Below are 57,671 nucleotides of genomic sequence, written 5' to 3'. Positions count from 1 at the left end.
CGAGTGGAGGTCATTTTAGGCCAAAAGCTTTTTGGGCGCCAAAAAAATTTAGGGTATTGAAATCACAATAACTCCCAGCCAAATATGAAAATCAAGGGGTATAATTAAGCAGGATAATTTATGCTTAAATCCAATGTTACCTATTTCGAGATTTTCCAAAGCAGCCGATGAATGAGTTGAAAGCAAACCTGTTCCAATAATTGATAATGAAAATCAAAGCCCAAAAGAAATCGTCATCAAACCTTTATGTTGGAACACAAAAACCGTTGGTATATGCTGCGGCTCAATTATCATCTATCCCGGATGAATGCGCATTTATTTCATGTGGTCTAAGGAGCAAGCCCCTAATTTTTCTCCCCATTAATTCTTGTTTATCCTCAAAATCTTATGTTCATAAAAAATCATTTTTCACTCCTTAACTAATAGGAGGAGAGCGACTTTTATTGTTATAAATAGCCAAATTATAAAGGGCAATTTCTACGAATATTGTATCTAATCGCATATTTTCAAATTCTTAAATTTTGCAAATGCGGAATCCAAATTTGATTACTATTAACATTGTGGTACGCGTTCGAAGAATCTTCCTTTTCCAAAAACACATTATTATGAAATTCGACAAACTATTACCCTTAGCAATTATCGGCGGAATGCTCTTCGCCTCCTGTGGATCTGATTCATCGGATGACCCAAACCCAAGTCCAACTCCTGCCCCGGTTCAATTGGAAATAGTGGATCCTACACAACAAATTCTTCAGGTCCGCGCCGGAGATCCTTTCTCCCTCGATTTAAATTTATCCGATGCCAATGATGGTGTGGAGTGGTCCGTAGACGTATTGCCTGTGGGCCTGTCGATGGATCGAGCAACAGGTGCAATAAGTGGTAATTTTGGCAATCTTCCCCAAAGGCGTTATTCTGTTTTATCCAAAGTTACGGCGATGATGGCCGGAGATTCCTCCACCATGGATGAGGCATTTATAAATTGGCATTTATTGGATGTGGAACAAGGAATTCCATTTATAAATGTTAATGCTGGAGGTGATTCAGAATTTACTAACAACTTTGATGAAATTTTCTCTCCGGATAATAATTTTTCGGATGGCATTGTTCACGTTTGGTTTCCGGATCAGGCCATTGATAATACCTCTATGCGAGAACTATTTGTGACGGAAAGATATGGAGAGGACTTTTTTTATGAGTTCGCGGTGGAAGATGGAAATTATATAGTAGAATTATTATTCTCCGAAAATGCCTGGAATGGCGGAGCCCAAAGGAGGTTTGATATAGATATCAATGAGGTGAATGTGGAAAAGGAATTTGATATTTGGAAGGTGGCCAATGCTCTCAATACCCGTGCTGATGGTACCGGAAAATTCTTCGCCATCAATAGAGAATACCCTGTGACCGTTACTGAAGGTTTGATTAACATTCATTTTTACCTGGGGGAGAAAGGAAAAGATTACCCTAAAGTCTCAGCGCTTTCTATTCGAAAAATTGAATAATGTGTGATTGGCCATAAAAGGCGGACTTCGGTTCGCTTTTTTTATGTCTAAATGAAACTATTTAACCTTTTTACTGTAATAAAAAGTGATATACGACTTCTGTTTTTAACCTCTACCTGCATGCGCGCCCTACTTTTTACGCTTCTTAGCCTTTTATTTTGCTGTAATTCCAAACCTGTTGAAGTGAAGGAACAGCAATCTATTGCGGTAAAAACTACAATCATCAGTAAGCAAAAGGTGCTTCGAAAAATCAATCTGAGTGGCGCAATAAAAGTGGAAAGTGAACGAAGGCTTTCCTTTTTAGTACCGGGGAAAATTCACGAACTGTCCCTGTCTGCGGGCGATCATTTTGAAAAAGGTCAGCGATTGGCCCTGTTGAAGCAAGATGAATATAAAGAAGGGCTACGGGTAGCAAAGCGCAAATTGGATCAGGCCAATAGTGAGTATGAGCGATTAAAAAATATGTATGATCGGCAATCGCTTACGGAATCGGATTTTCAAAAAATTAAAACGCTCAAAGCGGAGGCTGAGGCTAATTTGGTGGTCCAAAAAAATCAGCTTCAGTATACCGAAATCATCGCGCCTTACCCTGGAATGGTCAAGCGGGTATTATTTAATTCGGGAGAGGCTGTAAAAGAAGGTATTCCGGTTATGACCATCATTCCAATTACCGGATTAAGCCTTCAATTCAATGTTCCTGAGGCCCGGATAGGAGATTTGCGTCAGGGGATGCTCATCAATTATAAAGTACCCGATAGAAGTGATAGCCTTTATTTGGCGAGGATAAACAAAATTTTCCCTACGGCGGATCCCTTAAGTCGGACCTTTAAGGTGGAGGCAACTCTTGAATCCAAAGAAAGGGGAATTAAGCCGGGCATGGTCGCACAGGTTATGATCAGTCAGGGCGAACAAGCGCCGCAAATTGTAGTACCTGTGGAGTATATTGTCCCTGATGAAAAAGGGGATCGGTTTGTATTTTTAGTCAAAAAAGGGAAAGCTTTTCGACAAAGAATTGTTGGGGAAGAACTTTCAGGCTTAGGTTTAGTGGTGGAAAAAGGGTTGCAGGAGGGCGATAGTCTCATTATTGCCGGCCAATGGAAACTTCATGATGGTGCCACCCTAAATGTTTTGTCGCATGAGTCTCATTAAAGCCGCTATCATTAATCGGCAGGTAACGCTCAGCCTCACCTTCATGATTTTATGTGGAGGTTTATTTGCCTTGTTAAACATGTCCCGAAGGGAGGATCCTCAGTTTAATGTCAGACAAGGATTGGTTGTTTTCGCCTACCCGGGCGCTGAAAGCCTGGAAGTTGAACAGCAGGTAGTCAATAAAATAGAGCAGCTGTTATTTTCCTTTAAAGAAGTTCGGAAAAGCAAGACTTTTTCTAATGCCCGCCCCGCTATGGGGTATGTGGTGGTAGAATTGGAGAAGAATGTGACAGATCCCGATAAATTTTGGTCCACCTTGCAGCATCAACTGAATTTGCTCAAACAGGCTGAACTCCCTCCTACGGTTTTAGGTCCAGTAGTGGAAACGGGTTTTGGGGAAACCATTGCCTTGCTTCTTGGCGTGCGATCAGCAAGCCGGGATATGGTTGAATTGTCCAATTATCTTGAAAAAATTGAAAGTCATTTACGGATGGTGCCGGAGGTTTCCCGCATGAGCCGGGTAGGGGAGCAAGGGGAGGCCGTTTATATTGATGTGGATTTAGAGAAAATGAGCCAATATGGCTTTAATCTGAATAGCCTCTTCTTAAGTTTGAAGGGGGACAATTATGTCTATCCTGCGGGGCAACTGGAGGTAGGTAGTCAAAAAATACCCTTGCATGAAAAATCGGTTTTCCGGTCATTGGAAAATGTCCGGGATCAGCTTATTGGTTTAAGTCCATCAGGCGGAACGGTGCAGGTACAAGATATTGCGAAAGTGTATTTGGCAGAGGAAAAAGCTGCCAGCCATATTCGGGTAAACGGACAAACGGCCTTATTACTTTCAGTTGAAATGCTGGAGGGGAACAATATTGTCTCCTTTGGGGAAAAGGTGGAAGAGGCCCTGGCTGAGGCGCAAAGATTATTACCGGATGACGTCCAGATAGATTACATTGTAAATCAGCCTAAAAATGTAGAAGATGCGGTAGATAAATTCATTGAAGAATTTTTCATCGCCATTATCGCGGTTGTTTTGGTCATTATCCTACTTCTACCATTTCGGGTGGCCATCATCAGTGCGGTGGCTATTCCAGTAACCGTGGCGCTCACTTTCTCCCTGCTTCAGGCTTTTGGGATTGAGTTACAGCAGGTTTCCCTGGCTTCCCTAATTGTGGTATTGGGCATGCTGGTAGACGATGCGGTCGTTATTGCAGATAATTATGTTGAAAAACTGGATGAGGGTTTTTCCACATTTGAGGCCGCCTGGCGTGCTGCCAATGATCTAAAAATACCCGTATTAACGGCCTCGTTAACAATAATTGGTTCCTTTCTTCCCCTGGTAATGCTCACCGGCTATGTTGGGGAGTTTATATTTTCATTGCCCATCACAGTTGCCATTGCGATTTCCAGCTCCTATTTTGTGGCCATGTTCCTAACGCCCCTGCTTTGCCACCATTTCATAAAAAAGGGGATTCATGAGGGGGGTAATGAAAAGAAAGGTTTACTGGACCGGTTGCAGGAAGTCTACAACGCGGTTTTACTAAAAAGTTTCAAAAATATTCCTTTGGCATTATTCGCTTCGGTCTTATTTCTGCTGGTGGGCGGTATTGCATTTTTGTTTATTCATCAAAAACTGTTTCCTGCTGCGGAACGGGATCAATTTGTGATCGAGCTTTTTATGCCGGAGGGTACGAATTTAGAAAGTACGAACCAGGCTTGTCAGCGTATTGAAGCTAAGATTAAGTCCGATAGTCGGCTGGTGAATTATACCTCTTTTGTGGGGCAGGCGGCACCCCGGTTTTATTACAATTTTGCCCCGGAATTCCCCAAAAGCAATTATGCCCAAATTTTAGTAAATACGACCTCTGTAGCTGCTACCGCCGAATGGGTGAAAGCCTTGGAAAAGGAAATTGATTTATGGGTTCCTGAAGGGCTGGTATTGGCTAAACAAATGCAACAGGGAGTGACCCACGACGCCCCGGTAGAAATCAGGATTTATGGAGATGACCTGAAAACCCTGGAGGGTATAGGACAACAGGTGAAGCATATATTTGCGCAACTTCCTTCTGCTTATCGGGTGGAGGCTGATTTTAAAAATCCCATTTTCAGTCTTCAAATCGAGGAGAAAGATTGGATCGCCAACCGATTGGGGGTAACCAATGCAACCATTGGCAAATTTCTCCAGGTCGCTTTATCCGGCTTAAAGGTTAGCAATTATTATCAAGGAGACAGGAGCCTCGATATTATATTACGAGAGGCCTCGGATAGGCGGCAAAATTTCAGGGCGGTAGAAGAAACCTATTTAGTGGCGCCTCTGACTCAGCAAAAATTTCCGCTATATCAGGTGGCCACCTTATCCCCTTCCTGGCAGCGATCAAATATCAAACACCGCAACGGCCGGCGATGCCTGACGATTCTCTGTCGCCATCAGCAGGAGGCGTATCCTTCAGAACAATTAGCTGCGGTAAAAGCCCAAATAGAAGCACTGCCCCTGCCGCCGGCTTATCAAATTGAATATGGTGGCGAGTTTGAAGATCAAATAGAAACCTTCTCAGAAATGTATTTGGCTGTCTCCTTAAGTGTAGTGCTCATCTTTCTCATTATACTTTTTCAGTTCAAAAAGCTGAAGGAAGTTTTTTTGGTGCTGGTGGCTATTCCATTTTGTATTCCGGGCGCTTTAATTGGCCTGGCTTTGCTGGGCTATCCCTTCGGCTTCACCGCTTTTGTCGGGCTGGCTTCCCTGGCAGGGGTTACTGTCAGGAATTCCATTATTCTAGTGGACTATGCCAATTTGCTGGTAGAGGAGGGGCATAGTGTAAAGGAAGCCGCCATTTTAGCCGGAGAGCGTAGAATTCGACCTATTTTCCTTACCACCATGGCTGCTGCGGTAGGGGTAGTGCCGATGATTCTTTCAGGCAGTGAAATGTGGGCTCCATTGGCGACCTGCATTGCATTTGGATTGGTTTTCGCTATGTTTATGACCTTAATAGTGGTGCCCATTCTTTATTATTTATTGTTAAAAGCGCCATCAGGTCCTATCTCCACCAAGGTGGTAATGATCCTCTTCTTAATGGGTTTTAGTCATCTTTCTCCGGGGCAGGAGACAGCTCAGATTGGCCTGGAAAATACGATTCAGTTGGCCTATCAACAAAACGATTTGGTTAATGCCGCTCAACTACAAATGCAGGAAAAGGCACTGAAAGTAGCCGTGGCTAAAAAGCTATATCTGCCTCAGATTCGCGCCAATGGGTCTTTTTTTTATTGGTATCATTCAGAAAAAACCACCAATACCGAAATCTCTATTACCGATCTACCTCTGATCGGTAATATCCCTCCGATTGGTCTAAATACGGAATTGACCATTCCGGAAGAGGGGCGATTTGCAGGATATGGGTCAGTCGGTGTTTTTCAACCCATCACACAATTGTTTAAAATATCAACTGGTGTTAAAGTAGCAGAGTTGGATTATTTAGAAAGTCAATTGCAATACCAGGAGGCCATTTCCGGAATTTCCATTGGAACCATCAAGCTTTATTTGGGAATTTTAATTGCCCAGTCTAAAAAAAAGGAGCTCGAACAGCAGTTGAAGGCTGCAGAGGAGGAATGGCGGGAGGCTTCTGATGCGGTAAATTCTGGTCAATTATTGAAGGCCTACCAAATGGGGCTCGAGGCAAAAACTCTTCAGCAATCTTCCGAGGGCAAAAAGGCCGAAATTGAGGAACAGCATTTGCGGCGGGAACTGGCTCAACTGCTCAACTGGCCCTTGGATACGATGGTGCTTTTAAAGCAACCAACGGCCAATTTTATGGATTCCATCATGAATGCCATGGAACTGAGTAGCCGGAACAATGTAAATGTGAAACAGGCGCAAAGGTTGGAAAAGATGGCGCAGCAGGGGCTTAAGGCATCAAAATTAGACTATCTGCCTGATCTTACCTTATTTGCATCGGGAATTTATGTGGGAGGATTGCCTGTGGTGCCTGAGTTTAATGGCCTAATCGGACTTAACCTTAATTGGACCATTTTTTCCTGGGGCGCCAAAAATAAAGAAGTGAAAATAAGGGAACTGCAACAGCAACAGGCCGGTTTAAGCCTGGATCAAAAATTGAAGGAACAACAAATCCGTTTGTTGCAAATTCAGGATGAATCACAATTGGCTGAAGAATTGCTGATGGTCGCCGAGAAAGCAAGGGACTTCAGGCATGAGGAAGCAAGGATTAAGCGGGATGCACTGGAAAATCAACTGATCACCAATAAAGAATGGCGTAAAGTACAGGCCGAAGTTTATCAAAGTGAGCGGCAAGTATTAGAAGCACAATTGAATCTCATTCTGAAAAAAGCAGAGTTGCTGGAAGTTTATGGACTTTATAAAGATTAGGCAATAGTGTTTAGGTATTAATTTATGGCTTTTTAATAAAATATGACCCGGGCTTTTTTCCCTATAATTTTACCTGAAATAGTAACACCTTGATTTACAATACTATCCTAAATAATTTATGCTTATAAAGTTTTTTAAAAAAGTCATAATAGCGGGTATAAAAGCCAAAATACGCAGCAAAATTTGAAGTAGGGCAGAAGCTATACCCCGATTATTTTGAGAGAATAGGAGCACCATAATTGAGAAATTATCCAAATTACATCCAATAATCGTACTTGCGCCGAAGATGGGCTTTTTGACAGGCTCTAACCATCAGTCAAAATTTTTAATTTTCAAATTCCAATAATGGTTTTGGGGAAGCGTTATTATGTAAGAGCATCTTTCCACTTTAAATAATCCATTATTACTTCTACTATACTTCAAATATTACCTGAGGAATTGGCTTTTCAATTGGCAATAGGCGGGTTCCAATCGAAATTATTGTCCATTCCCAAAATATTTGTTTAGCTTTGATCGTTAATTTTGAAAAACAAAACATCACAGAGGTTAAGGGAGATTGCCCCCGCATTGCCCTTAGCTCAAAATAAAGTACTTGATGAAGGATCAAATTTTGGTTTTCGGACATAAGAATCCGGATACTGACACCGTGTGTTCCGCATTGGCATATGCTGCCCTGAAGCAAAAATTAGACATTAACGCGAAAGCTGTTCGCCTTGGTGAGGTGAATAAAGAGACTGCTTTTGTGCTGGACCATTTTAAAGTTGAAGCCCCCGATTTTCAAGATTCAGTACGTCCGCAACTGAAGGATATCAAATCCGGATGCACGGAGGTGATCAAGGATAACTTCACCCTGAAACAAGCCCTAGAAGTTTTAACCAAGGCCAATATTTCCAGTCTGCCGGTGGTGGATGAAAGTGGGAAAATTGAGACCATGCTGCATGTTTCCGATATTGCGAATGCTTATCTGGAGATGAGTACAATGAATATTTTCCAACAGTTTGAAACTACTTATGAAAATGTAGCCGAAACTGTGCAAGGTGAATTGATTAATGGTAGCCTTCCTAAGGGTTTAATCTCCGGGAAATTGCTTTCTTTGAACAATTTGAATAATGGAGAAGGCAAAGATGTCGTTATTCTGGAGCTGTTGAAAGAAAATATCGACAAGGTAAAAGGCCAGGACATCGGTTTAATTATTTGGTGTCCGATTAATTATGAAGAAGAGGCTGACCTTAACGGTTTTGATATTCCGGTGTTGAAGGTTAACAATGGATTCTTCAAAGTATTTAAATTGATCAGCCAGTCGGTAAGTGTTCATTCGGTAATGAATCGTAATCCATTCTATATGTTCCGCACGACAGATTCTGTGGAATATGTGGAAGGATTAATGAAAGAAGCGGATCAAACCAACTTCCCGGTTTTGGATGAAGAAGGCCATGTTTTTGCAACGATCAAAAACAAAGATCTTCAGAATATTGACCGTCAGAAGGTTATTTTGGTAGATCATAATGAAAAGGCCCAGACCATTGATGGCATTGAAACAGCGGAGATTTTAGAAATTGTGGACCACCATAAATTTGGGAATTTCTCTACCATTGAACCTTTAATGATCCGTGCCGAGCGAGTGGGGTGTTCTTCTACTATCCTGATGGATATGTACAAGGAGAATGAATTACTTCCTGAACCTGCAATGGCGGGCTTGATGTTAAGTGCCATTATTTCTGATACCTTACTGTTCAAATCCCCAACCTGTACACAAAAGGACATTGATGCAGCTGTTGAACTGGCAAAAATTGCCGGAGTAAATGCAGAACAATACGGTATGGAAATGTTGATTGCAGGCGCCTCGTTGGGTGATAAATCTCCAGAGGATCTCATCAATATGGATATGAAAGAATTTGTAATGGGCGAATACAAAACGGCTCTTGCGCAAATTAATACCGTGGATGTGAAAGGGATTTTGGACAATAAAGACAGCTACGAAAAAGCCATTAAGGAGGCCATTGCAAATAAAGGTTACGACCTGTTTGTATTCGTAGTGACTGATATATTGAATAATGGTTCGCAGGGAATTGTTTTTGGTACCGCAACCGATCTATTTGAGCGTGCCTTTGAGGTGAAACTGGAGAATGATAATGTATGGTTACCGGGAGTAGTTTCGCGTAAGAAGCAATTGGTACCTAACCTTATGGCAGCCAGTAATTAAAGTTAAATAAAGGTGGGCAATAGGGGATTAATTTCAGGCTAAAGTCCGACAGCGGCTTTATAATTATCGAGTATCATTTTCATTATTTTGAATTTAGAGTTAAAGGTGTGATTTATAAACCTACCACCAAAATAAAAAACTAAAAGCCGGCATGATGTCGGCTTTTTTTGTAATTCTCTTTTTGGTCCGAATTATTCACCAATAAATCAAGTGAATTAACTTAATGTACCCATTATCAAATCAATAAACCCCTAATTACAGATTTAATGACCCAAATTTGCTTTCTCCTCTGCTTTCTTGTAAAAAATGAAATAGGAAAAATTCCATCATTTTTCCCGCCTTGCAGCTAAACGAGGATTTAAACATCATTGATCCGGACTATAAGTCTGTTTAAAAGCACAATATTCAGCAGCAAATTCGAATTATTGGAAGAAATTGGATAATTTTTCAACAATAGCGGAGCTATTCCGTCAAGATAATCGGGTATCACTTCTGCAATCCTTCAAATTTTCGCTGCGAATTTTAGCTTTTAAACACCTTCTAAGAAATGAAGACAAAGGATCAGACAAAAACAGCGCCTCCCATATTAATTAAACCTTATCAGTACTAAAAAATGGATTTATTGTGGAGGCCAAGGCTGTTTGCCATCTTTTTGATTTAGCTAAGGGTAGCATTTTGTTCTAATTGTTCCAAAATATGAGGGTAAACATCCCGAACCGCATTTTTTCCATAGAAACAATCCATATGCCCATAATCTGGAATTACATAACGTTTATATAAATCTGGATGATTGGCTTTGCGTAATGTGTTGAACGTTTTTTCCGTACTGGCGGGTAGAAAACAATCATTTTCCTCTCCTGAAATAAAAGTGATCGGAAGGGCTAATTTGTGCAAATTTGCTCGGTAAATATCATTCCCCTGCGCATCAGTGGCATAGCCTTTCCTGCACATCATAGCAAAATGCTTCAGGGCATCCATATTAACCAAACCAAAAATTTCATGTAGATTTTCATGCGTTTCATGATTTAGCTGATCATGCTCAAAAAGTTGTCCGTAAATAAAGGTGATACGATGACATACCGGATTATTACATTTTTCCTCCGTTTCAATAGGATAAAGCCGAAGGGCATCATCAAATAACTTGTCCGTCCATCGGGCATCCGAATCAACATAGGCATTGAGTCTTTCGATGCCCATTTTATCAAAAAGGGTAGGAAGTCGGAGGGAAGTTTTGAGCTGAGTAAGTTTGGGCGTTTCCATATGAAGGGAAACCTGCGAAATGACCGCTGCCCGTACATCTTTTATATAGCCGGCTAACATGCCGATCGTCCAGGATACCGCCCCAAAGCAATGAGCTACCAGTTGTACGGAATCCGCTCCCGAAACCGATTTGACTAATTTGATGGCGGCAGGATAATCATATTTTGCAATTTCATCCGCATTGGATTTTTCCATAGAACAGGCCACATCAATACTGGTGCGATAGTCGAATAGCCAAACATCAAATTGGTGAGCAAATAAATATTCCACCAAATTAGTTTCATGGGTATCCATGGCGAACATTTTACTCGACACTCCCAGACCCGGGGATAAGATCACCGGGCCTTTAGTACCTCCCTGGTATCTGCTTAACAATAAATCTTTTCCATCCGCTGTGGTAAAGGGGAAAAGCTGGGGAGGACTCGTTCGTAATGGACGCTTTATTCGAGGAGCTGCATAAGGGTTGAAATAATGTTGCCCGGCCAAAACACCTCCATAAATATCAAATAAAGATCCAGCAAACAGTTTACCAAATAAATATTTATATTTTAATTCCTGTGCTTTATTTTTCGCCCTGTTGACTTTAATAGTACGGAGTTGGCTTACAAAGTCACTTATTTGGATATGCAGTATCCCTTTAGCTATTGCTTCTTGTCCCTTGAAAATATCAACATAAAGTGTTGTGGTATCCTCCCAAATGTCAAATCCGGAATCGTTCTTAATATCCTTTGTTCCCTTTATATGGTATTCAATGCCCGCTTTGCTATGGAGACTGAATTGATATTTCATTAATTTTCCGTTTCCAATTTCAGGATCATTTTCCAATAAACGGAATTCACCTTTGTTAACGGAAATAGGATGGGGAGATAAAAGCGGACATTCAACAGTTCCGATCATATTAGCTTTACCACTGCCCTTTGTAAGCAACTTTTTAATATCTTCAAAAATAATAGTAAGAACAAAGTCAAAAGGCTGATTCGCTATTTTTCCTTCTTTAAAAGCAGCGTGATAGTCTAATTCTTGCTGAGAATGATCGGAAATGTAGCCGGTCATTTTTTCCGTAAACTGGAGTCCTGTTTTTTTGATCTGTGTCTTAGGATTAGTAGGCTTGTCCACAGCATAATTAATAGCCCATCCTTTTTCCTGAGCCATAATTTTACAGTTTCTTTCGGTTAAACCCGCAATGGTGAGTAAGGGGTTAGCACCTAATGCCGTGGGAATGACCGAACCATCGAAAATATATAATCCCTGATGAATTTCATTGGAGCTTTCACCGTTAAAAACCTGCCCTTTGTGATTGACTACGGCTGTTTGGGCGGAATCTCCCATTACACATCCCCCCAAAGGGTGGACGGTGATTAAATCATGCCCTAATAATTTATTCCATAAAGGATTAGGAATAAAGGTCCCCCCAAGCGTCTTGGTGATCGCTTTTAATTTTTGGTCAATTTTGGTGAAAACATCCTGCTTTCCAACTTCAGGCCAATCAATTCGAAGGCGATCATTTTGAAGATGTATTTTTCCTCGGGCATCATCATGTGTATTGACCAAATAGGTGATGGTATTGTGGATGGCGCTTTGATGCTTAGCACGAAATAAAAAGCTTAACAACTGAAGCCATTTTTTCCTGAAGAAAGCCAGCCAACTTTTATCCTGATCTTTTCCGCTGATGGCCGCAAGGCCTGACAAAGCCAGAGGAAGACCTGTTGTTAGTGCACTAGGAATGACGCCTTCTTCTACAATAATACCATCCTGTAAGCTGGATTGCTCACGGAAATCCATCATTCCCACAATACAAGGACCGGCTTTTGCACTTTTTGCTTTTTTTGCCTGCACTCCAATGCCAATCCCTTGAATTTTATGATCGGTATTATAACCAAAGCCGGTGGTATCCCCATTTCCACTAAATCTATTGCCCACTTGGGAGGATAAGGGAAGACCTTTAGCTTGGGAGCGTAAGAGGATTTCAGTGGTACCCAGGCTGCCAGCAGCCAGTACTACATTTTGTGCGCGTAGAAAAGAAGGCTTCGCCTCGAAACGATCTTGACCACTGCCTTGGTATTGATAGTGTATCAGCCAATAATCTTCTTTTTTTTCGAGATGCCGAACACTAATTCTGGTGAAAATGTCGGCCCCGTGAGAAACAGCGTCCGGCAGGTAATTCATAGCCGTGGTATTTTTGGCTTCCTCATTGCAACCACTTACACAATCTCCACAAGCATTACATTTTTTTTGAGGAAAGCCAAAAGCATTTTGCTCTTCCTTAAAACTTACATTGATGGGAACTTTATAACATTCCGCGTTTAAAGCAGTAGCTGCATGTTCCAGCGCCTTATATTTCGGTAAAGGGGGAAATTCCGTATTATCCGGATATTCATTCGCACCCAAATATTTTTTAGCTAATTCGACCCCTTCCCTGAAACTTTCAATATCTTGTCGAAATGCTAAAGGCCATTCTTTTTGTTGGTAGACACGATCTTCTGCCAAAACTGAAACGCCGGCATTGATCAGCGAGGTACCTCCAAGACCACAACCTACTAATGCGTTTATTTCCTTATTTACTCTAAAGTCGAATAAACCTAAAGTATTATGTGCCGGTTTAAGAGCGGAATCAAATTGCATTTCTTTTAGGGATTCCTTCGTGTTGGCAGGGAAATCGCCTTTAGCAAATTCTTTGCCTCGTTCCAAAAGACAAACTTTTTGACCTGCTCGGGCCAAGCGGGAAGCGGCAATACTTCCCCCATAACCGGATCCGATGATGACCACATCATATACGGATTGAATCTCCCCAATGGGTTTGGATAAATAAGCCATCAAAAAATATTAATTATTATTTCTTACTTCTTCTAAATTACCGGTCCATCGCTCAAATTTTCTTCCCGCTCTTTCAGTTCCTTCATAAAATGCCAAATAGGTCATTTCTTTATTTGGGATGAATACATTTCCATGGCTTTGGTCTTTCGCCAACTCATGAATGGTTCTCCAGCTTCCTGAATTTAAATATATTTGGGTTTTATTACGGATACGCCCAAGGGGGACCACTTCGGCATGGTGAGTATGGCCATAGACAATGAACGACCACGCTTCCGCGTAGGCCTCTTCCTTTAAAGCATAATCAGCGTAGGATTCTCCTTTTTGCTTACTTCTTTTATTGATGATTTGTACCACTTTTGAAATCGTGCTAAATGAAAGCTTGTCGGCCAGTTTTAATACGATTTGTAGTTGATCGACTTTGTCCACCGGATTCCAGACGTTATCACGTTCTTTTACAAAGTCTAAGTCTAAAAATTCATCGGCCAGACTATTCCAAATTCCCTTAACCTGATCAACAAATGTAGTATTTACCTGATAATGCTGTTGTAAAAGGCTGTCAATCCAGGAGGGGATCATTAACAAGGGTCTTACATTGTCCATTTGTTGTAAACCCGCCAAAAATTCCTTCTTATACGGACTATCCGGTATTTGTTTTTTGATCCGTTTCGGAAACTTATTTAAAAGATCAATCACAATCGCATCCCCTAAAGAAGAGGCGTTCCGATTTCCTTCAAAATTAAACCCATCATAAATATCCCCATGTCTGGCCAATACCTGATGTTTTTTCATGACAGAATAAAGTAGAGGGGATTCCTTTGGGTCATGTGGGAAAATTTCATTTGGAGAATTGACAAGTCCCATGGCGGAAATCACAGATTGCCGAATATTATTGTAAGCCACTCCGGGCAAATGATAGAACCAGTCATGGTTGCCTACCATATAATGAATATTAACCTTCACCGGTACTCTCCCCGGAGCATCAGGCTCATAACCTACTTTTGCTACACGACCATCTGATTCAGCAGGAGGGAGGGTTACCATTTTTTTCAAATCACCGGAATTTAACCCTTTTAGGATGTCCAGCGCCTCTTTATTTTCTTTTAAAATGGCCTGATTGATTTCGGCAATGCGGTCAATAAATTCCGGACTATAAGGGTCACTCCAGGGGCGAAGGGTATCGCTATTCAGCCATTTGGAGGATCTTATAATATCTAAAATATCTCCCAATAATAGTAAATCCATTTCTGCAATGGGTTGGTAACTACCATCAGTGCGCCAGGACGCTTCATAAGCCATTTCCCGAAGGCGTTCCCGAAATATTTTAAAAGTATAGGGTGGGATATTTTGAACCGTTGGATTATCGGTTTTAGGAATATCAACCAGATGTAAATCACTAATGATGACAAGCATTATAACAGGAATTAGAGGTTTGAGATGGTATAGCCCAATAGTATTGGATTATTGTACTCCAATACTATTTCTTTAAAAACCTGAAATATCACTTTGTACAATGGGCTAAATACCAAGAAAAATTAATCAAAAAACGCAAAAAATATTATTACCCTAAAATAAGAATAATTTAGCGAATTACACTTTACTTTTAATTTATTTCATTCTCCCGTATTGAATAAGTTTTTCGTTGAATTTTATTAGTCATTTTTTGTTCTGCGCTTAAGTATTTCGTGAGGCAGTTTTATTGATAATTTATAAAAACAATACTATATTATTTATTAATTAATTCGTTGTTTATAATTTACCTTATGTTAAATAAAGGATTTGTAACTAATTAATTAAGAGCACTTTAAATAGTTTCAAAAAGAATTTAAGCCTACTTAATAGAAGATATTTTCAAAATTCTGTATTTTAAAATAATACTAACCTTAACCCATTTATGACATTTACAAAATATTTTCTTATAGCGGTATTCCTTCTCTTTAGTCAGAACCTAAAGGCTCAGGTTTTAGAAATTCCTCAGGATACGGTTATTACTACCTACCATAAAGGTACTTTTAATGGAAGGCCCCTTCAATACACCGCAGAAACCGGTATGCAACCCTTTTGGAACGAAAAAGGAGAAGTGAAAGCCACTCTACATTATACCTATTATCATTTAAGTGAGGACAAGAAAGCTAAGCAAAACTTAGCTGAACGCCCCCTTTTAATCAGTTTCAATGGCGGCCCCGGCTCCGCTTCTGTTTGGATGCATATTGCCTATACCGGACCCGTTTTACTGAATATCGATGCGGAGGGGCATCCGGTGCAACCTTATGGAATTCGGGAAAACCCGTATTCTGTATTAGATGTGGCTGATATTCTTTATGTCAATCCGGTCAACACCGGTTATTCCAGAACCGTCACAAAAAAAGATGAAAAAGTTAATCGACAGGATTTTTTTGGCATTAATGCGGATATTCAATATTTGGGGAGTTGGCTCAATACCTTTATAGGGCGTCATAATCGTTGGCTTTCCCCCAAATACCTCATTGGAGAAAGCTATGGGGGCACGAGAGTCTCCGGTTTGGCCTATGAGTTACAAGCCAAACATTGGGTATATCTAAATGGAGTGATATTGGTCTCCCCTGCGGATTATAAATCCTATGCTGCCGACAGTCCAGTTTCGGATGCGCTCAATCTTCCCTATTTTACGGCCACAGCATGGTATCATCAACAGTTATCTCCGGATTTTCAAAGCAAACAACTATCGGAAATTCTTCCGGAGGTGGAAGATTTTACGGTTAATCAACTCATGCCTGCTCTTTCAAGAGGTGGTTTTCTAAGTGAGCAGGAAAAGGAGGATTTATCCAGCAAAATTGCGACCTATACTTCCCTGGATAAGCGGGATATTCTTCAACAAAATTTAGCCGTCTCCACCCGATTCTTCTGGAAGACCCTTTTAAAAAATGAAAAAGGAATGACGATTGGTCGTTTAGATTCCCGTTATTTTGGAATAGACCGAAAAGATATGGGCACCAGCCCGGAATATAATCCGGAAATAACTTCCTGGTTACATGCCTTTACCCCAGCGATCAACTACTATATGCGAGAGAAACTAAATTTTAAAACGGATATAAAATATAATGTATTCGGCCCGGTTCATCCGTGGAATAAAGAAAATAACCATACGCGGGATAATCTTCGCAAAGCAATGGCGGCAAATCCCTATTTGAAAGTCTTATTTCAAACGGGTTATTATGATGGTGCAACTACCTATTTTAATTCCAAATATACGATGTGGCAAATTGATCCATCCGGCAAATTGAAAGATCGTTTTGAATTTCATACTTATCCTTCCGGCCATATGATGTATTTAAGACTCGAGGACCTGAAGGCAGCCACCAATCATTTACGGGAATTTATTGTGGGCAGTATGGAAAATGCCCAGCATTCCCCGGCTAAGTATGATTAAAACGATCTATTTACCTTCGGACTAGCAATCAATCCCCGAAATAAATCTATTTCAATCCTTTAAGTTTACTCTTGTTAAATTCATTCCAACCTCAATTTGAGTGAAATTATATGTTGCTCTTTCAACTGCTGCATTGCAAAATACTTGAAATAGGAAAAATTCTTTCATTTTTCCCGCCTACCCACTAAGGGAGGATTTAAGAAGGAATAATGCAGTTTAAATTCTCAGCTCAATTCATATAATTGAAGGGGGCATGATGAAACCTTTCATGAATACAGGGTGATGTTTTTATTATGCTGTATTCATGAAAATACTTTGGATCATCAACGAGCTATAGCATTAAAGCGCCATGAAGTTACTCTTCAAAATATAAGACCCTACTATTTTCCAATATTTTTTCCTTAACCCAAATTATTAACTACCAAACTCAATCATAAACACAAGTAGTTTATGGTCAGGTAAATACGAGTCATCTTTTTAGGATGGAAATCGCCCAGATTAGGGCAAGCTTGCTTTCTCCTCATTCATCTGTTTCGTTGGAAAAAACTCAAAACAGGAAACTAACGCTTCATTTTTTTCGCCTTACAGCTAAACGAGCATTTAAGTAGGTATAATCCGGGTTAAAAAAATTCATAACTCGCCGTCCATTCCATTTTTTCTGAGGGAAGCACATTAATGGCTATAAAATTCTCCGGACTAATCGCTCGGTCATTGGCCCATAGGGTGAGGCGCTGTAATGGTTGGTCTACCTTCACTTTCACACCGCCATTCAAAGGATGTTGAATGGAAAATCCATGCTGATGGTTTTGCCCCAAATGCTCCAAGGGTAAAAATACCGGCTCCTCAATAGCCTCTTTGAAAGTAAGAACATTCCCCTGAATCAAAACACGATTATCTTCAAATCCCGATTTAACTTCGGGAGATTCATCAAAAATTACGGTGAACGCCTCCCCTGTTTTAAATGGAGGAAAAGAGAAAAAATGATGATTAAACTGATCCGTTGCTATCGTTTTTTTCCCTGTATTCCAAAGCTGATGTTTAATAAAAAATCCGCTTTTACGAATACCAATTTCTTTTTGATAACGATAAGCGAAACCATTGTTGACCTCTAATTCCTGCACAAACACAATGGTTTCTTTTTGATATTCTACCGACCAGCTGCCTCCATCCACAATTTTATAAGTGGCATCCCATTGATATTCCTTTTCGCCTTTTGGCTTTTGACAAAGCCCGACTCCTATTCTGATAAAATTAGGGGAATCTTCCTCATAGCCCAAATTCCCAAAAACTTCTGCCGGCCCCAGTACATCCTCATGGTAAAAAGGGTCATGCCCGTTTTTCCATGCACCGAAATATTCTTGCCCTTTGTACACCAGACTTCCAATAATTCCAGACCAATCAAACCGCGTAGCGCGGTAATAACCATTCGCTGCATCCGGCACGAAAACCTTCATTCTGATTTGATCATTTTCCAAATAAACATGCGGATAGGAAGAAGCCTCAAGCTTTTTACTCTTTGGTTGAGAGAAGGAAGTGAAATTTATACCTATTAAAAGAAGAATTAATACACTGAATTTCATATCCAAAACTAATATGCAAATACAGCCTTTTAAAACTTTTAAAGGATGATTTAAAGATGCACATGGAAAGATGTCACTTCGGGATAGCAGTACGATATTTTGCTAACCAATTATTTTCCAAATAAGCCCCCAAAAAGATTTTTGGCCTGTTCAATGATACGGGAAGAACCGCTATCCATCCCAATCAAATTGGCAAGACCTTTCATGTCCTGATTACCACCGGAATCCCTAAAGCGCTCTGAAATAAAATTTAACGCAAAAGGAATTGCCAAATTGGCCAGGTGTGCTGCTTGCCCGCCGTCCAAGCCTAATTTATTCATAAGACTTTCACTGAAACCATTAATCATTTTACTTATCTGAGGATTTTCTGCGGTGATGGTTTCATTTCCTGCCAACATTTGCAAAAGGTCATTGAGGTTACCATTGGAGACCTCTTCCTTAATTCCTTTAAAAATATTTTCCCCGACCAAAGCTGCGGCGGTTTGAGCATCTTCATTCCCTAATCCACCCTGATTTGACAATAATACCGATAAGGGCTCTCTCAACAAGTTCATTAATTGATTCATGACTTAGTATATTTTGATTTAAAGCTTGTTGGGTTATCCGGTCGTTAGCTTAGGTGTCTAATTTTCGGCGAAATTCAAATTTTGATTCCTGAACTCTGGTGATATGTACCGCTATGGAAGAAAATAATTATAACTTACTAATGACTAATAACCGGGCTTAAGTTTTTCGCTTGCTCAATAAAATCCTCCACAGTACTTAAGGATGGAATTGCTTTGGTCAAATTTTTTTCTGCATTCACCTCCATTAGTTTTTCCCTTAAATGATCTGCTCGCCGATGTTGCAATTCCTTTACCGTCGAAACGCCTGACGCTTTCAGCAATTCAGCAAATTGACTGGCAATGCCTTTAATCCTAAAGAGATCTGCCATATTCACCCATTTAAGAATTCGTTTTTCATCTAAACCGGTAACCTGGGCTAGGTGGTTTCTACCTTCCCTGCTCGCCCCTTTACTCAAAAGTTCCTCCACAGTATGAATTCCAACTTCCGCTAGTTTGGTGGAATAGGCCGGTCCAATTCCTTCGATATCAGTGATTTTATTACTCATGCTTGGAAAATTGGTTTTGGTACTTACATCAGAACCGGCATGAACAGGCTATAGTTTTTAAACAGGATGGTTTTCAGTTCAATATCCGCAAAACCGAAGCTATCCTTGAAATAATGCTACTTAATTAGCATTTTCTACTGAAACAGTATACTGGTTAGGAATCGTAGGATATTTGCCCTGGATTATTCATGATTAGGAGTGTGAACAGGAGCCTTATTTATTGTTAGAAGCAATACCCCTATTTTTTTAAGAGAATAGGTTCGCTATTGTGGAAAAATTAACTGAAATCGCTTCCATCATTCGAATTTTCAGCCGAATGGTGTGCTTTTAAACATGCGCTATGTCATCGTTTTGCTAGCTGGTTGCAATAATGGAGTCCTAATTTTTTAAATCGCGATATTTCTCATAAAACGGATGATTCAGCTAGACGAAAAACTTCCTGAAGTTGGTGATAAAAGCAATAGGTAGCATCTATGCCCAACATAAAAAAAATCACAGTGAATAGCCTAATAATGCTTAAAGCGGCCCATGTTTAGGGTACCTCTTATTAAGGGCAGCATGCTCAAAAAAAAAGGAGATTAGCTGATCTCCTTACCTACTTTTATATTGCATTTACACCAATAAACTTTGGCCTATTAAAACCAATCTATTCCGACCTAATTTGATCTTACCGGATTTTTCTAATGCTTTTAAAAGACGACTAATCACCTCTCTGGAGGTTCCTAAATCTCTGGCAATATCCCCATGGGTAATTTGCAATTCCATGGATTTCTTAATCTTGACCCTTTCCTGCAGATAAGTCATTAAGCGTTCATCCATTTTTTTAAAAGCCAATAAATCTACCGCGCCCAAAAGTTCCTCGAATCGGTTTTGATAGGACCCAATCACAAACTGTCGCCAGGAAGCATATTTTTTCATCCATTCATCCATTTTCTGAACGGGTAAAAATAAAATTTTACAATCTTCCTCCACCGTTGCCCGAATACTGGAAGTGGCATTTCCTAAACAACAAGTGAGCGACATGGCGCAAGTTTCCTTGGGGTTGACATAGTATAAAAATACTTCATTTCCTTCCTCATCCTCCCGTACAATCTTCACCGTTCCGTCAATAATAATGGGCATGGATCGAATGTGATCCCCAATGTCCATCATGAGTTCACCTGCTTTTACAGATTTTACAGCCCCGATTTGAAGCACTTCCTCCAAAAGCGGTTTTTCAAATACCGCGCTAAAATTTTTGATGATTAAATCTTCACTCATAATTATGCTTTCAGGTTAGAAAGGTGCAAAATCCTGCTCTAAAAAAAAAGCCCCATCCGAAGAAGGGGCCGTGGTCAACAAAGTTAATTCCTAAAAACGATGGGTAATACCCACTCCAAAATTCAGGTAATTAATGCCATTGACGTCAACGTCATTAAAGAAAATGTGATTATACTGCACCCGAAGGGTTGCACCCCAATCAGATTCTACACCGAAAGGAATATAAACACCCGCTTCCGGCGTCATGCTGAAGTTCCAACTATTGGAAGTGGAAGCCCCGTCATACATCATTCCATATTCTGTTCTCTTTTCTACAAAGGCGGTACCAATCCCCATTCCAACATAAGGTTGAATCACCCCTCCTCTATTGAAATAGTAGGAGAAGGTCGCCTGCAAATTCATCGTATTCAGGTAATTATATTTATTGGCGGTGATATCACTTCCCTCGCCATTGGACCAAGTCCCTCGTCCATAGTCTTCAAAGAAATTATCATAGCCAATACGTGCTCCTATCGCGAAGCCTCCCTTCACAAAGCCCGCTCCTTCCACAGAAAAGTTGCGAAAACTTCCTTCGCCGATAAAATTATTAGCCGAACCGGTGGTTAAACCCATATTATACCCCAGGGTGAACATGCCCTTATCGTAAAATTGGGCCTGTACCTGTTGACCAGCCAAAAACATTAGGGCAGTCAATCCTAAAAATATTTTTAATCTTTTCATTGCCTTATTTTTGATTAGTCTTGTGCGTTACTTTTGTTCATATAGGGGCTCATTTCGAAGGCCTCATTTAAGCCCCGCTCCAAGCGATCCTGATTGTATTGGCTATTGCCTGAAAGTACACCCTGAATAATGGCTTCCCATCTAAAATCAACTTTGAATCCATCTTCGGCCATTTTTTCCACAATGCCTACCTTGTCTTTATCATTGGCAGGCTCACCATGCTCCTCTTCAAAGGCAGCCAAACGCTTTTCATATTCTACAGAAAATACCTCGTGGCTTTCCGCATCTACTTTATCAATCAGCATAGAACCGATGGTATACTGGTAGGCATAACCCGGGCCCCACCATGGGTACCAACCGCCCCACATTGGAGGATATGGGTAACCCCATCCGCCCCAATAACCAGGATAACCCCACCACCAGGCGCCACCTATCATGGTGTTTGTTTGCTCCGCTAAAACGGCATTGATATAAAAATCTGCCTGCTCACCTTCGGTGGCCATTCGATAACCCATATCGGTAAAACCGCTGGATAAACGTTCTGCGATAGCCGCTGAATCTGCCTTAGACAGAGACTCATCTTCCTTCTCCGTTACTAAACCTATAGATAAGATTTCAAATGTCTGATAATCATTACCGCTGGCATAAAATTCAGCATCATAATACGTAAGCGTCACATCCTGCTCATCAATATATTCCGGTCCCTGTGGGTTACAAGAAGTAATCATGGCAGTCAATGAAGCCACCACGACCAAAAGACCGATATTGGATAGTGGGTTTTTCATCTTAAAATTCATCGCCTAATTGGATTTTGGTTACATCCCTAAAAGGGCAGAAAACTCCCAAAATCCGCATTAGGAAAAACTTAAAATAGATAAGCCGAGCTAGTTAAAACACAAACAAAAGGGCTTAATATTTCCCACCAAGCTGTTTTACAACACTTTATCATCATTAAAGTAAAATTAAGCAAGCGGTAATTATTGAAAAATTTAGCGGGATTAATCTGTATAAAAGTCATTTTTCGGAGATTTAAGACAGATCATTTAATCTTAAATCCTCATTTGTTGGGCTGACTGGAAAAATGAAGGAATTTTTTCTATTTCGAGTTTTTCCCTGAGAAGCAAATGAAGGAGGAGAAGGCAGACCTACCCAATTTGAGCTATTATAAAATCAACAAACTAACCATAATGCGCTGATTGATGGGTTTTGGTGGCCATCCACTAAAATTTAGCGGTGAATAATTTGGCTTAAGTGAGCCGCTTTCCATTATCGCTCGGCTCCCCTCCTTCCGGAGGAGAAAAAGGATGAAATCATGGAATTACAAGAAATCCTTTGTTATTTAGATATAATAAAATTTACCCGGCAGTTCTCCTGGAAAAATTAGTAAACTCTATGGGACGCTCTGCCAATAAAAAGTAAAAAAACCTTTCCCTTAGGGGCAAATACATATGCATAAAAGATATCAACGTCAGGCAATATTGCCACAATTAGGAAAAGAAGGGCAGGAAAAACTAAGAAAGGCCAAAGTGCTTGTGGTAGGTGCAGGAGGTTTGGGTTCTCCTATCCTTACTTATTTGGCTGCAATGGGCATTGGTACCATTGGCATAGTCGAGTTTGATACTATTGATATCAGTAATCTCAACCGTCAGTTCCTCTATAAAGAGCGTGAGGTCGGTCAGCCCAAAATTACTATCGCCATTGAGCGGCTCAAAGAACAAAATCCGCACCTCTGCTATGTGGCTCATTCCTTTTATTTAAATGAAGAAAATATACTTGAACTTTTTCCACAGTACGACATCATTGTGGATGGATCGGATAACTTTAAAACGCGCTATTTGATTAATGACGCCTGCGTGATCACCAAGCGTCCTTTGGTATCGGGGGCTATCTATCAATTTCAGGGACAAGTTTCAGTATTCAATTATAAGGGTGGCCCCACTTATCGTTGCATTTTCCCAGAGCCTCCTTCCGCGCTGGAAGCTCCCACCTGTGCGACCGCAGGGATTATTGGTGCTACCGCGGGATTGATTGCCTCTTATCAGGTGATGGAAGTAGTGAAAATTATTGGTGAAATGGGCAACATTCTCAGCGGGAAATTATTAGTGGTAGACTTGCTGCAAATGGAGCATCAAACCATTCAGTTCAAACTTCAGCCGGTCAATCAGGCAATAGAGCAATTGACTCCGATTCCCGATGAATATTGTGAAATAAAATCCGAGGAAAAAGTAGCGGTTAATCAAATTGATCACTGGCAGGATCTACATCCAAAAGGGGTCATGATTGACCTGAGAGAAGATTATGAGCGAGAGGAACACACAATAAAGGATGCGCAATGGTGTCCGCTTCATGAATTACCGGAAATCGTAAATACCTTACCCGAAGATCAGCCTATTTTACTTTTTTGTCAGAATGGCATCAAAAGTAAAACGGCCTATCAATGGTTGAAGGAAAAAAATGATAAACTTATCCTTCGCGAATTAGAAGGAGGCCTGGAACAATGACATAACAACTTTTCGAGCGTGAATTAAAAGCAAAGATATGGGTATTGTTCTCTATAAAATTGAAAATCTTTAACCTAAAAAATGATGGCAAAAATTAATTATCAATGTCCCAAATGCGGACACAGGGAATATGAAGTAGGGGAAATTAGAACCACTGGCGGCTTTTGGAGCAAAATATTTGATGTCCAGAACAAAAAATTCAGTCATATCACCTGTAAGCGCTGTGGTTTTACCGAATTTTTTAAAGGATCATCCAGTACTTTAGGGTCTATTTTCGATCTTTTCACCTAATGTTCCATATGATTTAATTCCTCACCGGGGATTTCTCATACAATACCTTAAAAGGAGTTTCTGCCCACAAATAAAGTGGAAACCGGACAATGCCTGCATAAAGTGTCCGCTTTATGGTTAATAGTGTCCGCTACCGAACAAGATAAAATAACCAAATGGCCCTCCAGCCATGTTAGAGGGCTTTTTTTTATTGTGGCATGGACTTGGCCTTTAATATAGCATACTAAACGACCATCATTATGAACATCTTAGCTGCTATCCCCCTGATTATAGTTCCCTTTAGTATGGAAACTTCTGCTCCGGACTTGCCTACCATTGAGACTTTAGATTTACCCGAACCAAAGGTAATTATGGTCAATGATCAAATTCATGTAAAAGCGCCACATGAACATATTGTCATTTTAAATGAAAATATGGATCCTATCGTAAGTGAGGCCAAACATGAGCTCGACGATTATGAAAAAGAATTACTTGATCAGTGCGACCGCGTCACTGACGTTCATGGCGTGGTATTCTACCTTAAGCCATAAACCTATTGAGGCGTTCCTCGCCTTGATATCACTCAGTGCATGGTTCCTAACAATCCGTTACCTTGTTTAACCTAAGTTTTGAATAGCTCTATTCGGGACAATTCCAATATCAGTGAATTCCATCACCAAACATTAGACATAAATTATTTATAGTCAACCACTAAATCTAGCGGTGAATTAAATGGGCTTAATTTACCTCATTCTAATTCTTACCCCGTAAAAAGATGCTAATCCCAATGAAAAGCTGAATTTTAGCCATAACAATAGCCGGTTATTGCGAGCCAAAAACTTTGCTAAGTTCGCATTTATTCCAAAATCAACTCCCCTAATCCAAATTATCCCTTGGATAGGGCGGCTTTCAACACGTACCTGTTTGAACTTCTTTAAATGCTGTGGTTGACACATGCTCTCCATCCCAAAAAGGGAATTGTAAGCGAAGCCTTTGAGCCTCTCCAGTACAATTCCCTTTTTTTTACCCCATCTGCGCTTCAATCAGGAAGCGGAGACTACCTGCTCCACCATTTGTCGATTATACCTCGCATTAGGAAGCCCCTTAATTTTAAGCGCTACCCTATTATTTCCCATCACAACCTCCACCATCTGCTTTACCTCAGAAAAAATTTCCCAGTCGACATAGTCTCCATTGAAATGATAATATACATGAAGCACTTCTTGCTGATAAAACACTTTGACAGCATTAATACGTGGATGCACCGCTAGCGTCTGGCTTAATTCCTGAAGCTGAGCCAGATCAATATTGAAATTGGTCATGATGATGGGGGCTAGTTTGATTTTTTAATTAATGAAAATTTTAATTAATCCCCAAATTACTTCCTAAAATGGCCTAACTTTTTCTTTCAACTGCCCATTTTTCTCTTAAAACAGGGGAAATATTCTTCGCTAAAATTTAAACAATCCCTCCTTTTTGGTTAAAAAATCCCATTTTGGTAAAAAATTGCTCGGCATTTTCCTATAAATTTTCAAATCTTATATTAAATTAGATAGTAAGAATAATCAAACAATAATGTGAAAATTGCTCTGGACTTAACCCTTTTCTATTTTCATTCATTTTTCGTCCGTAGCAGTAAGCTATAAACTTTAACTTTTAAATTAAGACCACCTATGTCATCGTTTGCAGAATTGACCCTCGAAGGTAAAACTTTTAAATTTCCTGTGGTGGAAGGTACCCAGCATGAAAAGGGAATTGATATTAGTTCCCTTCGTTCCCAGACAGGATATATTACTTTAGATTACGGCTTCAAAAACACCGGTTCTACCCAAAGCGCCGTTACTTTTTTAGATGGCGAAAAGGGAATTCTAAAACACCGAGGATATTCTATAGAAGAGCTTTGTGAAAAATCCTCTTTTTTAGAAGTGGCCAATTTATTAATCTACGGTAATCTACCCTCTAAATCTACACTCAATAACTTTACCTCCAATATCGCTGGCTACCAGTTAGTGCATGAAAATTACCGCAAAATTCTTGACGGTTATCCTTCTTCCACCCACCCAATGGGCGTGTTATCGGCACTGGCTACGACTCTGAATGCTTTTCATCCGGAGGCTTTGGATCCTCATCGCCCCAATGAGTTAGTGGATGTATCCATTCAAAAACTATTGGGTAAAATCCCAACCTTTACCGCCTGGGCTTATACCCATGCAAAAGGAATTGCCTATAACTATCCTAAGACTGGACTGGGCTATGTAGAGAATTTCCTTCATATGATGTTCTCCACCCGATTGAAAGAGTATGAAATAGATCCTATTGTAGTTCGGGCGCTGGAGAAACTGTTAATTCTTCATGCCGATCATGAGCAAAATTGTTCGGCCTCCACAGTTAGAATTGTGGGTTCTTCTCATGCCAGCATTTATGCTTCAGTCGCGGCTGGTATCAATGCACTTTGGGGACCACTCCATGGGGGTGCCAACCAGGGCGTAATTCAGATGTTGGACAACATCCTGGCAGATGGTGGCGATGTTGAAAAGTATATTAATAAAGCAAAGGATAAGGATGATCCATTCCGCCTGATGGGATTCGGACACCGAGTGTATAAAAACTTTGATCCTCGTGCGAAGATCATTAAAAAAGACGCGGATGCTGTTTTGGCTAAACTAGGGGTGAGTGATCCTACTTTAGATATTGCAAAACGTTTGGAAGAGACGGCCTTGCAAGATCCTTATTTCGTAGAAAGAAAACTATTCCCAAATGTAGATTTCTATTCCGGCATCATCCTGAAGGCAATCGGAATACCAACGTTAATGTTCCCGGTAATGTTCGCTATTGGTCGACTTCCGGGCTGGATTGCACAATGGAAAGAAATGAGAGAAAACAAAGAACCTATCGGAAGACCTCGCCAAATCTATACTGGCGAAGTGGAGCGTTCCTACGTACCGGTAGAGATGAGATAAAAAACATTAGGTAGTTTTATTAAAAGTGGTAGGCGAAAGCTTACCGCTTTTTTTTGGCCCATGTAAGAACGCCATCGCACCACAAAGGGAGTATAATATCGAATTTCCTCTAATATTCGCCCTATCGATAAGATCATTACTCCAAAATCAAATCGTTAAAAAGGAATTCTGTGAGGTTAATTTTTCGGCATGACCAATTTCCATATTATCCTATTAATGGCTTAAAATACCTTAAAGGAAACAGACCATTCCCACCCTATCACCCTTCCTATCAACTGGATAAATCAACGATTAAACCATTATGAAGCAATGAAAAATTAAAGAAGCATATTTCGTTTTTGCACATTTACTCCTCCTGTCTCAGAAATAAAAAAAAAAGAGCACTAATTCCAATTCGGATCATTACCTGCCCGGATAGCAAAGCAACCATAAATAAATAGGTGCCATTACAGTGCATAAGAAATCCCAGGGAAGTCTTTCAAGCTAAATCTCATTAATAGCAGTAACCAAAACTTACCCAAAATGATATTTATGCATTTGATCCAAATTTATGCTTGAATCCTCGTTTAGCTGGAAGGCAGGCAAAATGAGGAAATTTTGCTTATTCCAGTTTTTTCCAAAGAAGCAGATGAATGAGGAGCAAGCACGCTTTACCCAATTTGGGGGATTAGAAAATCAAGCCCAAGAAACTATCATAGGATCTCTTGTTCAGGTTTTACTAAATCTAGCAGTCAATAATTGGGTTAAAACGCTTGGCAAGGTAGCTACTCCAAGCACCAAACTGAGGAGAAGGCACCTACCAAGGTGCAGGCAGGAATGATTGGAGTAGTTTATTCATTTATTGAAATGGCTCGTATTGAACAGCTTCAATTTTAAAAACCCTCAAGCCCCCAGGGGTTTGCACTTTTACCTCATCCCCTTCATATTGATGCATAAGCGCATCCCCAATGGGAGAAACCACACTTATTTTTCCATTTTTCAAATCAGTCTCATCAGAGCCTACCAGTTGATAGACCATCTTTTGCCCATTCGGTAAGCCTAATTTCAGATAAGCCCCAAAAACTACTTTGCCGGGATCTACCGGCTTCATGACCTCTTTAACCTCCACAGAACGAAGACGTTTTCTTAAAAAAGCAATTCTACCGTCGATTTCTCTGAGGCGTTTACGCCCATAAATATACTCTGCATTTTCCGAACGGTCTCCCATAGCTGCGGCTTCCGAAACAGCCTGCACTACTGCTGGCCGGTCTTCCAACCACAGTTGATCTAACTCACTTTTTAAAGCCTCAAAACCGGCCTCAGTAATATACTTTTTATAGGTCTCCATGATGAATCGTTTAGCCAACAAAGATAATAGTCCGTTTGTAAAGCACAAAATTGGACTTTCTCAGCTAGGTTCTTCACATTAAACCCTGTTTAAATATAAATGGTAAAGCGAAATTCCCTGAACAAATCAGCCTTATATTTATTAGCCCAACTCATAGGACACAGCCACAAAACATACAGGTATTTTGAGTGGAATTTTATACACCCAGATGGGAATGAGCTTAATTTTCCTCATTCAGCTGCTTCTTTGATATACACTCCAAAAGGGAAAATGCCATCATCCTTGCAGCAAAGAGAAATTTAAAGTACAATTAAACAGGGATATAGGGAATAGCTAAAACACTATCGAACCAGATTAACTATCGATCTCCAAACAAGAAATAGATGCCGGTACTAACCGCTTGTTTTTGTGTTTTTTTATAATCAAAAACGGCTACAATATCATCTGCGGCTACAAAAATCTGTACGGGACCAAACCCTGTTCGAAGTCCCAAGCCAAATTGATCTGCACGTCCCTCACTGACGGTATAAGTTACGGTGGTAGAAAAGGCTTTTCCCAATGAAAAATTATACCCCAAACTTAATGCGGCATCCCACCTACTTTCAAAACGACTATTCAATAATACAGCGGAGAACCCATGCGTGGGTCGCCATTGGTAACTAATCCCCAGAAAATGACGCAAGGGTAAATCACTCCAAAATTGACGTCCCCTAATGGTATCGCTCACAACACTTTCTTTTAAGCCCTCTTCTAAAGTAGCATAATACTCCTCTTTGGACAAAGTGGTACCCGGCGTTTCATAGGAAGTTTCGGAAATCCCCAAACTAATCCCATTCCCTTTCCAGCGTAATGCGCCCCAGTCAATAACAGAAGTGGAGGCCGTCCATTGATCATTGATTTTAAACTCAGCGCCCAAGTCAATACCAAAGCCATAATTCCCCTTATTATTGAATCCTACCGCTCCCTGATCAGTAATATCAAAACCCGCAGCGCGAATATTTCCGGGATCAAAAGTGATGGAAGCAAAATCCGTGGATCGGTCAACATAGGCCACACCCGTTAAAGAGGTAGATTCCACATGGCCAATACCGGTCATAAACTTTAATCGGGCCCCGACTGTCCAACGTTCATTGAGGGTAAAGGCATCCCCTATTGCAAATTGTATAAAAGCATCCCCTTTAGCCTCTACCTGACTGAATTGATATTGTCCATCCGGCAATTCCAGATTTTGAGCAAGGGAGGCCAGTAAGGCACCATCTAATTGAAACAAACCAAATGCTCTTGCATCCGCTGAAAAAGAAAGAAAATGATCTCCAAAGTGATGTCCGACACTGAGCATGCCGACTTGCGCCTGAAACACACCTGCCAAATCGTCGGAATTAGAAAGAATTAAGTGCTCTAAATCAAATACGATCGTCCCCCCTTCAAAAAGTAAAACATCATCTAGGCTGACATTGGCATTAACGCGCAATTCATCATTGCTCAAAACAGGCATTCCAATCATCCAGGAACTTTCTGGCTTAAATGCAGGATTTAAACTGAACCCATAAACCAGCACATTGGGATCCATTTGGTAGGCCGTCTGACTGAACTGCCCCAAGGAAGGGGAAAAAATTAAAAGGAAGAGAATAAAAAACACATATTTCATGAAAGCTTAACCATATTTCGTGATGGTTGTCTACCCCATTTACTGAAAACCCTATTTATTGCATCAAATTGACAATTAGAGGATCAGTGATAACATCATGGTTATTGGACCCAAAATCGGTGTATTTTGCCGACGAAAACGCATTCAAAAATTTTAGGCGCGTTTTTTGTTTAATATTTGCGGATAGCGCTAGTTTATGGCACTTCTTATTTAAAAAGGTACTTAGATTTTTGGTGGAAAAAATTACCTTTGTGCAACAATTGTCAAAAGTACTTTTTGAACTGAAAACAGAATTGTTTTATCCCAAATTTTTAAGCGAATAAAAAATCGTTACACTATGTTGAAAAAATTATTTTTACCTCTAATGGCCGTCTTGGTCGTAGCAGGATTAAGCTCATGTTTATCCGGTGAAAATGGCGGTTATTCTTCCGCTCCTGTCAATTTGGTTAATTTTGGAGATTCTACCGCAATAGACAATGATTTTACAGGCCTGCAACAGGCGATGTTTTTTTCTATTGAAAATGACTCCCTGTGGTACTCAAGTTCAAGAGGTTATTATAAATCTTTCGAAATTACCGGGGCGGGAATCAAATGGACAGGAAAACCGATAGAGGACTCTGAAGTAAAGTCTGGTTACTTGCAGGTATATGATGCTGGTGAATTCATCAAATTGGGTGATTTCAACAAAGAATTATTCCAACAAGAAGGCGGTGGTTATTATGATCTATTGGACTTCAATGAAGAAGCGGCTAGAGTTTTAGCAAGCCAAATGAATAACCCGAAAATCAGTGATGTGCCTTTTCAGGGGGTTTTAGACCAAGTGGTAATAGAAGGAGTTGATGAAGCCAAAAAAGGAAAATTTGAGGTAGTTTTTATCGTAAAGGTTACTTTCTAAAGCTAAATCGCTAATACATCATAAAAAGGAGAATCGTTTGGACGGTTCTCCTTTTTTTATGTCCTAAAAAACCCAAAGGCCTCCATGGGGTTTTAGATGTAAAATAGATATGAAACATTGGGAGAATTAAGCAATGCGTCAGTATAAAGAGAAGAAAATAATATCATTTTGGTTGAAAAGGATTCAATTTCTGACGCTTACAAATCGTAGATCACTCCATTCGCCAGCTACTCAACAAGAACCAATTATATTTTTTTTTAAAATGAAATGGTGCTTGTTATGCCTTTTTTTAGGCTTATTAGCCTGCGACGAACAGGAAAATTTTCCACAAAACTGTGAGCCCCCATTAATGGTAGCCTATGCGGTTTTGGGAAGTACAGGGGTTAATCGTGATGACGGCGCCATCATTATTACAGACATCAGCGGTGGAACAGCGCCATACGAAGTAAAGCTTATCCGCCGCAATGATCCTCAACAAAAAGCCATTGCTAACTTTCAAAGCCTCTTGGCGGATGAATACCAAATCACTGTGGAAGATGCACTGGGCTGTACCACCGTAATTGATCTTACCGTTCCGCTTAACTTTTAAAAAATCAAGCTGTAAACCAGATCTTAGAGTGGGTTTAAAAACCAAAATTCGAAGTGAAAAGTCGAAGTATTGCAGTGGCCATACCCGATTTTTTAAGAGAATAGCGGCGCTATTGTTGAGAAATTATCCAATATCACTTCTAATAATTCGAGTTTTAGCCGGAAGTTGCGCTTTTAGACATGGTCTTAGAACAGGTTAAAAGGTAAAATTCGTAACGAAAAATTGAATTCAAGAATTGGTAGGCTTGTGCTTCTTTATGAAATGACGTATTTTTCGACAAGTTTTGTAGATTTATCCATCAAACACTATCCAAAAGAAAATTATTCATATTGACCTGGATGCTTTTTTCGCTTCCATTGAACAACGAGACCATCCTGCTCTCCGTGGAAAACCTGTGGCTGTAGGTGGTTCCAGAGAAAGAGGCGTGGTGGCAGCAGCAAGTTATGAGGCCAGAAAATTTGGGGTTCATTCCGCTATGCCCTCAGTGATCGCAGCTCGAAAATGCCCTCAACTTACCTTTGTAAGACCTCGATTTGAGGTATATAAATCCGTTTCTCAACAAATTCGTAAAATATTTCTTTCCTATACTGATTTAGTGGAACCGCTTTCTTTAGATGAGGCCTACCTTGATGTTACCGAGCCACTAAAAGGTCCTAAATCAGCCACATTAATTGCCGAGGCTATCAAAAAAGAAATTTTTGAAGTAACAGGCTTAACTGCCTCTGCGGGCGTTTCTTATTGCAAGTTTTTGGCAAAAGTCGCCTCTGATATGGATAAGCCCAACGGTATCTATATCATTAAACCCCAACAAGCCATTCCCTTTTTAGAAGCACTACCGGTAAAAAAGTTCCATGGCATAGGCAAAGTGACCGCGAAGAAAATGGAAGCGCTTGGCATTGAAACCGGAAAGGATTTAAAGGCTTTCAGCCGTAAAGATTTAGTCCGCAAATTTGGACGGGCGGGAGCTCATTATTATCGGATTGTAAGAGGGGAAGACTTCAGACCTGTAATTCCGGACCGGGTAAGGAAATCCATAGGGGCCGAAAATACTTTTGAGGAAGATTTGATTGATGGAGAGCAATTAAAAGAAAAATTATTGCAAATCGTAGAAACGGTTTGGAAACGCGCCTTGAATGCCGGCGCCTCCGGAAAGACGGTCACTCTAAAAATCAAATTTCATGATTTTAAACAAATTACCCGCAGCAAAACTTTATTGAATTTCCTCAAAAATGAACAGGAACTAAAGGAAGCTGTTTTTAAACTGTTCAACGAGGAGGAAGAAAGCTTCGAAGCTATCCGGCTAATGGGAGTATCCATCTCCAACTTAAACCTCGCCGATCGAAAAACTAAAGGGCAACTAGAGATTCCGTTTCAAAAAAACATCGCCACATTAAAAAATAACCGAAGTCTCAGAAAATAAAAAAGCCGACCGAAGTCGACTTATCATCATTTGAAATAATGCTGTTTCTTACCATGTTTTCCAGGGAGCAGTTCCATTATTCCACATTTCCTCTAATACGTTTTTATCTCTCAGGGTATCCATCGGGTGCCAAAATCCGCCATGTCTAAAGGCAGAAAGCTTTCCTTGGTTGGCAAAATGTTCCAGTGGTTCTTTTTCCCAAACGGTTTGATCGCCCTCAATGATATCAATGGCCTCAGGATTCACCACAAAAAATCCACCATTGATCCAAGCGCCATCACGCCCCTCATGGCTTGGCTTTTCAGTAAAATTTCCAATTTTATTACTTTCGGCATCAAGATTAAAGGCACCAAATCTTCCGGGTTGTTTTACTGCCGTTAAGGTAACTGCCGCTCCCTCATGCCGATGGAATTCTACTAATTGTGAAATATTTACATCACTTAGCCCATCGCCATAGGTTAAGCAAAAAGGTTCATTGCCGATATACTCTTGGACTCTTTTTATCCTTCCCCCAGTCATAACATTCAGGCCGGTATCAACTAAAGTCACTTTCCAGGGTTCTGACTGACTGTCATGAATATGCATGGTATTATGCGCCAGATTGAAAGTCACATTGGATTTATGCAGCATATAGTTAGAGAAAAATTCCTTGATCACGAACCCTTTATAGCCACAACAAATAATAAAATCATTAATACCGTGTTTGGAATACATTTTCAAAATATGCCAGAGAATCGGCTGGCTACCAATCTCTACCATTGGCTTAGGCCTTACGCCACTTTCTTCACTGATTCTGGTTCCAAATCCACCGGCTAGAATGACTGCTTTCATATTGATTAGGTTAAATGCTGAAAATTAAACTAACATCATAACAAGTGCATTTATTAAAAGTTTTCCCAAAAAGTACAAATTAAAAACATTTACTTATTATGCCCGACACCTTCCAAAAAGGCTTTTTCTACCTGCTTTTTCTCATGGCCTGTAAGGGAAACGCTTTACAAGAGCCCTACATTCAGGATCCGCAACATCTGGTCAGTAGTGAAAGCGTCATCAGATTATCTGCAGATGCACTACGGTATGCAGTAGACTCGCTTGGTTATGGCGAATTACGGCCATATATTACTTACGGACTAAATTCCTATCGCATCACTTATAAAAGTCAATATAAAGGAAAGGAGGTACTTCTTTCCGGAAGATTGGGCATTCCGGAAAACCCTGCTATGGATCCCGCCTTACTTTTGGTACACCGAGGAACGATTATCGCCGAAGAAAATGCGCCAAGTGTATCTTTTTTCCCTCAATATGAATTATTATCCACTGCCGGCTATATTACCTTCGTTCCGGATTTGATAGGCTTTGGGGCCAGTGCCGCATTGGATCACCCCTATATGATTATGGAAAGCAGCGCACAAGCTGGCATAGACATGATAAAAGCCGTTCAGGAATTTCTGATACAGGAGCAAATTCCCTTTCAGCGCAATCTTTATATCAGTGGCTATTCCCAGGGTGGCTATTCCGCGATGGCTACCGCTTATCAGTATCCAAACCAATCGGATTTAACCATTAAATCCGTAATAGCCGGAGCTGGTGGCTACAGGCTTTCAGCGCTCGCTTCCCAAATTCTGCAGGAAAAAAAGTACGAAAGTCCGGCCTTTTTGGCTTATTTACTTTACGGCTACCTGAATCATTATGAGGAGAATTTACTGGAGCAATATATCTTAAGTCCATATTTAGAAGAACTACCTGCTCGTCTGGATGGTAGTCAGAGTATTAGTCAAATTAATCAATGGCTGCCGGATTCCATTGCAATGTGGCTCCATCCCATGGCAATAGAAAACATGAAAGAAGGGAGAGACGACTTTTTGAGTGAAGCTTTAAAGGCCAATAATATCCCCGGCTTTTGCGCTAAATTTCCCATTTTACTTTTCCATTCTGAGGCAGACGAAATTATTGATATTAAAACCAGTCATCAATATTTGGAAGCCATGCAAGAGTTCCATAATGAAATTAGTTTAGTCACCATTAAGGATCGAAGCCATGCAGAAGCGGCCATCCCCATGCTTCAACTGACTTTAGCATTTTTAGAAGAAAAAGAACAACAGCTAATGCACTCATTCGTCGTAACTAAGACGTCAAATCTCCTTGTTAAATAATATTTTAAAAATAAAATGCGAAATCTATTTTTGACCCTAATTCCTTGCTTATTACTATCGCTACCGGCACTGAGCCAGGGATGTAGTGATGCGGGGATTTGTACGCTTGCTCACTTAGAAGCCGAACAGGAAGCGCCCAAAAACATGATCGGGATTGGAGTGGCCTATGGCGCCGCGGATCATGAGGTTAGCGTGATTACCCCTTATTTTGAATACATTCGGCGTTTGAATAGGGATTTTAGTATCAATCTCAAACTTACTGCCCAATCGGCCAGCTCAGAAGTAGAAAGCACCTTTGGTTTAGGAGATCTATTTCTAAACGTAGATTATAATTTTCCGCAGGAGGCGACGATTCGCCACGGGCTCACCGGTGGAATCAAAATCCCCTTGGGTAGTACTGATCTTCAAGGGGCTGATAATGAAGCGCTGCCCATGGTGTTTCAACCGACACTGGGAACTTTAGATCTATTATTGGGCTACCATTTCGGTTACAAAGGATTTAACGGAAGCATCCTTTATCAACAACCTCTTAGTGGAGAAAATGAGAATGATTTTGATCCGGCAGACTCTAATTTAGAAGATCCGGATCAATATCCTCCTTCCAGAAAATTGGAACGACAAGGAGATATTCTGATCAGATTATCTTATGGTTTACCTTTTGGGCAGAAAAAATGGCTTCTGGAACCCTCCTTACTGCCTATCTTTCACCTGGGAGAAGATAAATATACACCAAGAGTCGGAAGCGCTACCTCCATTAAAGGAAGTGACGGGCTAACGCTGAATGGCAATATCAAATTACAATTTCAGCCGAACACCAACCACCAGATTTACTTTACTGCCGGTTCACCATTTATTAATCGGGACGTAATTCCGGATGGATTACTAAGAAGTTTTGTGGCGATTCTCGGCTATCGTGTGCATCTATAAATTGGTACTTTCTACTTTCCGCCCTGGAAGCTATTTTTTGTAACTGCTAAATGAAATTCTGTTTTTTATAATGGGAGGTCTTGCTTACATTAGTAACAAACGGCCTCCTTATGAAAAACTTTACTATTGAAAATGCCACCGCTGCGGATCTCTCTCAACTTTTTGAAATTACAAAAAGAACCATCAGCGCTACTTACAAGTCCTTCCTTCCACCTGCTATAGTAGAGGAATATATTACGAGTGGCGCCAGCAATCAGGAGATCGAAAGAAATCTCGCACATTGTTTTACCCTTAGAAACGAGCACAGAATAATTGGATTAGGCATTTGTATAGATAACCTTATTCATTTCATGCTCATTGATGAAGATTTTCAGCATAGAGGTTTTGGAAAGCACCTACTTCATTTTTTAGAGCAACATATTAAAGCAAATGGTTTTTCAGAAGGCCAATTGGAAACTTACGCAGGAAATGAACAAGCTTTAGGGTTCTATTTAAGTCAAAATTGGGAATTAACCAAAAAAGAAATGGATGCAAAACTTGATATCGAAAGGCTGTATTTCCGGAAAAAATTTTGACCGCTTTTTTTTACTACCCCAAGCGATGGCCATTTCGAAATTGGAGATGCAACTTAATGCAATCTTCAGTAATAAGCTTGAATAGGTGCTCAATAAGCCTTTATCGCTTTTGTAATGCTTCAAATAATAGCGACGAATTTTAATTCCATCATTGCTATAAAATCAGATATTGATAAAAAATAGCCGTTTAACTGTAAGGTAGAAATAACATAGGAAGGAGAATCTACTATTTCGAGTTTTCCTACCGAATCAGAAGAATAAGGAGTAATTACATTCTTCCAAATTTGGCCAATTATAATTTTAGGAAAACAGCTGTATGGATGGGTAGTATATGCTATGGAGGATTTTATAAGATTTTGCGGAACATTAATGTGGCCAATATGCTATGATCCTCTTCCATTCAACCCTTCATATTGTCAGGATAATGATGAAACCAGCATTACTTGGTGTAAAACAAAAAAACTGCTCAGCAAAGGAGCAGTTTATTATCATATTTCTTATTGGATTAGCTTAAAGCATAAATCGCTTTAATATTTTCCATTAATTTCTTGGTATCCAACTTCAAATCAATGATTTTCCCCGTGGAGATATCAAAAACCCAGCCATGAACCTTTAACTTGCCGGCATTATATGCCAGTTGAACATCCGCAACTTTCATCACATTAATACATTGTTCCTCCACATTCAGCTCCACCAATCTTTTATAGCGATCTGTTTCGTCCTCAATGGCGTCTAACTCCTGCTGGTGTAAACGATAAACATCACGAATATTCCGCAACCATGGGTTTAATACTCCTAAATCCTGCGCCTGCATCGCTGCCATTACACCTCCACAAAAATAGTGACCGCAAACTACCACATGTTTTACTTTTAAATGGGCCACCGCATAATTGATTACCGATTGAGAACTCAAATCCGTATTAGGTACCATATTGGCTATATTTCGATGAACAAAAATATCACCAGGACCTGCTCCCATCATTTCCTCAGCAGTAACTCGGCTATCAGCGCATCCGATATATAGTATTTCGGGCTGTTGGCCTTTGGAAAGATCTTCAAAGTAATCTTGATTAACCTCCAATTTTTTCGCTACCCACTCTTTATTGTTTTCAAAAATACGATCGAGATTCATGATCCTTAAAGTTTAATTTGTTATCAGTACAAATATAATCGGCAATTTTATATTAATTGGCTATAGACAGGCAATAATATACCTATATCATCGAATAGTCAGCGATTATAATCAGAAAATAATGAAATATTATATTTTTAGAAATCAATTGCCCACCAATTTCTTCCTTTATTTTAATATAGAATAATAGCTCTTAAACCGGATTATCCACCCTTAACTCTTCGATTAGCAGCAATGCGGGAAAAATGAAGGAATTTTCCTATTTCCTTTTTTCCAAGGAAGCAGATGAAGGAGCAGAAGGCCATTTGGGCAAATTTGAGCTGTAAATAAATCAGCAAATACAACAAATCTCTTAGAGCATGTTTAACGGGGCACCATCCGGCCGCAAATTAGAATTACTGGAAGCAATTTTGGATAATTTCTCAACAATAGCGATGCTATTCTATCAAAATAATCGGGTATCGCTTCTGCAATAATCAAATTTTCGCTACGAATTTTGGCTTTTAAACACGCTCATATTTAGGGAGAATCACTAAAACATGCTGTGAATAATTCGGCTTAAATCCTCTTTTGGTACAGCGTAAGGCCATAAAGAAAAGCAAAACCCTTATTAATCGATAAAATTAAAAATTAACCTCTTCAGGGTTTATTGATCAAGCAGCATTTAGGAGGAAAAAAATACCAAATGCAGCGTAGAGCACGTTTAATGGCACTCCATCCAGCTACGGATTAGAATTTTTAAAGCCGATTTTAGAGAAATTATCGGCTATCGTTTCCTCAATAATCAAATTTTCACTGCGAATTTTGAGTTTTAAAAACAGGCTTAAAACTCATTAACGCCTTGATATTCAAAACTTAAACCAGATCATGCATTTCCATCACCGATTTACAGCCGTAAAAATGTTATTTTTTACTAATTTCAAATATGAAAAAACTAGATTTGAAGACCTGGAAACGCAAGGAACATTTTGAATTTTTCTCCAATTTTGACGAACCATTTTTTGGAATCGTAACCGAAATTGAGGTAACTAATGCCTATCATTACTGCAAAAACAACGAAATTTCATTCTTTGCCTATTATTTGTACCAATCGTTAAAAGCGGCTAACCAATTGGAGGCCTTTAGGTATAGAATCATCGAGGGAGAGGTGATCATTTTTGATGAAATTCACGCCTCCGCCACTATAGGAAGAAAAGACGATACCTTCGCCTTTTCATTTAGCCAATATCAACCAAACTTTGAGTTATTCTCGAAAAACCTATCGCTGGAAATTGCTGAATTACAAAAAACAAGTGGATTAAACCTGAGCGACGAAACTGCCCGACAGGATGTAATACACTACAGTTCAATCCCCTGGACCAAATTCACCGGGCTTACCCATGCCCGTTCATTTCAACATACTGACAGTGCTCCCAAAATATCCTTTGGTAAAATGTATGAAGAGAATGAAAAAAAATGGATGTCGGTAGCCATAAATGTCCACCATGGCTTAATGGACGGAATAGAAATTGGCCGATACTTATCTATTTTCCAATCCCTGATGAACGGCTAAAATAAACATTGCAGCCCTGGATACCAACAAAGACCGAAATGGTTGCCATTTCGAGCGGAAGTATTCGGACCAAACAAAAAAAGACTTGAGATTACTCAAGTCTTAATTTATGTCATATCATTGACCTTACACTACAAGAAAAAGGAAGTTAACGCTTAAAATATCTTCCCTTTTTCTTGGGTAATTGGCATTCCCATCGATCTTTTAAGAATACCCATCGCATTTCCTTACAAAACTGATAAAACTAAAAGTGTAATAGAATGACAAAAATCAGCTGAAGAAAAAAAACCGTCAAAACGGTCAAAATATTTTCTGTTAACGATAATATTCTTTCAATAATTATTATTAACCGAAAACCGTTTTAGCAAAAGCTATGCTATACCAGGTCAATAGGTTGGGTAATATCTGGCGAACACATTGATAATGTACTGTATTTCGATAGCAATACCCGGATGCATATGGACTAAAGGCGGTCTGATTATAGGAAAATATCATCTATAACTTCGATAAGTTCCGATTTCCCATCCTTTAATGGCGTATTCAACTTCAGCTACGCAGCAAACTCTCCGATTTTTCGATCCAATAATTGTCGGTTAATAAATAGTTCCAGCGTATGGATCACCTTTGAAAAATCTTTGATCGCCTTTCGGTCAAATGCTACTTTACGAGGCTCAAACAAACAAAGGTTATATAAAGCTTGGGTGGAAAGCAATCTGGCATGTGCCCTGGGCTTGATCGTTTCACCAAATAAACGAAAACACTTGTACATTCGAGTACTTAGCTGATCTTCCTCAAATTCTTCTAAAAATTCAGCGATCACCGAGTCCAAAATATGGGAGGGTTTGGAAGCATTCCCGTCCCCTACTGCCTTCAAAAAATTCTGAACCTTAAACTTTTCCGAATCAAATTCAATCAAAAGTTGAGGCTTTTTGCGAAGACAGTAATCTACAAATGCCTCAATCGTTTGATTTAAAATACTATAACAAAGAGAATATTCCTCCATTAAATTTTTTGATGCGCGCTCCATAATTTCAAGTCCCAGCCCATTGACCCCTTTGAAATCCATAGCATATACATCATTCATTTCTGACTGTATATCCAGTCCCATTTCATTTTGAGATTTTTCCATGAACCTACATACTCCTTCCATTTTTGTAATGGATTCATACAATTCTGAAAAATAATAGCCTGCATCAAATTTTAGTGAAGGCTGATAGTAATTGTCATTGCCCATAATTCGTCACCTGTCTGGTTATTTCCGCTGAAAGCTTTACGCTTTTATTCCTTAATACTGCTCTTTAAAACGAATCACCGGACACTGGTGAAAAACACCTAAAGATTTCATGAAAGGAATTTACTCAAAAATAATAAAATCCTAGAATAAATTAATCGAATAATCAACTTTTGCTAATAATGGTGCTTTTTAGGTATCAAAACATGGCATATGAGCAGTTTTATCATTGGTTATAACATTGTGTATGGAAAATTATTGATGTAATTTTTTATGAAATTTTCTACCTGGGGAAGACCTGAGCAGCGGTAAGGTGCGGTTTCTTTTTTGAAGAGATCAAATTTCCAAGCCATATTATACCTCCCAAGACATTAAAAATTGCAATAAGTTTCTAAATACCAGCATTGGTTTGAAAAGATCGCTTATTTTAATATTCCAAATTTGAGTATGCGTGCTTCCTCCTCCTTATACTTCTTCGATGGCAAAAACTCCAAACAAGGAATTCATCCTTCCTTTTCTCCATCTTTCCGCTATGCGGCATTTGAAGCAGGTTTCCTTCGGGCTAAACGACAGGCGGCATAATAAAATTCAAAATGGGCGGAGAAAAAAGTTTTCCTTAGTTTAAATTTTGATGTAGAATCATTATGGAAAAATTTTAATATTTGATATAATGATTACCTATTTTCGGAATATTAAAACCGTAATACTCCAAAACCTCACGAAATTCACCTAAAGAATAGATTGGTTAAAGGGGCTAATCCTGCTATTCCATTTAAAAGGCAAATAGACCATTTGACCCAAAAAGGGGTTCGAAAAAATAAATCCACTCCCTGAAATACCTTGATTGTTTATCTTTGCATCTCCAAAAAATTTGGAACCGTAAATCAGGAATAATTTTATCCATTCTTAATATAAACCATATAAATGAAAAGGGTATTTAGTTTCGCTTTATGCTTATTGGGAGCCTTACAGGTTTTCGGGCAAGGCACACATATTAAATTTGAAGAATACGACTTACCAAACGGGCTTCATGTAATCTTATATGAAGATCATTCTACACCAAACGTTCAGGTTTCTGTGGCTTATCACGTTGGAGGTAAAAATGAAGTAGAAAACCGAACAGGTTTTGCTCATTTCTTTGAGCACTTGCTATTTGAAGGGTCTGAGAATATTGAGAGAGGTGAATTTGACCAATTAATTTCTTCCGCAGGAGGTACTTATAACGCTTACACCACTTCTGATTTAACTTTCTATTACGATAAAATACCTGCTCACCAATGGAAGCTTGGTTTATGGATTGAGTCTGAGCGTATGTTGCACGCAAAAATTCAGGAAGTAGGAGTAGAAACGCAACGTAAAGTTGTAAAGGAAGAAAAGGCCATGCGATATGCAAAGCCTTACGGTAACTTCCTTGACCAGCTTATGGAACGCACCTATAAATTCCACCCTTACAGCCATACGCCAATTGGTTCTATTGAGGATTTGAACCGTGCCACTTTGGACGAGTTCATGGAATTCTACCAGCACTATTATGTACCGAACAATGCTACTTTGGTATTAGCGGGTGACTTCAATGCAAAAGAGGCTAAGAAAGAAATTGAAGCTTATTTTGGTGATATCCCAACGGGTGAGCACGAAATCGTACGCCCTACTATTCAGGAGCCAGCGCAGCTGACGGAGATTAGAGATATTGTTTATGATAATATTACCCTTCCTGGCGTTTTCATGGGCTACCGTACACCGGGTATCGCTGCAGAGGACAAGGCGGCAGTAGATTTATTCGTGAGTATCATGGCAGATGGTCAGTCTTCGCGTTTACACAAAGCGTTGGTAGACGAAAAGCAAATGGCCGTTCATGCAGCCTTGATGAATTTGGATATGGAGTATGAATCCAATGCCATTGCCTACTGTATTGCCAATATGGGGGTAAATCCTGCGGATTTGGAAGCGGGTATCAATGCTGTATTTGACGAGGCTTTAACGAATGGAATTAAAGCTGAAGAGTTGGAAAAAGCACAAAATATCACAGAAGCGGCTATCATCAACGACTTGTCTAAAGTAGAGGAGATCTCGCAAATTTTGGCTAAGTCTTACATCTTCAAAGGAAACACCAATGCCATTAACACAGAATTGGATGAAATTAGAAATGTAAGCTTGGAAGACATCAACCGCGTAGCGAAGAAGTATTTCCAGAAGAGTAATCGCGTTGTATTATATTATCTTCCAAAAGGACAGTAATCCCTTAAAAGTCAAAAGATTTAAAAATGAAAAAGCAAATATTTTTATTAATGATGGTGGCTTTTACTTGGATGGGTCACCAAGGTTCAGCGCAGGTAGATCGTACAAAAGCACCTGTAGCGGACAAACCAGCAAAAATTAAGTTAGGCAAGCCGAAAAGATTCACTTTACCAAATGGGCTGAAGGTATTGGTGGTGTCCGATCACAAATTACCAACCGTTACTTTTTCCCTAGGGATGTATAATACGCCTCAACTAGAAGGTGAAAAAGCGGGTCTTTCAGCGGTAGCCGGATCTTTAATGGGTACCGGAACGACCAACCGTTCTAAAGATGAGATCAATAATACCATTGAACAAATGGGATCTTATATTGGAGCAGGTGCGAATGGTGCTTATGCTACGGCTTTGAGCAGAAATACTGAAAGTACATTTGAGATTCTTTCGGATGTAGTGATCAATGCTAAATTTGAGCAGGAGGAATTTGACAAGATTCTAAAGAATATGTTGGCCAATATTTCTTCAGTGCCTACTAGTCAGTCTTCTATTGCCGGAAATGTTGCTGCCGTAGCAAAATATGGTACTGACCATCCTTATGGAGAGGTAGAAACGGCCGAGACCTTACAAAATATCACCATTGCAGATTGTGAAGCTTTCTATAAGTCTTCCTACAGCCCAAATAATGCTTACTTAACCTTCATTGGAGATATCACCTTTAAAGATGCTAAAGCATTGGCGGAAAAATATTTCAGCAAATGGGAAAAAGGGGAAAATACCTTTAAAGAACTGGTACAGCCTCAGGCACCGGAAAAAACAAGAGTAGCTTTTGCTAACTTTGATGCGGCGCAGCAGTCTGATATCCGAATCAGCTATCCGGTTCAATTCAACCCGACTGAAAAAGACTATATCGCCACCAACCTCATGATTAAGATTTTCGGTGGTGGTTCCAATGGCCGTTTGTTCCAAAATCTACGTGAAACGCATGGCTATACCTATGGGGCATACGCTAACATCAGTGGAAGCCGCTTTGTTGGGTCGGTAAATGCTAGTGCAAAAGTTCGCAATGAGGTAACGGATTCTGCAGTGGTGCAATTTTTAAACGAAATGAAAGCCATTCGCGAAAAGGAAGTTTCTGAAAAAGAGTTGGCTACTGCTAAAGCTGAATATATTGGTTCATTTGCCAGAGGACTGGAAAGCTCAAGACAAGTAGCTTCTTTTGCGATCAGCAAGGAATTGTATAATCTTCCTGCAGACTACTATACCACTTATATTCAAAAAATTGAAGCGGTAACTTTGGAAGATATCAAAAAAGCAGCGGAAAGATTCATTAAGCCTGAAAACGCCAATATCATCGTGGTAGGTAAAGGTGATGTTATTCGCGAAAAGCTGAACCAATTTGGGGAGGTAACCGAATATGGCCCGTACGGTGAAGTCATTAAATAGATTGCTTTTAATCCGAATTATTCAATGTTACATTCATGGAATCTTCCGAAGCCCTCAAAAAAGGCAAGTTTGGATAGTTTTACGATTTCCAGATAGCCCAGATTAGGGTGAGCTAGGCATCTTCTCCTTCCGCTGTTTCCCGGGAAAACACTAGAAACAAGCAAATTTTTCATTTTTCCCACTTAGCAGCGAAAAGAAGATTTAAGGATTGATAATTTGGATTAATATATGAAAACGGCTGAGTTCAATTGAATTCAGCCGTTTTTATTATCATCAGAACATACGCAAACTTTTATCGAATAATAAAACGAATGGTTTCCATATTTTCATCCTCTATAAACACTTTGGCAATGTAAATACCGGACTTGAGCCCCTTTAACTGATGATTGGATTTAGAATTCCCTTCCAATTCCACAGTATAAACCTGGCTGCCGAAAAAGTCATAAATGCTCAACATCAATTGGTCATGCTCCCCATTTACGCTAATGACAATGTTTCCATCAGAAATGGTGGGGTATAAAGTCACATTTGGTTTTCCATCCCCTGCCCCACCAATGCGGCTGTCTATTACTTCAAAAGAAACTGACACCATTTCTCCTTTATAACGACTGCTGATAGACAAAACATTTACCGTAGCTTCAATATTATAAGTGCCCGGTAGCCAGTTACGAACAGAGCGATTGGCTGAATACAATAAATAAGGCTCCTCTCGGTCTATTTGATAAGCATATCTTTTTCCTGACATTTGCATGCGCACCATCTCAATGGCCTCACCACTAGCCTCCGCTCTGATGTTAAAGTTATCCACGGGTAAGGTAGCCAAATCCACCACTTCAGTCAAAGGACCAATATCAAGTCCGGTATTGGCATCCACCAAATAATAGCCCTCCACCTTTGCGGTATTGATCACCTCAATATTGGCTATATTTTTATACCCTTTCTCACCATTGGCAAACCTTCCGGTATGGGGTATCGCCTTAATTTTATATTTGCCAGGATAAGGGATCCAGGAATATAAGGACGGAAAAGCCGTATAGGGAACCTTAAAATCTTTATAGCTGCGAATCATAGCCCCTTTAGTTTTAGTTTCCACGCTAGCCAGCGTACTCAAACCGTCAACGCCATGCGCTACAATATTCAGGGGACCCTGAATTGCTGCCAAATCAATGATGGCACCATCTTCCATTTTTTCGAGTTTCCCAAAACTTCTGGCCTCTACCAAATCCATGCTTAATATGGAAGGTTTAGGGGCAACAGCCCCCAGCGCATGAGAGGCTAATAATAACCCATGGCCGGTATCAAAATCAAATTTTTCATCCGCATAGGCTGGAGGAGTGCGGGTATTAGGGTTGGTTGGATCCATATCAAGGGCCGTGGAGGTCATGGCGGAGATAATCTCATCCGGCAGAATATCGGGTCTTAATTGCTTCATTAAAGCCGCCACGGCAGCGGCGTGAGGAGCCGAAGAAGAAGTCCCGAAGAAGTTGGGGAAACCATCTCCCTCATAATCGAAGCCGCCAAAAAAGCTATTACTTCCCCCCTGAACAGCCGAAATTTCAGGCTTTAACCGAAGGTCCCGAATAGGATTCCCTTGCTTATCAAAATAAATATCAATGCCTCCGGAGCTGGAAAACACTTCCCGAAGTGGTTTGTCTACTCCAAATTCAGGGGTGCGATCATAGCGTACTGCTCCTACAGATACCGCACCGGTCGCATTGGCATGCCCATAAGAAGTTGCCGAGGGCTCATTAAATGTAGTGACAATATTATCCCTATAGTTGACATATTTGATAAACTCCGGATTGGGTGTTCCGGGAATATTAAACTTACCAATGGCAATATAAGCCTTCATGTTAGTTGGGGCCTGAACGCCCAAAAATTCAACGGGCTCTAAACCTAAATTATCACTCCAACCACTCAATTGCGCATAAGCGGAAGTAAGATCCTTTTCCAAGAACAAAATAAAATCAAGATCCGCATCAGCTCCTGGGCAATCAGGACAAACTGCTATCGAGGGCGAAGTCCATTGCAAAAAACTAAGAAAAGTTCCTGGAAATGTAATCTCCTGAAATATTTCTACCCCTTCTCCCGGATCAAAATCATGAAAGATATATTCCCCCATTTTAAATCCACTGATATCAAAGGCCTCAAGGGGTTCGGTAGGACGAAATTCAGATTCATATGATTTATCCAGCTGGTTACCCGCAGAGCTAAAATAGCTGACACCAGCAGCATTTACGATATCCACGGCCTGGGCTATAATACCATCCTGAAACATCGGCTCCCCATAATAAATAACATCGTCTACAATCACATCGCATCCGGCATTAGCCAAATTTATGATACCATTGGCAAAACCTGCCTGCCCACCAAAAGCTGTATTAAAGGCCAAAGTGGCTCCAGGCGCCACATCATGAACAATTTCCGCCATCCCTCTTCCTTCATCCGTCCCTAAATCGAAATACTCCTCGATCACTTCTACCGGAGTGGTATACCCCAGGGGATTACCTGTACCTGGCAAATCACCGGAAGTAACACCTGCTGCGGCACCGCCTAGGGTGTTATAACTATCCGAAAGTATTCCAACTTTTACCCCAGTTCCATCTACCCCAAATATGGCCCTGGCTTCATCGGATAGTTGGGCGACATCCCCCTGACTTGTGACTGCGCCAACGTTGGTTTGTGGCATTAAACTGGCCTTGGCAAAACGAAGACTTTGCAAGCCTTCCAGTTCCGCAATCCTGTCCACTGGAATGGCTGCCGAAACCACATGCGCAAATTGCTGAACATGAATGGCTCCCAAGGCTTCTAAATCCTTTTTTAAATCCGACGATCCCTGGGTTTGATAGGCATCTATTACGATGTAACCATCCACTTCCTGAATATAATCATCAAACACGGCTTGTATCATAGGCCCGGCAGACCGAAGATTAGCATTCTTCAAGGGCGTTTTAGCGGCAATTTTTTGAGATAAAAATGATCCGATTTTACCAGAAGGTTTAATCGATTGAGCGCTCACCTTCATCAAGGTAAAAAATAACAAACAGCAAAGAAGCAAAACACTTCTTCTAAAAGTATAAAATGTCATAAGTTTGAATTTTTGGTTAACTCAAAATTACAACACTAAATATTGCAAATTTTACACAAATAAGTTATATCTTAAAATGAACAATAAACACATTTGCTTCTGATAGAAAATTCATGCAAAAATAGTTTTCAAGCTCAGAAGTTCCCGTTTTAAAGGCCATATTAATAGGAATGAGCAAAAGGTTAAAGTGAAAGGCAAAAATTACTGAAGTAAGAAATTCAAAAAAACGTAACAAATCGAATAAAACAGCATGTAAGAAAATTATCCAATTTCACGGTTGTAGGAGATGGATGATTGGCACTATTTACCGAATTAAGTTCCCCGTCCAAGAGAAGGTTATACAATAACCTCATTTTAAGTACTTTATAATTGTACGTGTTTTTAAAATAGCCCTAATTGAGCAGAGTTTGCTTTCCGTTTCAACTGATTCTGAGAAAAACTTGAAAACAGCCCTTTCCTTCATTCTTCCACCTTCTTGATATAAAGTGGCTTTAACCCGAAATATATACCGCTAATAAAAGAGGGTATTTAAAAGTCAAAATTCGCAGCGAAAATTTGATTATTCCAGAAGCGATCCCAGATTATTTTGAGAGAAATGCAGCGCTATTGTTGAAAATTTATCCAAAAATGCTTCCAATAATTCGAATTTGCAGCCGGATGGTGTGCTATAAAGCACCCTCTAAGTTCAGATGGGATTACTTAAGCCGGATTATTCATGCTTTAATCCTCGTTTAGCTGTAAGGCGGAAAAAATAAAGGAATAGTTTCCTATTTCGAGTTTTTTCCAACGAGACAGACGAATGAGGAGAAAGCAAGCTTGCCCAAATTCGGGCTATTATCACTTAAGAAAACAAACCTTAAGAGACTGGAAGTGAATCGATTACGACTGACTGGCAAATATAGCGGTGAATAATTCGGGTTAAACGATGAACCTAAAAAAAAGCTACCCTGTCACAGGTAGCATTTTTAAATTATTTATAAAATCCGAAATCTATATTATCCGGTTCAATGAAAAGACGAGTACCATCATTCACCCATCGCAACTGATCCATTTCCGCTGTTGTCAGCTCAAAATCGAAAACATTTAAATTTTCCTCAATTCTGGCCGGATTTACAGATTTAGGTAATACAATGATGTCCCTTTGAATCAAATAACGCAAAGCGATTTGAGAGGGACTCTTGGAGTATTTGTCTGCCAGGGATTTTACCTCCTCAATTTTAGCCAAATCACCTACCTTCCAACTCATCATCGGTGCATAAGCCTGAAGATAAATTCCTTTTTCCATACAAAAAGACTGCAGGAATTGGTTTTGATACTTCACATGACACTCCACCTGATTCACTACCGGCTTAATGGTACAATTTGCCAATAATTCATTTAGATGGTGAACGTTGAAATTGGATACCCCAATCGCTTTTATTTTACCCGCCTTATAGAGATCCTCCATAGCACGGTAAACCTCCTTAAAGCGCTCATAAGGGCCGGGCCAGTGCACCAAATATAAATCCAAATAGTCGGTTTTCAATTTTTCGAGAGAGTTCTCAAAGGCGGCTATCGTTCCTTCATAGGTAGAGACATCATTCCAAACTTTAGACGTTAGAAAAATATCCTCTCTGGCTACACCACTTTCCAATATTCCCGCTCCGACTTCTTCCTCATTTTCATATACTGCTGCAGTATCAATATGAGCATAGCCATTTTTCAACGCATGAATCACCGCCTGCTTCACCGCATCCTCCTTGGATTGCCAAGTTCCCAAGCCTAAAACCGGGATTTCAACACCATTATTTAACTGAATTTTCTTCATAAGTATTATTTATTCCAATAAGGTGAAATTACCTCCGAAAGGTCTGAATTTTTATCAAAAAGGCAAAGCAGCGCAGCGGAATGCCTAGTCAATAGCTGACATATAATATCGAAAGCGGAATTTTCGTCCTTTCAACAGGTATTTATCCAGATAATTATAAATAAAGCTTTCACTGCCTAAAGCATTTTGCTTGAGATCGATATTTAAATACCAACAGGAATGTGCTTCTAATAAATGATGATGAGTAACTTCCGTAAGCTGTTGTACTCCAAATTCATTAATACTCATTTGAAGATCATCTCCTTCAATTTTTAAGCTTGGACCATCTGTTCTTTTTAATACGCAGAATTGTATACCGCTCCGATTTCCCGACTCTTGTGGAACGAGGTAGGGCGTGTACATCGAAGGAATGGATTTTTCATAATGCCCCAAAAAAGAACCCCTCCGTCGATCGACATAATTTTCTTCCGGCCCGTGTCCATACCAATTAATGGTATGGTAATCCTTGGGAAGTTCCATCATACTGCCCACCTTAGGTAAGTTCAATTCCCAGGGGCTATTGGTTTTTACAGCAAAATCAACCTCCACCTTCCCACAGGCAAAAATCCGATAGCGCTGATGATAGGCAAAACTGGCTTTCCGGCTTTTCCAGTGACCAAAAGCATGGAAGTAGACTGAACCATCCGTATCCATACCAAATCGACAACGTTTAAAAGCCTTTTGCAAATTATTCAATTCCAGTTTCCGCCAACGTTTCTCATGCCAAATAATTCGGGGGTCCGGATTATGCGGGGAACCAATATCATTGGAGGTAGGGGCTCTCCATAAAGAAAGTTCAGGGCCTGCATTAAGCATTTCCACCTGATTTACGCACCAGCTGCTCAGGCTTCCGCTTGCTTTTGAAAAATGAATTTCGAAATTATTGCCTTTGATCGATACCAGCTCCTCCTTTTCTTCTAATAACAAGGACGCTTCCTTTCGATTGATCAGGTGTCGCTCAGGAAGTGGAGAGACAGATTTCAATAGCATGACTTCCTCTCCTAACAAGCGCTCTTGCCCCATTGCAAAAACCTTAATCCCCAAGGCTTCACTTTCCCCTACCCCGGGCAAAGCAAGTACGATTTGACCTTGTGGAGGAAGGAGCTGATTATGCGATATCGAAGGTAAGGCATACTCTCCTTTAGCCGATATCAAGCGCATTTTGATATTTAGCCCTTCAATAGCACGAAAATCAAAACCATTTTCAATGGTAATATTTTCTCCAGACAGAGAAATCCTGATGGCCTGCTGCAGATATCGAATTTCCTCCAAGGCTGGTTTCAGTCGGTAATCAGGAAAAACAATTCCGTTGAGACAAAAGTCGCCATCATGGGTGGCTTCCCCAAAATCACCTCCATAATGATATGTCCCTTCTGCTGTCCCCAAAGGTTGTAATCCCTGGTCCATAAAATCCCAGATAAATCCCCCCTGCAGTTGGGGATGACTTCGAAACAAATCCCAATATTCGCCCAGATGTCCGGTGGAATTCCCCATCGCATGAGCATACTCACAAATAATCAACGGTCGTTTTTGATCCCGGAAGAGCAAATATTTTAAATGCGGAATGGTAGGGTACATACAGGCATTAATGTCATATTGGGTGACGGAGAGCCCCCACCAAATGGCCGAAAAAAACCGACTAAATTTCTCAACCAGATTGGCCCCACCCAATATATCCAAGGAATCTTTAATGGCCTTGGATTCATAATGTACCGGGCGGTTGGAAGCATCCAAACGCTTTAATAATTTATACAATTTTTGAAGATTAGGTCCATCACCGGATTCATTTCCCATAGACCAAAAAATGACGCAGGCGTGATTCTTTGTTCGCCGGAACATCCGCTCTCCCCTGCTCAGGATTTGAGCTTCCCACATGGGAATTTTGACTGGTGAAGCATTCTCAAATTGCCACAGATAATGAGATTCAATATTGGCCTCATCCATCACATAAAGTCCGGCCTGATTGCAAAGTTCATACCATCGTTTTTGATTGGGGTAATGACTGCAACGAACCGCATTGAAATTTTGTGCTTTAATAATTGCAATATCTTTCCGCATGTCCTCTTCACCAATCGCCCTTCCTTTTTGGGGGTGAAACTCATGACGGTTCACCCCTTTGATCATAATCGCTTTTCCATTCAGCAGTAATTGCCCCGCTTTAATTTCGACCTCCCGAAAACCCAGCTGTTCCCCATAAAAAAAACGCCCCTGTTCACTGTTTAATTCATAAATCAAAGTATAAAGGTTCGGGCTTTCTGCATTCCAACTTTTGACTTGCGGTACTTTATATTTCCCTTTAAATTTAAAACGATTCCTTCGTGAGATCAGTGATATATTATCGGTTAGTATATGCTGCCCATCGGGTGCATAAAGGTCAACTTTTAACTGGCACTTACCACTTCCTCCAACACTACCCTTGAGCCTCAATATGCCCCGATCCTTTTTAAGATTAAGATTAGTCTGCAGTTGGCAATCCCATAAATATTCCCGTGGACTACTGTAAATGAAAACATCTCGAAAAATTCCACTCAAGCGCCAACAATCCTGATCCTCCAAATAGCTCCCGTCGCTCCAGCGTATCACCTGCACGGTCAGTTTATTCTGCCCTTCTTTAATGATTTCCGATACATCAAATTCAGATGGCGTCATGCTATCCTGACGATAACCCAGGAATTTTTCATTAAGCCAAACATAAAAAGCACTCTGCACCCCTGCAAAATGAAGGATTTTCCGAGGCAATGTATTCGTCCACTCGAAGGTCCGGCGATACACCCCACACTCATTCCCCTCTGAAGGTACTCTGGGAGGATCTACCGGAAAAGGATGATGTACATTTGAATAAATAGGTTGTCCGTAGCCCTGCATTTGCCAATGGGAAGGGACTTTAATTTTATGCCATTTGTGATCGATCGTCCCAAACAAATGGCCTTTATTCACCTTCAATGGATTTTTCAGAAAAAGAAAATCCCAATTACCATTCAGGCAAAAATAGAAGGGAGAATTTTTGGCAGTAAATTCCTGATCCTGGTTTAAAAATGGCAAATATAGGGTATGTGCTGGTAAGCTTCCAATATCAAAAATTTCAGCATTACACCATTCCAAAACAGCACCGGGATCTTTTAAATTTGTGGTCAAGGGTCTTTGATTTAATTTACCCCAATATCGACAAGTTGTGGTCCGGAATCATTACCTGAAAATTAACTTAAAATAAAGAAACGCAACACCATTTGGCATTGCGTTTTTCCTTTTGATTTCGTTTTATCAAAAGGACCTATAAACCGAAAAAATCCTACACTTCAATGGAATTGTTAGCACCTTATTTTAGAAGTCACTTTCAAAACGTCTTTATCTATATTTTTTGAATGCATTCACTGTCTTTTTAATAGTCCCATTTGGGCGATAAACCGGCGTTTTCCTCCTTTAGCTATTACCTTGTAAAAAACTCGAAACAGAAAATTAACCCTTCATTTTCCCGCCCCTTACCGCTACACTAAGATTTAACTTAAATAATGGAGATTAAATGTCATCATAATCAAATTCCTCTTCCTGCGCTTTAAACTTTTGTTTTCTTCCAAAGGTAAACATAGCTCCTAAAGTAAAGCCCGAAGATTGAAATTTTGATGGGTACAATATTCCCCCTATATCATCTGTCACCGCATATAACTGCATAGGCCCTAAATTAAATCGGAGTCCTCCACCAAAAGTAAGCTGCTGTAACTCACTGTAGGAAGTAGATACCATGGCAGACATCATCGAACCCAACCTTAAATCATAGAAACCCGTCAAGGCATAATTCATTCGGCCTTTGCGAAAATAACCCATTCCTGTAATTCCAACCCACTGCTTATTCCCTAGCTGGTACCTGGTTCCAAGGTAAACCGTTTGTGGCAACCATTCTGTGAAGGACTGAGAGGCGATAGTATCCATATTGACTTCCTCTTGTATAAAAGTTTGTAAGTCAAAGTCGCTTTGCCCAACATTCGCTTCGGGCTGATTTAAATCCAGGCTTTGGCCCTCAATGAAATAATCCCCACCTTCCAAAGTCACCTTACTTCCATGCAAGGTCCAGCCAATAGCACCTATGTCCTGCACAACGGCATTCACTTCCCAACGCTCAGAAATCTTGATCTGAGTTCCAATATCTAATGCTGCCCCAAAATTCCCCTGCATCAGTTTATTTTCAATTTTATAATTTTCCAGAAACTTAATCGGGGCTACTACTCCGGAAGCATTAATTTCAGCATCATTTAACGAGAGAGTAGAGGAGAAATCCTGGCCATCAAACTGATACACTCCTTGAATCGGGGAGGTCTCAAGATAACCCATTCCCCAAAGTAATTTAAGTCTGAAACCTAACCGAAGCCGATCTGAAATTTTCCGACTATCACTAAAAGCCAATTGCATAAAAGCCATATTTTGACTTTCAAATAACAATGACTTCTGTTGATTAGGAACTGCACTTCCCGCCATGATCTCATCAATGGGCAGGTTAGAGGCATTGCCCAATAATAATAATTCTGCAAAATCCCGGGACATTCTTTGCCGGCTCATACCACGAATGTCCAATGAAAACAGAAAAGTATTATCCTCCATACTTCCCCCCAGGGTAAACAGGTTCACATTACTCATTACGTAAGTCTCTGAAATATCTGGTAAATGCTGTACACTATTCCTCAGAGAAATATTGCGGACACCTCCCTGCATGGGGAATATTTGTCCTAAGGGTGCCGGAGACTGAAGATTAACTGAGGTCTGACTCAATACGGGCAATCCTATAATAAAACTACCCTTCGGTTGAAAAGCAGGGTTAATATTATGAGTAGCGACGAGATCATTAGGCGCAAACTGATAAAGCGTCTTTTGAAACTGAGCAAATGTATTCAGGCTTAGAAAAAGCCCCAAAATGGTACTAAGAAATTTCATAATTAAGGGCTTTAGTGGGTTTCTGCGATCATACCAATATTAATCTCCATTGACTGATCGTCTCGTAGCTGAACAAAATCATCCTGAATTTTAGAAGAACTGAACACCATCCGAAATGCCATCTGACTGGCGTCCTGTAATAAATGCAGTTGTTCGCTTTCAATTAAGACCGATGCCCGAACACTATCTTGCTCCTGCTCCACCAGCCAGAAATCCTCCGGACTTAATTTTCCGACTACATTTTTGGCTTCATCTAAAAGCTCAATTTGTAGTTCCACTCCTAAAGGGATGGAATTATATCCCGAGAATAAAATAACCGCCCGATCTAAATTGTATTCTTCTAAGGATAAGCTCTCCAGCGGCTGTATAAACTCATAGGAAAGGTCTTCCACCTTTAGCGAGAACGGCAGGGCCACTTCCATGTCCATATTGACCTGATCATTCCTGGAAAAAGATAGTAAGCCCGCTCCCTGTCCTTCGACTTTCAAATTACATATAAGCTCAATTTGCTCCCCTGCTCCATTGATGATCGGCAATAAATTCGAATTCTCCTGTGTTAATAAATCATGCCAGCTGCCTTGCTGAACAGGGCCGTCCGGGGAACATTGTACACTACCTTCCTCGCTTTGGAGGAGAAGGTCAAAAGTCAGTGGAAGTTCAGAGGAATTTTCCATTTCCAAAGCAAGAGAAACCGCTCCGAGTGCAATTCCCTCTTCTAAAACAGGCTTTTCGATCTTTTGGACAAAAGAACGTTCAAAATTCCCAAAATGAGCCTGAAGATTTGCCACCTGAATTTCTTGTGTATGGAGACTGATCGTAATGGGGTGAAATAAATGCGGAATGCTTTGCAAATTGGCGAAAACTTCCATTTTAACAGGCAGATATATCCCTGATTCCTGCTCCTGTCCGAAAATGACCTGTTCCTTCAGCTCAATGCTTATTTGATTCTCATCCCCAAAATCTGAAAAAGGAATTACCAGTGGTTGATCAAATCCAAGGGTAATTTGTCCTTTCAAATCCTTGAAGTCCTTATGGTCCAGGCGGATAAATAAATGACCTCCGGCAAATTCTAATTCCCCTAATTGTTCAATATAGGTCTGATCTTCCGACAGCAAAGGAAGCCGGTAAGCGGCATATAAACTACGACCGTCATAATCAAAGGCGGAGAAATATCCTGAACGCTCTGACTGAACGTTTTCGAAATCGATAATAGATTCAAAATTGAAATCAGATTCCTGGGATAGCTGATAATTCCCCTCTATTGCCTCCAATTCAAATCCTGAGGTGGAATCCTGCATGGTATTCCAAATATCAGAAAATGAAAAAGTTCCTTTTGAAATGGGAAATACCAGTGTTTTATCTGTCAATAGATCCTCGGTCGTGGGTGGGGCAATTTCTGTCCAGCCTTCCTCACAGCTATATAGGCTTAAAGAGAGCAGCATAAGGGCAAAAGCTTGAGAAACATTTTTCATAGTCAAAATTAGATTATAGCTCAAATGCCTGATGACATCTTGCCTAATCAACGACCAAAGTTTCCCCAAAAGATAGTATTATGCCCAGAACATGACGAATGAAAAATTACGATCGATGCAAGTAAAACTAAGAAAAGTCAAAAATCACAAAGTATTTAGTAAAAATCTGAGGGACAAACCAAAAGGATGAAGGATAAAAGGAAGAATTTTCGGCAAAAGACCAAAACTTTTCCATTCATCAGGAAAAAAATTCGCTTATTCTACCAATAAGGAAAATACGGGCATGTAGAAAATCAGTTCAATATTATTGAATTCTAATCTTATACTCCATTAAAATTCGCTTGACCAATATCGCGCGTGTACCTTTTAAAGGATGAGAAAAAGGTACTAAATAAGTATTGCCATCCTGTGTACCTTTTCGGCTTTCCATCACAAAGCCCTGTTCCAACCAATAACGACTGAAAGCCGCCACATAAATATCCGTCTCCGTTTTGGAAAAATAGGCTCCTCCGGATTCTTTGTCGACCACTGTACCATCGTCCCGAATATCAATCTGATCAAAATATTTTAAGATGGCCAAACGCTCTTGATCAGAATACACATGAGCATTTACAGCATGGAAAGCGGCATTATCAGATGCTCGTTCTGTGGAAAGCATGACCACTAAGGTGAGCAAAAGAATCAAAAAACTAGCCAATAGTAAAAATTTTTTCATAAACTGTAGATCAAATTTAACAGCATAGCATGATCATCGTGGATGCACGTGCGCCCCAAGAGGCCATAACAAACTTAGCAAAAATTGAGGAAGTATTGCCTTTTTCCACTAAGGGAATCACCTATGAGGCAATTTCCGGACATCCGGATGTATTTATTTGCCCATTGGCACACACTATAATTGTAGCGCCAAACATCCCTGCCCTGTACCTGCAACAATTCACTGAAGCGAATATCCCTTATATTAAAGGAGAGCGGCCGGTTGGCGAAAGTTTAGAGGAAACTACCCTTTATAATTGTGTGGTAACTACCACCGAAATTGCCCACAAAGCCGGCTTTACAGACGCTGCCATTTTAAAACTTACGGCAGACAAAAATTTCCTCCCTTTACCACAAGCCTATAGCCGTTGCTCGCTGATAAAAGTAAAGGATTTATGGATTACCTCAGATGCCGGTATTGCTAAAGCGCTTAGCAGTAAAAAAGTTTGTCTTCAATCGCCCAAGGAAATCATTCTACCACCTTACCCCTATGGTTTTTTGGGGGGAACTATGGGCTTCGTTCATCAGACTTTGTATATCATGGGAAATCCGGAAAAATACCCCATATATCAGCCATTATTGCAGGCTTTGGAAAAACACCGAATTGAATGGAAAGCATTATATGATGGGCCTTTGGTTGATGTTGGCGGTATATTTCATTTTAATGAGAAGCCATTTATTGTTTGATATTTCCTGAAAAATTAAATATACTTGTTCTGAGGCTGGGGTTGCGTTTAAGTCTTCTTTACTACTTGCATTAAATCTTATTCCCCCCAGCCTCCTTTTTAGCCTTAAGCCGAATGCTGCACCAGCAGATACAATTCATCAATTGAGGGTTCTTTTTTTTTACCAAAGGCACTCTCCCTGATTTTCATTTAGCCCCAGATTAACTAAGCTTACTTCCCCACCTTTATCTCCTTAGTCGGTGAAAAATGAAAACGGAAAAATGTTTTCATTTTCCAGCTTTGCAACTAAACGTAGATTTAAATATATATTTCGGGTGAACGCTACAGGGCTCGAATTTAAATGATCTTGATTCCTTTCTGATATAAAAGGCTTATCCAGCTTTGACAAAATTGGCGCAAAGTTGTTTTAATCCATGTGCCTGTCGGTAAACTGAACCCCACTGGTCGAATAACAATTGGAAATCAGCCAATCGCTGTTGATTATCTGAATCCCAGTTTCCAGATCGGATTTCACTCAAACGCTGCTCCTGGATAAGTTCGAGTTGTTGTTTCATTTGGTCAAATAACTCCCACTGCTGCTCTTCATCTTCTTCTAATTCCGTCCAGTTTTGCAGGATCATCAGACAATCGTCAAATTCCCTCAGGATAGCTTTCCGGATTTTCTCCATT

At 40.1% G+C, this 57,671-nt stretch carries 41 protein-coding genes (1 of these 41 cut by a window edge); 20 read left to right on the top strand and 21 right to left on the bottom strand.

From position 1 onward, the window contains the following. Positions 1–605: 605 nt before the first annotated feature. The 4 genes from AAA970_RS22265 (at position 606) to AAA970_RS22250 (ending at position 9,226) form a co-directional block, all read left to right on the top strand. Entirely contained in the window at positions 606–1,499 is an 894-nt protein-coding gene (locus AAA970_RS22265; RefSeq protein WP_338239081.1) for a malectin domain-containing carbohydrate-binding protein, read from the top strand. A 120-nt stretch (positions 1,500–1,619) separates the two neighbouring features. Continuing rightward, positions 1,620–2,648, top strand: a complete 1,029-nt coding sequence (locus AAA970_RS22260) for an efflux RND transporter periplasmic adaptor subunit (protein ID WP_338239079.1) — start codon at positions 1,620–1,622, stop codon at positions 2,646–2,648. Beyond that, positions 2,635–7,023, top strand: a complete 4,389-nt coding sequence (locus AAA970_RS22255; RefSeq protein ID WP_338239078.1) for an efflux RND transporter permease subunit — start codon at positions 2,635–2,637, stop codon at positions 7,021–7,023. Before AAA970_RS22260 ends, AAA970_RS22255 begins: the two co-directional genes overlap by 14 nt. A gap of 595 nt (positions 7,024–7,618) precedes the next feature. Next, complete coding sequence (locus AAA970_RS22250) at positions 7,619–9,226, top strand: putative manganese-dependent inorganic diphosphatase (RefSeq protein ID WP_338239077.1); 1,608 nt, start codon at positions 7,619–7,621, stop codon at positions 9,224–9,226. Positions 9,227–9,883: 657 nt separating this feature from the next. Here AAA970_RS22250 and AAA970_RS22245 read toward each other — a convergent pair. Both AAA970_RS22245 and AAA970_RS22240 read right to left on the bottom strand, forming a co-directional pair. Next, on the bottom strand, positions 9,884–13,300 hold the full coding sequence (locus AAA970_RS22245) for a GMC family oxidoreductase N-terminal domain-containing protein (RefSeq protein ID WP_338239076.1): 3,417 nt from the start codon (positions 13,298–13,300) through the stop codon (positions 9,884–9,886). 9 nt (positions 13,301–13,309) lie between these two features. Then, positions 13,310–14,710, bottom strand: coding sequence for a metallophosphoesterase family protein (locus AAA970_RS22240; protein ID WP_338239075.1), 1,401 nt, complete (start codon positions 14,708–14,710; stop codon positions 13,310–13,312). A 481-nt stretch (positions 14,711–15,191) separates the two neighbouring features. Here AAA970_RS22240 and AAA970_RS22235 point away from each other — a divergent pair, with 481 nt between their 5' ends. Then, the gene (locus tag AAA970_RS22235) at positions 15,192–16,706 is read left to right on the top strand and encodes a S10 family peptidase (protein WP_338239074.1); all 1,515 of its coding nucleotides are present in this window, start codon (positions 15,192–15,194) and stop codon (positions 16,704–16,706) included. A gap of 620 nt (positions 16,707–17,326) precedes the next feature. Here the strand turns inward: AAA970_RS22235 and AAA970_RS22230 are convergent. From AAA970_RS22230 to AAA970_RS22205, 6 genes are all read right to left on the bottom strand, one after another. Then, positions 17,327–18,286 (bottom strand): hypothetical protein, encoded by a 960-nt coding sequence (locus tag AAA970_RS22230; protein WP_338239073.1) that lies wholly within the window; start codon positions 18,284–18,286, stop codon positions 17,327–17,329. A gap of 110 nt (positions 18,287–18,396) precedes the next feature. Next, the gene (locus AAA970_RS22225) at positions 18,397–18,852 is read right to left on the bottom strand and encodes a hypothetical protein (RefSeq protein ID WP_338239072.1); all 456 of its coding nucleotides are present in this window, start codon (positions 18,850–18,852) and stop codon (positions 18,397–18,399) included. Between the two features lie 137 nt (positions 18,853–18,989). After that, positions 18,990–19,397, bottom strand: a complete 408-nt coding sequence (locus AAA970_RS22220; RefSeq protein ID WP_338239071.1) for a DUF4332 domain-containing protein — start codon at positions 19,395–19,397, stop codon at positions 18,990–18,992. Between the two features lie 612 nt (positions 19,398–20,009). Continuing rightward, a complete protein-coding gene (locus AAA970_RS22215; RefSeq protein WP_338239070.1) occupies positions 20,010–20,657 on the bottom strand; it encodes a Crp/Fnr family transcriptional regulator in 648 nt (215 codons plus the stop codon). A 90-nt stretch (positions 20,658–20,747) separates the two neighbouring features. Then, entirely contained in the window at positions 20,748–21,377 is a 630-nt protein-coding gene (locus AAA970_RS22210; protein WP_338239069.1) for a hypothetical protein, read from the bottom strand. A gap of 14 nt (positions 21,378–21,391) precedes the next feature. Beyond that, a complete protein-coding gene (locus AAA970_RS22205; RefSeq protein ID WP_338239068.1) occupies positions 21,392–22,174 on the bottom strand; it encodes a DUF4136 domain-containing protein in 783 nt (260 codons plus the stop codon). A 651-nt stretch (positions 22,175–22,825) separates the two neighbouring features. On the opposite strand from AAA970_RS22205, the gene AAA970_RS22200 reads away from it, so the two are divergent. From AAA970_RS22200 to AAA970_RS22190, 3 genes are all read left to right on the top strand, one after another. Beyond that, positions 22,826–23,878, top strand: coding sequence for a ThiF family adenylyltransferase (locus tag AAA970_RS22200; RefSeq protein ID WP_338239067.1), 1,053 nt, complete (start codon positions 22,826–22,828; stop codon positions 23,876–23,878). Between the two features lie 81 nt (positions 23,879–23,959). Next, a complete protein-coding gene (locus tag AAA970_RS22195) occupies positions 23,960–24,169 on the top strand; it encodes a zinc ribbon domain-containing protein (protein WP_338239066.1) in 210 nt (69 codons plus the stop codon). 239 nt (positions 24,170–24,408) lie between these two features. Continuing rightward, a complete protein-coding gene (locus AAA970_RS22190) occupies positions 24,409–24,699 on the top strand; it encodes a hypothetical protein (RefSeq protein ID WP_338239065.1) in 291 nt (96 codons plus the stop codon). 492 nt (positions 24,700–25,191) lie between these two features. Here the strand turns inward: AAA970_RS22190 and AAA970_RS22185 are convergent, their stop codons facing one another. Continuing rightward, the gene (locus AAA970_RS22185; protein ID WP_338239064.1) at positions 25,192–25,470 is read right to left on the bottom strand and encodes a hypothetical protein; all 279 of its coding nucleotides are present in this window, start codon (positions 25,468–25,470) and stop codon (positions 25,192–25,194) included. Positions 25,471–25,821: 351 nt separating this feature from the next. Between AAA970_RS22185 and AAA970_RS22180 the strand changes: the two genes are divergently transcribed. Then, positions 25,822–27,108: a citrate synthase gene (locus tag AAA970_RS22180; RefSeq protein WP_338239063.1), complete on the top strand. Its 1,287-nt coding sequence runs from the start codon at positions 25,822–25,824 to the stop codon at positions 27,106–27,108. A gap of 838 nt (positions 27,109–27,946) precedes the next feature. Here AAA970_RS22180 and AAA970_RS22175 read toward each other — a convergent pair. Together AAA970_RS22175 and AAA970_RS22170 are read right to left on the bottom strand one after the other, a co-directional pair. Then, complete coding sequence (locus AAA970_RS22175; protein WP_338239062.1) at positions 27,947–28,435, bottom strand: GreA/GreB family elongation factor; 489 nt, start codon at positions 28,433–28,435, stop codon at positions 27,947–27,949. A 358-nt stretch (positions 28,436–28,793) separates the two neighbouring features. Continuing rightward, positions 28,794–30,083, bottom strand: a complete 1,290-nt coding sequence (locus tag AAA970_RS22170; protein ID WP_338239061.1) for a DUF5723 family protein — start codon at positions 30,081–30,083, stop codon at positions 28,794–28,796. Between the two features lie 337 nt (positions 30,084–30,420). Between AAA970_RS22170 and AAA970_RS22165 the strand changes: the two genes are divergently transcribed. The 3 genes from AAA970_RS22165 (at position 30,421) to dinB (ending at position 32,987) form a co-directional block, all read left to right on the top strand. After that, the gene (locus tag AAA970_RS22165; protein WP_338239060.1) at positions 30,421–30,978 is read left to right on the top strand and encodes a hypothetical protein; all 558 of its coding nucleotides are present in this window, start codon (positions 30,421–30,423) and stop codon (positions 30,976–30,978) included. A 274-nt stretch (positions 30,979–31,252) separates the two neighbouring features. Beyond that, positions 31,253–31,567, top strand: coding sequence for a hypothetical protein (locus AAA970_RS22160; protein ID WP_338239059.1), 315 nt, complete (start codon positions 31,253–31,255; stop codon positions 31,565–31,567). 289 nt (positions 31,568–31,856) lie between these two features. Beyond that, positions 31,857–32,987 (top strand): DNA polymerase IV, encoded by a 1,131-nt coding sequence (gene dinB, locus AAA970_RS22155; RefSeq protein ID WP_338239117.1) that lies wholly within the window; start codon positions 31,857–31,859, stop codon positions 32,985–32,987. Between the two features lie 48 nt (positions 32,988–33,035). On the opposite strand, the gene rfbF is transcribed toward dinB, so the two are convergent. Next, positions 33,036–33,818 (bottom strand): glucose-1-phosphate cytidylyltransferase, encoded by a 783-nt coding sequence (gene rfbF / locus AAA970_RS22150; RefSeq protein WP_338239058.1) that lies wholly within the window; start codon positions 33,816–33,818, stop codon positions 33,036–33,038. A 98-nt stretch (positions 33,819–33,916) separates the two neighbouring features. Between rfbF and AAA970_RS22145 the strand changes: the two genes are divergently transcribed. The 3 genes from AAA970_RS22145 (at position 33,917) to AAA970_RS22135 (ending at position 36,642) form a co-directional block, all read left to right on the top strand. Then, the gene (locus AAA970_RS22145) at positions 33,917–35,140 is read left to right on the top strand and encodes an alpha/beta hydrolase family protein (protein WP_338239057.1); all 1,224 of its coding nucleotides are present in this window, start codon (positions 33,917–33,919) and stop codon (positions 35,138–35,140) included. Positions 35,141–35,155: 15 nt separating this feature from the next. Continuing rightward, a complete protein-coding gene (locus tag AAA970_RS22140) occupies positions 35,156–36,067 on the top strand; it encodes a hypothetical protein (protein ID WP_338239056.1) in 912 nt (303 codons plus the stop codon). Between the two features lie 80 nt (positions 36,068–36,147). Further along, positions 36,148–36,642, top strand: coding sequence for a GNAT family N-acetyltransferase (locus AAA970_RS22135; RefSeq protein WP_338239055.1), 495 nt, complete (start codon positions 36,148–36,150; stop codon positions 36,640–36,642). A 505-nt stretch (positions 36,643–37,147) separates the two neighbouring features. Here the strand turns inward: AAA970_RS22135 and AAA970_RS22130 are convergent. Further along, positions 37,148–37,774 carry a carbonic anhydrase gene (locus AAA970_RS22130; protein ID WP_338239054.1) on the bottom strand — a complete coding sequence of 209 codons (627 nt, stop codon included), beginning with the start codon at positions 37,772–37,774 and terminating at the stop codon, positions 37,148–37,150. A gap of 925 nt (positions 37,775–38,699) precedes the next feature. Between AAA970_RS22130 and AAA970_RS22125 the strand changes: the two genes are divergently transcribed. Continuing rightward, complete coding sequence (locus AAA970_RS22125) at positions 38,700–39,326, top strand: CatA-like O-acetyltransferase (RefSeq protein WP_338239053.1); 627 nt, start codon at positions 38,700–38,702, stop codon at positions 39,324–39,326. Positions 39,327–39,876: 550 nt separating this feature from the next. Here the strand turns inward: AAA970_RS22125 and AAA970_RS22120 are convergent. Continuing rightward, a complete protein-coding gene (locus AAA970_RS22120) occupies positions 39,877–40,560 on the bottom strand; it encodes a hypothetical protein (RefSeq protein WP_060689189.1) in 684 nt (227 codons plus the stop codon). A gap of 444 nt (positions 40,561–41,004) precedes the next feature. Between AAA970_RS22120 and AAA970_RS22115 the strand changes: the two genes are divergently transcribed. From AAA970_RS22115 to AAA970_RS22105, 3 genes are all read left to right on the top strand, one after another. Further along, a complete protein-coding gene (locus AAA970_RS22115; RefSeq protein WP_338239052.1) occupies positions 41,005–41,139 on the top strand; it encodes a hypothetical protein in 135 nt (44 codons plus the stop codon). A gap of 342 nt (positions 41,140–41,481) precedes the next feature. Further along, a complete protein-coding gene (locus tag AAA970_RS22110) occupies positions 41,482–42,795 on the top strand; it encodes a M16 family metallopeptidase (RefSeq protein WP_338239051.1) in 1,314 nt (437 codons plus the stop codon). 26 nt (positions 42,796–42,821) lie between these two features. Then, complete coding sequence (locus tag AAA970_RS22105; RefSeq protein WP_338239050.1) at positions 42,822–44,234, top strand: M16 family metallopeptidase; 1,413 nt, start codon at positions 42,822–42,824, stop codon at positions 44,232–44,234. A gap of 292 nt (positions 44,235–44,526) precedes the next feature. On the opposite strand, the gene AAA970_RS22100 is transcribed toward AAA970_RS22105, so the two are convergent. The 6 genes from AAA970_RS22100 to AAA970_RS22075 form a co-directional block, all read right to left on the bottom strand. Next, on the bottom strand, positions 44,527–47,322 hold the full coding sequence (locus tag AAA970_RS22100; protein WP_338239049.1) for a S8 family serine peptidase: 2,796 nt from the start codon (positions 47,320–47,322) through the stop codon (positions 44,527–44,529). A gap of 970 nt (positions 47,323–48,292) precedes the next feature. Further along, positions 48,293–49,129: an aldo/keto reductase gene (locus tag AAA970_RS22095; protein ID WP_338239048.1), complete on the bottom strand. Its 837-nt coding sequence runs from the start codon at positions 49,127–49,129 to the stop codon at positions 48,293–48,295. A gap of 84 nt (positions 49,130–49,213) precedes the next feature. Further along, on the bottom strand, positions 49,214–52,303 hold the full coding sequence (locus AAA970_RS22090; RefSeq protein WP_338239047.1) for a glycoside hydrolase family 2 TIM barrel-domain containing protein: 3,090 nt from the start codon (positions 52,301–52,303) through the stop codon (positions 49,214–49,216). 381 nt (positions 52,304–52,684) lie between these two features. Further along, complete coding sequence (locus AAA970_RS22085) at positions 52,685–54,091, bottom strand: DUF5723 family protein (RefSeq protein ID WP_338239046.1); 1,407 nt, start codon at positions 54,089–54,091, stop codon at positions 52,685–52,687. Between the two features lie 11 nt (positions 54,092–54,102). Beyond that, entirely contained in the window at positions 54,103–55,563 is a 1,461-nt protein-coding gene (locus AAA970_RS22080; protein ID WP_338239045.1) for a hypothetical protein, read from the bottom strand. Positions 55,564–55,867: 304 nt separating this feature from the next. Continuing rightward, on the bottom strand, positions 55,868–56,278 hold the full coding sequence (locus AAA970_RS22075) for a hypothetical protein (RefSeq protein WP_338239044.1): 411 nt from the start codon (positions 56,276–56,278) through the stop codon (positions 55,868–55,870). 29 nt (positions 56,279–56,307) lie between these two features. On the opposite strand from AAA970_RS22075, the gene AAA970_RS22070 reads away from it, so the two are divergent. Beyond that, positions 56,308–57,003 carry a DUF6873 family GME fold protein gene (locus AAA970_RS22070; RefSeq protein WP_338239043.1) on the top strand — a complete coding sequence of 232 codons (696 nt, stop codon included), beginning with the start codon at positions 56,308–56,310 and terminating at the stop codon, positions 57,001–57,003. Positions 57,004–57,373: 370 nt separating this feature from the next. Here AAA970_RS22070 and AAA970_RS22065 read toward each other — a convergent pair whose 3' ends face one another. Continuing rightward, positions 57,374–57,671, bottom strand: the 3' end of a protein-coding gene (locus AAA970_RS22065) for an FUSC family protein (RefSeq protein WP_338239042.1). The gene runs 1,907 nt beyond the window's last position; 298 of the gene's 2,205 nt are visible here — the last part of the coding sequence; the start codon falls outside the window, past its right edge; it ends in the stop codon at positions 57,374–57,376.

Origin of the sequence: Persicobacter diffluens, from assembly GCF_036244895.1 — a bacterium.
In the GTDB taxonomy this organism is placed as follows: Bacteria; Bacteroidota; Bacteroidia; order Cytophagales; family Cyclobacteriaceae; genus Persicobacter; species Persicobacter diffluens.
The sequence above is the reverse complement of the archived record's forward strand: the minus strand, read 5'-3'. Positions and strand labels throughout refer to the sequence as shown.

What these genes read in the sequence shown, in the direction of transcription:
- AAA970_RS22265 (WP_338239081.1), top strand. Translation starts at nt 606, where the DNA reads ATGAAATTCGACAAACTATTACCCTTAGCAATTATCGGCGGAATGCTC.
- AAA970_RS22260 (WP_338239079.1), top strand. Translation starts at nt 1,620, where the DNA reads ATGCGCGCCCTACTTTTTACGCTTCTTAGCCTTTTATTTTGCTGTAAT.
- AAA970_RS22255 (WP_338239078.1), top strand. Translation starts at nt 2,635, where the DNA reads ATGAGTCTCATTAAAGCCGCTATCATTAATCGGCAGGTAACGCTCAGC.
- AAA970_RS22250 (WP_338239077.1), top strand. Translation starts at nt 7,619, where the DNA reads ATGAAGGATCAAATTTTGGTTTTCGGACATAAGAATCCGGATACTGAC.
- AAA970_RS22245 (WP_338239076.1), bottom strand. Translation starts at nt 13,300, where the DNA reads ATGGCTTATTTATCCAAACCCATTGGGGAGATTCAATCCGTATATGAT.
- AAA970_RS22240 (WP_338239075.1), bottom strand. Translation starts at nt 14,710, where the DNA reads ATGCTTGTCATCATTAGTGATTTACATCTGGTTGATATTCCTAAAACC.
- AAA970_RS22235 (WP_338239074.1), top strand. Translation starts at nt 15,192, where the DNA reads ATGACATTTACAAAATATTTTCTTATAGCGGTATTCCTTCTCTTTAGT.
- AAA970_RS22230 (WP_338239073.1), bottom strand. Translation starts at nt 18,286, where the DNA reads ATGAAATTCAGTGTATTAATTCTTCTTTTAATAGGTATAAATTTCACT.
- AAA970_RS22225 (WP_338239072.1), bottom strand. Translation starts at nt 18,852, where the DNA reads ATGAATCAATTAATGAACTTGTTGAGAGAGCCCTTATCGGTATTATTG.
- AAA970_RS22220 (WP_338239071.1), bottom strand. Translation starts at nt 19,397, where the DNA reads ATGAGTAATAAAATCACTGATATCGAAGGAATTGGACCGGCCTATTCC.
- AAA970_RS22215 (WP_338239070.1), bottom strand. Translation starts at nt 20,657, where the DNA reads ATGAGTGAAGATTTAATCATCAAAAATTTTAGCGCGGTATTTGAAAAA.
- AAA970_RS22210 (WP_338239069.1), bottom strand. Translation starts at nt 21,377, where the DNA reads ATGAAAAGATTAAAAATATTTTTAGGATTGACTGCCCTAATGTTTTTG.
- AAA970_RS22205 (WP_338239068.1), bottom strand. Translation starts at nt 22,174, where the DNA reads ATGAATTTTAAGATGAAAAACCCACTATCCAATATCGGTCTTTTGGTC.
- AAA970_RS22200 (WP_338239067.1), top strand. Translation starts at nt 22,826, where the DNA reads ATGCATAAAAGATATCAACGTCAGGCAATATTGCCACAATTAGGAAAA.
- AAA970_RS22195 (WP_338239066.1), top strand. Translation starts at nt 23,960, where the DNA reads ATGATGGCAAAAATTAATTATCAATGTCCCAAATGCGGACACAGGGAA.
- AAA970_RS22190 (WP_338239065.1), top strand. Translation starts at nt 24,409, where the DNA reads ATGAACATCTTAGCTGCTATCCCCCTGATTATAGTTCCCTTTAGTATG.
- AAA970_RS22185 (WP_338239064.1), bottom strand. Translation starts at nt 25,470, where the DNA reads ATGACCAATTTCAATATTGATCTGGCTCAGCTTCAGGAATTAAGCCAG.
- AAA970_RS22180 (WP_338239063.1), top strand. Translation starts at nt 25,822, where the DNA reads ATGTCATCGTTTGCAGAATTGACCCTCGAAGGTAAAACTTTTAAATTT.
- AAA970_RS22175 (WP_338239062.1), bottom strand. Translation starts at nt 28,435, where the DNA reads ATGGAGACCTATAAAAAGTATATTACTGAGGCCGGTTTTGAGGCTTTA.
- AAA970_RS22170 (WP_338239061.1), bottom strand. Translation starts at nt 30,083, where the DNA reads ATGAAATATGTGTTTTTTATTCTCTTCCTTTTAATTTTTTCCCCTTCC.
- AAA970_RS22165 (WP_338239060.1), top strand. Translation starts at nt 30,421, where the DNA reads ATGTTGAAAAAATTATTTTTACCTCTAATGGCCGTCTTGGTCGTAGCA.
- rfbF (WP_338239058.1), bottom strand. Translation starts at nt 33,818, where the DNA reads ATGAAAGCAGTCATTCTAGCCGGTGGATTTGGAACCAGAATCAGTGAA.
- AAA970_RS22145 (WP_338239057.1), top strand. Translation starts at nt 33,917, where the DNA reads ATGCCCGACACCTTCCAAAAAGGCTTTTTCTACCTGCTTTTTCTCATG.
- AAA970_RS22140 (WP_338239056.1), top strand. Translation starts at nt 35,156, where the DNA reads ATGCGAAATCTATTTTTGACCCTAATTCCTTGCTTATTACTATCGCTA.
- AAA970_RS22130 (WP_338239054.1), bottom strand. Translation starts at nt 37,774, where the DNA reads ATGAATCTCGATCGTATTTTTGAAAACAATAAAGAGTGGGTAGCGAAA.
- AAA970_RS22125 (WP_338239053.1), top strand. Translation starts at nt 38,700, where the DNA reads ATGAAAAAACTAGATTTGAAGACCTGGAAACGCAAGGAACATTTTGAA.
- AAA970_RS22120 (WP_060689189.1), bottom strand. Translation starts at nt 40,560, where the DNA reads ATGGGCAATGACAATTACTATCAGCCTTCACTAAAATTTGATGCAGGC.
- AAA970_RS22115 (WP_338239052.1), top strand. Translation starts at nt 41,005, where the DNA reads ATGCGTGCTTCCTCCTCCTTATACTTCTTCGATGGCAAAAACTCCAAA.
- AAA970_RS22110 (WP_338239051.1), top strand. Translation starts at nt 41,482, where the DNA reads ATGAAAAGGGTATTTAGTTTCGCTTTATGCTTATTGGGAGCCTTACAG.
- AAA970_RS22105 (WP_338239050.1), top strand. Translation starts at nt 42,822, where the DNA reads ATGAAAAAGCAAATATTTTTATTAATGATGGTGGCTTTTACTTGGATG.
- AAA970_RS22100 (WP_338239049.1), bottom strand. Translation starts at nt 47,322, where the DNA reads ATGACATTTTATACTTTTAGAAGAAGTGTTTTGCTTCTTTGCTGTTTG.
- AAA970_RS22095 (WP_338239048.1), bottom strand. Translation starts at nt 49,129, where the DNA reads ATGAAGAAAATTCAGTTAAATAATGGTGTTGAAATCCCGGTTTTAGGC.
- AAA970_RS22085 (WP_338239046.1), bottom strand. Translation starts at nt 54,091, where the DNA reads ATGAAATTTCTTAGTACCATTTTGGGGCTTTTTCTAAGCCTGAATACA.
- AAA970_RS22080 (WP_338239045.1), bottom strand. Translation starts at nt 55,563, where the DNA reads ATGAAAAATGTTTCTCAAGCTTTTGCCCTTATGCTGCTCTCTTTAAGC.
- AAA970_RS22075 (WP_338239044.1), bottom strand. Translation starts at nt 56,278, where the DNA reads ATGAAAAAATTTTTACTATTGGCTAGTTTTTTGATTCTTTTGCTCACC.
- AAA970_RS22070 (WP_338239043.1), top strand. Translation starts at nt 56,308, where the DNA reads ATGATCATCGTGGATGCACGTGCGCCCCAAGAGGCCATAACAAACTTA.